Genomic DNA, 44,321 nt, shown 5'->3' with positions numbered 1-44,321 from the left:
CATGCCCTCCTCAGAGCTTCATATGGGTAATGTTATCGCTACATATAGATTTGACGGCAATCAGATTAATCCCGCTACTTTACAGTTAAATGGCAGCGTTAGGGAATCATATATAACGCCTAAAGACTTAAGGAGCCTTGATCCTAGGTTAGACAAATTTGCCAGTCCTGTTGTGCTAAGTTCTATTTTCTCGGGAACAAACAAAAGTCTGCATTGTCATAAACTTGACGTGGTTGTACCTCAGGAGGGAGTTGCACTTTCTTTAAATTCGCTCGCCAACATTAAACTTTCACTCTCAGGCTCTGTCCATTTCACAAAATACAAGCCCCAATGGAATGCCAATATTTCCTATTTGACCATGAATGAAGATGGACTGAAACTACTTGGAAGCAACATACCCGAAGCAATTGGGCGGATGAATAGCATCAACTATCGTGGACAGGCAAAAGGACTTGGCAAAAACTTTAGCACTCAGGGTGTTCTTCGCTCAGAGGCTGGCAATGCCAACATAACGGCAGAGGTGAGGGACGACGTGTTTACAGGACACGTAGACACCCAAGGTCTCAATTTGCGTCAGATACTCAATAACGATAAATTTGGGAAATTGGCCACTAACATTCATGTTGAGGGAAATATAAAGCGAATGCAATACAGGGCAAAAGGCAATGTCTCGCAAATAGTTTACAATCAATACGACTATCGCAACATCACAGTTGATGGCAGCTATAACAATGGCACGTTTGATGGACAGATCAGTATAGACGACCCCAATCTTATGGCCAATGCCAAGGGTAAGCTCTAACACAAACAACAAGAACATGTCGGCCAATCTCACTGCAAAGGTCAGGCGCTTTAATCCGACAGCACTACATTTGCATCATGACAAGTTGGGTAACGCTACCTATAGTGGTAATCTAATTGCATCGTTCACAGGAAATTGCCTGAACACAGCTACCGGAAATCTATATCTTACGGACTTCACCAAAACAACGGACAAAGACGAATACAGGCTCAACTCGTTCAGTTTGCAAGCTTGGAATAATAAGCAGGGACATTATCTCACATTGCGCAGTGACTTTGCCGATGCTGACTTGACCGGACGCTTTGACTATTCCACACTCATGCAAAGCGTAAAAAATGCTATTGTAAGTAGACTCCCAAGCATTCAACAGCTTACTCCTATACAGTTTAAGAAGACACAAGCCAACAATTTCAACCTGAAAGCAACCGTAAAACGTAGTGATTGGTTACATCAACTTTTGGAAACACCCATTGAAATCATCGAACCAATGCGCATTAACGGAAGTCTGAAAAGTGAGACTGACGATATAAGTGCGGATGTCTTTGTTCCGAATATCATATACAATAACATACCTTATAAAAATGTGTCGGTCGTCATTAAATCACCCGACAATAAACTGAATGCCGATATCAGTGCCATGAAAATGGATATTGACGGAGTTGGTATGGAATATAGAGTGGAGGCATCAGCAAGCAATGACCAGCTCGCCTCTGTTTTGACAGTAGACAATCATGCACGTAGGCACCGTCTGTCGGGAAGACTCAACTCCATCATCGGCTTTTCTAAAGGCGACGAGGGGCAGGCCGAAGCTCATATGGCGATACAAAGATCAAATATTAGTATTGGTGACAGCACCTTCACGATACATCCTTCTAACATTGTCTATAGCAAAAATCGATTGGTGGTTAACAACTTTGCTATCACAGGGAAAAATCAATATGTCAAGGTCAATGGTATTACAACCAAGAACACCAACGACTCGCTGATGGTGGATCTGAATGATGTAAATGTGAGCTATATCCTTAATTTGGTCAATTTTCACGCTGTTGAATTTAGTGGCAGTGCTTCTGGCAGGGGATACATTTCGAAAGTGTTTGATAATCCCGAAGTAAGAGGAATGCTTCATATCAACAATTTTCGTTTCGAAGGAGGACGAATGGGCAATCTTCAAGCGAATGTAAATTGGAATCGTGAATTGGAACAGGTTGATATCCACGCACAGGCCACAGACACTATGCAGACGATCACGGCTACACCACGACGGCGCATGACAAAAATTCAAGGCTATGTGTCGCCCAAACGAAACTATATGGATTTGGGTATAGAAGCCAATAACACCCGCGGAGAATTTGTAGGCACCTTTTGTGAGAGCTTCATGGATCATGTTGATCTCACGGTAAACGGTGCGGTACGCTTATGGGGTGACTTGGGAGACCTCAACCTGACCGGTGAGCTGTTAGCCAATGGCAAGTTAGGCATTACGCCATTGAACACCACGTACACGCTGCGTAACAGCATCATACGCTGTCTCATTAATGAAATTCAGTTTCCCAATGATACCATTTACGACCGCAATGGTAATGTGGGAGTCGTGTCAGGTAGCTTGTATCACGACCATTTGTCCAATATGAGTTATGACATCAACGTTCAAGCCAATCACCTGCTGGCATATGATCAGGGACCATCATACGGTAGCACGTTCTACGGCACGGTTTATGGTACGGGACAAGTGGATATCAAGGGTAAATCCGGAGACTTAATCATTGATGCCAATGTAACGCCTGAAGAACATTCACAAATTGTATACGACGTGTCGTCGCCCGATGCCATAGGCTCACAGGAATTCATACATTGGAGTTCGAGAGACTCTGCTAATATCATAACTCCAGGCACACGCTTGCCATCTGCCCACCCCGACAGTATCATTGAAGATGATGATATGGCAGACTCGCCGACGGATATACACATGAATTTCGTGATCAACGCCACGCCGGATGCCACGCTGAAAGTTCTCATGGACAAGACGACGGGTGATTATATCGCTCTCAATGGGTCGGGAGCACTACGTGTTGCTTACTACAACAAAGGTGATTTGGATATTTTTGGCAATTATTTGATTGACAAAGGTGTGTATAATCTGACGATACAAAATATACTCAAGAGGAAGTTCAACTTTGCACAAGGTAGTAGCATTATATTTGGAGGCGACCCGGCAGATGCTAATATAAACCTCAAGGCACTATACGCACTCAACTCCGTGAGTCTGTCCGACCTGCAAATCGGGCGCAGTTTCTCTGGCAATAATATCAAGGTAAACTGCATTATGAACATTTCCGGCACCCCAAACATGCCCAAGGTCGAGTTTGATTTGGATATGCCCACCATTGGCACCGATGTCAAACAGATGATATACAGCTTGATAAACAGCGAAGAAGAAATGAACCAGCAGGTGCTCTATTTGCTGGCCGTAGGACGTTTCTATGCTCAGGGGACTAACAATGCGGGCACTAACGATGCTGATAACCGCACGAGTTTAGCCATGCAAAGCATTCTAAGTGGACAGATTAGTCAACAACTCAATTCGGTATTGGGCTCTGTAGTAAAAGACACCAACTGGAACCTTGGAGCCAATATTTCTCCGGGCGACGAAGGATGGAACAATGCTGAATATGAGGGATTGCTGAGCGGCCGCATGCTCAATAATCGCCTGTTGTTTGATGGACAGTTTGGCTATCGCGACAACAAAAATACAACGGCTTCCTTTATAGGCGACTTTGACCTGCGCTACCATATTATCCCCAGTGGCAACCTTAGCATACATGTGTACAACAAAACCAACGACCGATATTTTACACGAAACTCTCTCAATACACAAGGCTTGGGATTCATCATTAAGAAGGACTTTGACAGTTGGCGGTCCCTTTTCAGATGGAAAAAGAAAAAATAAGGAGCGTTATGACTTCGCTGTTTCTCACAGGTCTGAGCCAAACTCTTGAATAGCAACATGCATCTTCATTTTACAGATTTTATAAATTTATTCATAGTTTTCTGCTTAGTATTTTGCAAATTGAAACTAAAACATTAACTTTGTATTTGATTTGTAATTCAAGGACCATCAATATAATTTAGATTCAAAAAGCATGGCACATAACATTTTCAAAGGATTAGGCATTGCTTTGGTTACACCTTTTAGCAGTGACGGGGAGGTAGACTACAAAGCTTTGAAAAGGCTTGTTGAGTATCAGCTTGATAATGGTGCCGACTTCTTATGTATTTTGGCTACCACATCCGAGACTCCCTGCCTGACCAAAGAAGAGAAGGATCATATTACAAATCTTGTAAAAGAAGAGGTTCGCGGACGCGTGCCCATTCTGAAATATTGCGGCGGAAACAATACGTCTGCCGTCACTAAGGAAATACGGGACACAGATTGGAGTGGTATTGATGGAATATTAAGTATCTGCCCGTATTATAACAAGCCGTCTCAGGAAGGACTTTATCAGCATTTCAAGGCAATTTCAGCTGCAAGTCCCCTGCCTGTAGTTATGTACAATGTGCCAGGCCGTACCGGCGTAAATATGAGTTCGGCCACAACCGTGAGGATAGCCAGAGACTGCCCAAACATTGTAGCCATCAAGGAGGCTTCGGGTAGTTTGGAGCAAGTTGACGAAATTATCAAGAATAAGCCAGATAACTTTGATGTTATTAGCGGTGACGACGCACTTACCTTTTCCATGGTAGCCAGTGGTGCCGCGGGTGTCATATCGGTTATTGGCAACGCTCTACCCAAGCAGTTCTCCCGCATGATCCGTCTTGAATTTAATGGTGAGTATGAGCCTGCCCGCAAAATCCATCATATGTTTACTGAGTTATACAGTCTTTTGTTTGTGGATGGCAATCCAGCCGGAGTCAAAGCATTGCTCAACGATATGGGTTTCATAGAAAACATTCTTCGCCTTCCATTGGTTCCGACAAAGATTGAAACCAAACAGAAAATGGCAGAAATCCTAAAGAAGATGACCATCTGAGTCATCTTCTTTCAGCTCGCATAGGTCCTCCTGCATGCAGCCTCACACGCCTTTTGCGAAGTTTTGTCTACAGGTTTGAGCCATACCGGGAGGCCATATGCAGGTGCTAATCTTTATTTCAACGTACCGTTCTGATAGAACTTCAGCAAATCGATGTTCAGTATCGCAAGATATTTTGCCTGAAGTTCTGCCTGCTGTGCCTTCATCAGCGCATCCTTGCCATTCATTAGCTCGATGGTGTTCTTCAGGTTAAGCCGAAACTGCTCGCTCAGTAATTCATAGCTCACTTGAGCAGAATGCGCACTAATTTTTGCACTCCTGAACTTCTCCTGATTGTTCAGGGCTTGCAACCAATAGTTTTCTATCGTGGAATAAAGGGTGGTTTGTTGTTCCTTCAAGTCGAGTTCAAACTCCTGCTTGGATAGCAAGGCCTTGTTTACAGCTGTTTTTGTCTGTCGGTTGTCAAAAATAGGCACGCTCACCGACAAACCACCATTCACACCAAAATTGTTTTTCAACTGCGCGCCCCATGCGTTGTTGTTCATCGATGTGGTGTTGGTTCCCACGCCAACATTGGCTGCAACTGTTGGCAATTTTAGAGCCTTGGCTATCTTGATATTCAGGTCGCTGCTCTTGATACCGAGCATCGCATTTCTGATCTCGGGTCTGCTGTTCAGCGCATTCTCATATACCACAGTAACGCCGGGGATAGCTTGCAAAGCCATGTCATCGGTTGCAAGCGGAACGATCACGTCAAATTCTTCCTGGTCGGTAATCTGCAGCAGTTTTTTCAGTTGTCGCTTATAATCCCTTAAATTGCTCTCAGCCTGTACCAGTGCATACTCGTCCTGCGCACGTTGAGCCGTAAGCTGCGCCAAGTCAGCCTTGCTCATGCTCCCGACATTGACAAACTCCCGACCGCGTTCCTCGTTTTTCATTGATGTCTCAAGAGTTTGCTTATTGACGTTGACAGCCTCTTTCGAATACAATATCTGAACATAGAGCTGAGCTATCTGCTCCTGTATGCTGTTGGCCGTGATGGCACTGTCGAGAGCAGCCTGGTCGGCCACCAGTTTGTTCGCCTTGACCTGGTTGCGGTTGCGTCCGCCGTTCCATACCGTCCAACTGCCGCTCACCACATACGATCCATTGTAGTAAGCTTTGTCCACGCTGGCCTGCACTTTGTCGCCGGCAATCTTATAGCTACCGGTTTCAGGCCAGGGGCTGTAGGTTACGTTTTGTGAAGTAGACGCAGAAAGTGAAGGCAGCAAGGCCGCTTGGCTCAACTTCACGTCCTCCAGTGCACTCAGACGTTTGATGCTGGTTTTTCGAAGCGAGATATTGTTGCTCAAGGCATACTCAATGCATTGCTGCAACGTCCACTGCTTGGCTTCTGACACTACTGGGAGTCCAACCAGCATACAGGTAACGGCAGACACCACGAATGATCTATTCATACTCTATCAATTGATTATCATGTTCAGTTGTTTGACAGACAGAACAAGAAAAAAGTATATTCCAATTCTAAAATATTAACATTGATTAGCGGAACTGTTGCCTCACATCACCATTTGGAAAATTCACTTCGCACCATCTCCCTGGTTTGCTCCCTGTGCACAGTGTTTTTAGGAGAAGTCGTGAAGACGGGCTATATATTTGCCCAGAATATCAAACTCAAGGTTTACCACGCTTCCCACCTGTATATCGCAAAAGTTGGTGTTCTCAAACGTATAGGGGATAATGGCTACCTTGAAACTGTTGTCAGTTGGCTCGCATACAGTAAGCGAAACACCATTAACGGTTACAGACCCCTTGTCTACCGTGAAATATCCGCGACGAGCCATAACCTTGTCAAGAGGATACTCGAATTTAAAATAGGTAGAACCATCGGCATCTTCCATCGCCACACACTTTGCAGTTTGGTCCACATGTCCTTGCACAATGTGACCGTCGAGTCGGCCGTTCATCAGCATAGATCGCTCCACATTCACCTTATCGCCAACCTTCAGCAGTCCGAGATTCGAACGGTCGAGTGTCTCTTTCATCGCCGTTGTGGTATAAGTGTCGCCTTCCACACTTACCACCGTGAGGCAAACTCCATTATGAGCCACGCTCTGGTCGATCCGGAGTTCGTCAGCAAACGAGCATTTCAGCGTGAAGTCTATATTTTCCTGATACTTGTTGATGGCCACTACCGTTGCCATTTCTTCTACGATACCACTAAACATGTCTATTGTCTTTATAGTTATTGCTCCCTACCCACAAAGTTTTCGCCTCCATCAGGCAAGATACTGAATTAAAAAGGAGAACTGAGGCCGGCCATGCGCCCTTGTCCTCAATTCTCCATCGTATAAAAAGGGGATCATACCGATGATGTGATGAAAACTCCTACTATAAAAGTGGTGAGTGCTCTCCGTCTTTGTAATCCACCGGCATATAGCTTAGGCGCATTGCGCTTTATGTGGCCCGCCATCAACAAGAGAAGCTTTCTCGGTTTTCAATGTAATTTGATGAGTATCCCAATCGAACCGATACAACCCCCAAGTTTTTATTCTCTTTTGTTGATGCAAATATACAGCTTTACTTTTGTTTTGCCAAATTAAATATGTATTTTTTCAACGCAATATACGCCACACCGTGACGTTAAAAAATCATCATGAGAAAAATCATATATATTCTAATGCTGCTCCTTGTGACCATCAAGGGCTTTGCCCAATACCGCATCACCGAAAACAAGCAGCATGCTTTTCCCAAAAGCATTCCGCCCGGTAACTACAGTGGTATTGCCTGGCTTGGCAACAACCGCTATGCCGTGGCCAATGACAAGGGGGGAACAGATGGTTTTCATATTTTCGAGATTGATATCGATTCGGTGTCGGGAGAGATATGTTCAGCCCGAGCTGTTGACTTTCGTTCAAACGGCTTGCCCAATCGCGACAATGAGGGCATCGCCTATAACGCAAAGCGTAACACCTTGTTGATGAGTGGTGAAGCTGACAACCGCATTTTGGAATACAACATGGAGGGACTGCACACGTTTCGCGAGGCTGAGCTGCCCGATTTCTACAAACACCTGCCCGAAAATTTGGGATTAGAGGCGTTGTCATACAACAACCACACCCATACACTTTGGACCTGCAACGAGAGCGACACTATGATGATACAGTCTTTCGACAGTCTTTATCGTCCCCTCACATCATACGCCTATCATCTCGACAGTCCCGTCGCCCATAAGACGAAAGCTCGCTATTATGCTCACGGCGTCGGAACCCTCTGTGCGCTCGATGACGGCAGCCTGTTGTTGCTTGAGCGCGAACTCTACACACCCAAATCGAAATTGGGGGCATTTGTCAATTGCAAGCTGTATCGATTAGTGCCCGGAGCGGAAGACAAGCAATTGCTGACGGAATGGCGCACCAAACTAACCTTGTTTAGTAGAAGTTTGGCCAACTACGAGGGAATGTGTCTTGGACCGGTGCTTGCCGACGGTTCGCGCGTCATTATTCTGGTTGCCGATTCTCAGAATCAGTATGGAGGCGTCCTGAAAGATTGGCTGAAGTCCCTGAAATTGGAGTTGGTTGAGCCTTAGGGGCGGCAGGCGTGATGGGAAGAAGTCTCTCGTATTTGTCGAAATGATATTTGCGGCCCATCAGCAATGTGATGAAAAGCGACGCAACGATCACGGCTAAAACCATCACAAACAACAATATCTGCATGGCCATGGCCGTGAATATGTTCACACCGCTCATCACCAGAGCCAACATCAGTACGGGAGCATTGACAAATACCACGCCCGACATGAGCTTCATGACAGGATTGAACGCTGCCTGAAGAGATCGGCGCACAAAAAATTGAGTTGCCTCACGATGGGTACTTCCATTGCCTAAGAGGTAATCATAAAGTTGGTTGTGATGATATAGCCCCATATAATAGATGTGTAGTGCATGGGCATTGGCTCCGATGGTACAACCGGTGAGCAAACCGAAAACCGGCACAAAGAATCGAACTTCAAAGGGGTTCTTCAGCCCCAGGACCAGAAAGAGCGTGTACAGTCCAATAATAAACACGGAAACCAACATGCCCGATGCCACCGGAATGATGAGCGCAGGCATGCGGAGCCTGCTTTTGCGAATCACCAGCACGGCACTCAACACAGCCATAACCATTCCCGATAGAATTGTCAGGGCTGTGTTGTTCCATTTGACAACCACGTACAGGGCCGCTCCTGACGCTATCACGGATGCTGCCATTGTGCCAAAAGATGCAACAAGCCGTCGCATGGTGCGCGGGTCGAATACATAGAGTATGTAGAGGGGGAGGGCAAGGAGTAGCAACCCCAGTACAAAACCAAGCAAGGAGATTTCCATCATTCAGAATTTTATGAGTTTATCACAAGGTGTCCTGTTGTCTTTACATGTGTAGAGCACTTCTGCTCCGTCAGCGACAAGGCGTTGCAGGAGCCGATAGGTTTGCTCTGTTTGCAAAAGATTGTCAACCAGAACTATAGAACGTTTAAGCAAGGGTAGGAGAGATAGCAGCACAAGTTGTTGGATTTGTTGTTCCACCTCGCTCACCGGTAGGCCGTAGACCGATTCATCTATCCCGAGCAGGCGCCATTCCTCCATCAGTTTCTCTTTCGTTAGTCCGGCATCGTGATTGATACGCAGGTCGTAGACCGAGCGGCAGAGGTCGGAAACTTTCATCTGGACATCGGGCATCTGGCTGGGTACAAATGAAATTTTCTGCCTGAGATAGCCGGCAGAATCCGGCCCTACAAGCTCGCCATCCACGGTAATATATCCGGATGCCACAGGAGTCAATCCCATGACAGCTCTCAGCAGACGGCTTTTACCCGAACCGGCAGGTCCACACAGACAAGCAGTCTCGCCCCCTGACAACATCATCGAGAACGATGTAGATGCTTCACCACCAGGCAAGGACACGGTTACGTTCTTAAATTCCAGCATACGCTTGTTTTATCCACAAAATTAGACAAAAAAAATGAGAATCATCGGATAAGCCACAAAAAGAAAAGAACTTTTGTTTCCCGAATTCCAGGCTGTGGGTGAAAAAACATGACAAGACCTTTTCTATGCGTCGCTGATTTGAAAAATCAAAATCGCTTGTTCCAAATGAGCGAAAAATGACAAGTTTATTTAAACCACTGTTTATCAAACTGTTATCATGTTGTCTTATTTCACTTCGTTCCATTGGCTTTTCGGATTCACGCCACTAAGGCCTAATGGCAGTGCCGTTAGGCCTTAGTGGCCATGCGACTAAACCTTGAACTCGTTGTCACGGAGCCTCAATCGTGAGGCGAGAAGGCCGTAACGGCAAGTTGGAGGAGCAATTTTCGATTGGTATTCCTGTTTTTATGATGAAAAACATGGCGTGATTTCGTCTGGTTGATCAGAAAGTCATGATGCGATGACGGTGATGTTTTATTGACATCATCACCTCTGTGCCTTGAATGTGATCCTCCTGTTTGAAATTTATTGAAAAATTATATGCTAAAATATTTGTTCGTTCAAAAATTAGTTGTATCTTTGCAACCGCATTTGGAGAAATGCCTCTGTAAAGAGTTTTAGGCGGCAATAGCTCAGTTGGTAGAGCACGACCTTGCCAAGGTCGGGGTCGCGAGTTCGAGTCTCGTTTGCCGCTCTTTGTTTTGAATAAATCCATGTAGAAGCCGGTAGCTTCTGTTTTGCCCAGGTGGCGGAATTGGTAGACGCGCACGTTTCAGGTGCGTGTGTTTTTAACGTGCAGGTTCGAGTCCTGTTCTGGGCACAATTTATTCAAAACGATAACATGTTGGAGAGGTGGCGGAATCGGTAGACGCGCTACTTTGAGGGGGTAGTGTCAATTGCGACGTGGGAGTTCGAGTCTCCTCCTCTTCACTTGTTTTTCCGTGCGGCAATAGCTCAGTTGGTAGAGCACGACCTTGCCAAGGTCGGGGTCGCGAGTTCGAGTCTCGTTTGCCGCTCTTTATTATAAGAGAAACATCACCACTTAATGAATTTATATTTAAGATATTTCGATAATGAGACGCTTGTCTCTCATGTGGACGAGGCTTTAGACTTTCTGCGTTCTATTCAGGACATTAACGTTACTCCGGAGATGGAAGCTGATGTACGGGAATATGCAGCAAGTGATGTTTTTTACCCCAAGCGTTATAAGGTACGTTCTCACGTTTATTTTATTATTATCAAGACGGTGGCAGCAACAATGCTTGATTTTAAGCAAAAAAAAGGACTGCGTTCGCCGGTGAACAACGGCGCACAGGATCGCCGTGGTCAGTCAGATAATGCGATGATGCATTTGGCTGAGATTCGCGAAGGTTGGTATGAAGGAGAATTGGACTTTAAGCGCGTGGTGATGATACCAGCTACGGGCAAGTATGAATACCGCGACACCAAGTTTGTGGTGCGCTGCAAGGCAAACTCCGGACAGGATTGCTACAACCGCATAGTTGAGCACTTGAGAGATAGAGTGGACAGACGCAGTCAGTTCCCGTCGGCCAAGGGAAAGAATTATCACTTCAAGTATCTCGGAATGTGGAAATAGCCAATTTGGCGTTTTACTTTAAAGGTATGACAGTATGAACAAAGTGATGCTTATAGGCAATGTCGGCAAGGAGCCGGATGTGAGATATTATGATGCTGACCAGGCAGTGGCCAAGGTGGCATTGGCTACATCGGAGCGTGGCTATACATTGAAAAACGGCACGCAGGTTCCTGACCGGACAGACTGGCATAACTTGGTTTTTTACCGGAAGTTGGCCAAAATTGTTGAACAATTTGTTCATAAAGGTGACAAGTTGTACATTGAGGGCCGATTACGCTATAATACATACGATGACCAGCAAGGCAGACGACGTTATGTAACTGACATCTTAGTGGACAACATGGAGATGCTTACACCAAGACGTAAGACTGACAGTGAATCCGTTTCGGAGAGCGATCAGCAGACTGGGGGGCAGGATTTGCCACAACAGGAGGACGGTCCTCTTCCTTTTTAAAACGATATAGTTTTGGATACCAATAATATACAGCAACTCAGCGAGTTTGTGGTCTTTTATCCAGTGACCGCTGGAATAGTCATAGCAGCCATACTGGCTGCTTTTCTGCTTTTCTTATCGGGTTTTGCCAGTGGTTCGGAGGTGGCTTTTTTCAGTCTTTCACCACAGGATATTGACAAACTTAATCCGCAAAAGTCTTCTGCAGATGCCAGCATAGAGAAACTTCGTCTGGATTCGGAGCGTACTTTGGCAACCATATTGATAATGAATAACTTTATCAATGTCACCATTATCATGCTGTGCAATTATATTTTCAAGTCGTTGGTCAGATTCCAAGCTGTGTGGTTGGAGTTCCTGTGTATCACGGTCTTGCTCACGTTTTTGCTGCTTCTTTTCGGTGAAATCATGCCCAAGGTTTACACGCGCCAAGCACCTTTGAGCTTTTGTCGTAAGGTTGTGAAGGGCATTATGTTTGCCCGGAAATTGTTATGGCCGTTGGGCACAGTGCTGATTAAAAGTGGTACGATAGCAGAACGTGCTGTACCTAAGGAGAATAGAACGCTCAGTGTGGACGACTTGGAGCAGGCGCTCGATTTGACAGATAAGGAGGAAATCAAAGAGGAGCAGAGTATGTTGCGTGGTATCATCCGTTTTGGCGATGAGACCGCCAAGGAGATTATGACCAGTAGGCAGGATATCGTGAGGATCGATATACGCAGCAGCTATCAGGAGGTATTGGACTGTATTGTTGAAAGCAATTACAGTCGCATACCTGTATATCAGGACAACGACGACAATATCCGTGGCGTTTTATATATTAAGGACTTACTGCCACACTTATCTAAAAAGGCAGACTTCCGCTGGCAGAGTCTGATGCGGCCGCCTTATTTCGTGCCCGAAACAAAAAAGATTGATGATCTTTTGCATGAATTCCAGGACAACAAGGTGCATATTGCCATCGTTGTAGATGAATTTGGAGGAACGAGTGGTCTTGTGACGATGGAGGATATCTTGGAGGAGATCGTTGGAGAAATCAACGACGAATATGATGATGATGACAATGGCTATTCCAAGTTGAGCTACAACACCTATCTTTTTGAAGGCAAGACCTTGTTGAGTGACTTCTGCAAGGTGCTGCAAGTGGACTCGAATGAATTTGCAGAAGAGTATCCTGATGCGGATACGTTGGCTGGATTGTTGTTGGAAATAAAAGGCGACTTTCTTAGTGTGCGCGAGAAGCTGGAATATAAGAATTATAGATTCGAGGTGATGAACGTGGAGGGCCGACGCATCAGTCGTGTCAAGGTTACGATATTATAGTTTATGCGAACATGCCTTTGGTAAGAGACGAGTTTATAAAACCCGATGTTCGCTTGGCCGTTTGGCGTTTGACAGAAGCTGTCGAGGACTTTGTTGTTCCACGGCAGCTTGATTTGTCAATGATGCGTTCTGATTCCCGCAAATGCGAAGTTCTGGCAATTTATGCGTTGTTGGCTCACATGACGGGCAGGGATGGTTTGTTAATTGATCATGATGAGACAGGACGTCCCAGTGTTCCGGGGTGGAAACTTGGTATCAGTCATACGAAAGGGTGGGCTGCACTCATCATGTCGAAAATGCGGACGGTTGCCATAGATATTGAATACCAGTCGGAGAGGGTTGCACGTGTGTCTGATCGATTTTTGCGCCCTGATGAGAAAAGAGGAACCGTCTCTTGTCAGCTCATCAGTTGGAGTGCAAAAGAGACGGTATATAAGTTGTTGAGCGAAGAGAACCTTCAGTTTTCCGAAATGCGCCTCAAAACCTTTGAAGAATCGGATCAGGGCGTAGTGGAGGTGGAAGATTTGAAGAAACCAAAGTCCGTTATGGTGAACTTTGAACTCAATAAAGACTATGTTTTAACTTATGCAGTGGAGTAGTGTGAGGGGGCAGACAGACTTACTCCTTTCGAACGACCACCGGGTTTTCTTTTCTCTTTTTCCATTCTTTCAAGTAGCCATTCCATTCTTTTGCCGAATGATATCCAAACTCTTCGTTGGCACTTGTATATGTCAAGTTGTAGTGAATGGTGTTGCCAACAGGCTTGAGCACGGTGCAATAATTATCCTTGTCGGCTGGCATTTCTCTTACGCGGTAAACCTTAGGGATATATATGCCCAAACCTACGGTTTCACGTTTCCAGTTGATAGTGTCGGCAGAGGGCCAGTCAGTGCCCCAACAGCCTCTTATTCCATCACGATCGCTTAAATCGATCGAGTTCTTGACATTGATAATGCCTGTTGAGAACTGTTGATTAGACATGTCTCTGTTGAAAGCAACATCCACGTCAAAGTCACGATGGCCTGTATACAAAGTATATCTGAGGGTCATGTTTACTGGTTCTGTGCCGGGAGAAATGGTCCATGCCATGTCTTCAACCTCTACGATTGTGCGGACAGGCCCCTGGGCGAGTATTCTGTGTGTGCGGTGCTGGACGTCATCAAGCATGGTGGGCTCACTTCCGTTCCATCCACGCAGTGCACCCAGACCGAAAGAATTGCCCACCCACAGTACATCGTCGCCGTATCCTTGGGCTTTCTGCTCTTTGGAAGTGTAAAACTGTGTTTCCTTAAGCTCCAGTCCCTTATGGAATTTGCCATATAAATCGATCGTCTGACGATGGTCCATATATATGCGCATGGCTATCATCTCGTTCTCAAAAGCTACGCCGTGATGGTGTAACACGTTATAGGGCTTGACGGTTTGCTTGTCTATAGTAATGGCCGAAAGGTATATGTTTTGCTTGTTCTTTTCCTTGGCTCCACTTCTCAGTACAATTTCTGCATAAGTCATGGGCTTGTATTCACGTGGTTTGCCGTTGTTGGATAACGTTATGGTAGCCTTTGTGTTATTGTTTTTCGTCACATCAACTACAAAAGATAATTCATCCATCCGTCCATCTTTATTCAAATCGTCCAACTGGCACGGTATCTCCACGCCGTCTATGGTAACCAATGCAGATTTCACGACACCGTAATCGGCCAGCTTCATGACAATCGGGGCATTAGGATGCGTAACTTTAGAAGAAAGAGTGAGGTTGATAACTTGTTGAGCTGACATGGTGGCAAACCCCATACTGGCAGCGATGAGAAGGAGATTTCGTTTCATAAGTATTTGTTTTGTTTTACTGACAAGCAAATTTAATCATTCTTTTCATGAAATATAGGAGTTCAATCATTTTCCAATTAATGTTTTAAAGAAAATAAAAACAAATAAATATATTTTGTGATAATGTTAACTTTTTTAGCTTTTTTCTTGCTCGGCATTATAAATTTTAGTAATTTTGCATACATAATATGCTCTTTAAGGTGGTTCATAGGATATATTACATATTGATAGCTGTTCTTGTTCTGCTTAGTGCTTGTGATTTCAAGCTTAAGCCGAATGGAGACGAGCATGATGTTGCTCATATCAAAGTCGAACGATATGACCGGCTGCAGAGTCGGTATCTCATTACCGGCGACTTTTCCGCATTGCAGCAGATGAACACAGAATATCCTATTGAAACACGTACTTTGGTAGAGAAAATGCTTCAGATAGGCGAAGTGGCCGACCACGATATTAATGAAAAATTCCTGCGTTTCTATCAGGATTCCACTCTGCAGACAATTATTAATGATGCTGGATCGGAGTATGCCAATATGGATGATATTAATAAACAGTTGGAAAAAACCTTCGCCCAGTTGAAAGAGTGGCTTCCCGACATGCCGATTCCGCGTGTATATGCGCAGATTGGAGCATTGGATCAAAGCATTGTAGTAGGGGAGAAGATGATAGGAATATCACTTGACAAATATATGGGAGCTAAATATCCCATATACCAACGTTACGATTATACAGCTGAACAGCTTCGTACGATGGGTCGAAATTTTATTGTACCGGACTGTGCGAGCTTTTATTTATTGAGTCTTTATCCCATGGCAAACTACGACTCTCGCTCGCAGTTGGAGAAAGACCTCCACATGGGCAAGGTGATGTGGGTTGTCAATAAGGCCATGGGCAAGGCAGCTTTTAACACTGAATATGTCAAAACGGTAGGGAGATACATGAAGAAACATCCGGAGTTAACAGTCGCTGAGCTTCTGGAAAGCGATGACTATAGTCAGATCATATAGTCCTGCCGTTTATTTATTTCTACTCAAGAGAAAGGTCAAATACCCCTGATGGAGTCTTGCGTTTAAGCACATCCAGCTTGAAGTCGGCTCCTGAAATATCACCGGCAATAATTCCATGAGAGCGAAGGATTTGTTTTACGCTTTTCTCTGCAAGCTCGGGGTGGTTGTTCTCATCACTCAAATGACACAGCCAGACATGTTGAAGTTTCGACGTGGCATTTTCTGCAATGGCTGTAGCACATTCCACATTACTCATGTGACCGTATGGCCCGCGTATTCTTTTTTTCAGGTGGGTGGGATATGAACCGCGGTCAAGCATCTCGGATTCATAATCAGCTTCGATGACCAAGTAGTTGGCTTTGCCAATATATTCCTTGATTTCATCTGTTAGATGTCCCACGTCGGTCATCAGAACAAAGGTAATGTTTTGGTATTGAATACAATAACCCACATTGTCAGTACTGTCGTGAGGGATGTCGAATGGAGTAATGGTAAAGTCTGAAAGCTGAAATTGTGTGTTCTTATCGATGAATTTAATGCGCTCGGGCATAATTTTACAGCGCACACACCAATTATTGTCTATTCCTGCATGAACCTTTTGTGTCGAATATACGGGCAGGTTGAACTCTTTGCTCAAACTTCCCACTGACTTGACATGGTCTGCATGGTCGTGTGTGATGATCAAACTGTTTGCTTTGGACAGTTGGATGTTATAATCTTTAAAATGTTTTTTCAATGTCCTGATGCCCACTCCGGCATCTATCAGAAGTCCATAGTTCTCTGTAAACAAGTAGCTACAGTTACCACAACTGCCACTTCCGAATGATATATAATGTAGCATTTTGGCTCAAATTTTATACAAAGGTATAGAAAACAAAGCACAATGTGGTTTGATTAAGTGTAAATTTTCACAATAATCAATGCACCTTATATTCTCATCATAACATAAAAAGATAGGTTTGAAGTAAATCTATCATTCTTTATGATGCAAAATCATGCACGTCGGCTTGATATATTGGGGAAATATACTTACATTTGTACGGTAAAAGCAATGAATTCTAATGAGTAGAAAAATAAAGCGTGGATTGGTATATATGTTTTCTTTCTTGTTGCTGTTATCGTGCGGCAAAACAAAGGAAGAACAAGTAGAGGAAACAGTTGAAGCCTTTTCAAACACATATTTCAACTGGCAATTCCACCGATCGATTGCGCATTGTACTCCTGATTCCAAACGATGGCTGAACTATATGGCTTCGCAGGTGAGGCAGGACGATATCGATCTTCTCAGAGCACAAGAAGAAAGTGCTGAGGTAGAAATCACCCACGTAAATATATTAGATGGAGACAGCGTGGCAAAGGTAGAGGTGACGGTGCGTAATTATTTGCGGATGGATACTATAGGGACAAAGGGAAGAATAGAAGAGGAGAATCGGTTCATTATCTTTGCAAAGTCTGTAGGCAATCAATGGAAGGTTAGACTCACTTCGCCTTTACGTGCTGAGAGAGACTAAGGAAATAACCGAATTTGTACAGTTTAAATACGGTAAGTGATGGGGCCGGTCCAGTAAGATTCTTTCTCCATTTGTTTTTCAGAATATGAAAGAGCCATAAAAATACTCGTTTCAGGACAGGGTTGGTGTGTGCGACAGCATGCAACAGTTTGGAATAACCATTTAGTTCGTCTTTGAATTGAAAGAGGGTTTGCAGTCCTTCTTCGGTTTTAGATACGAAGTGCGCATTGTCTTCATAGTCAAAAAAGCCGATGGGAGCATGGATGTGCTTAACCTTGATGTTGGCGCGTTGCAGTTGTTTCCCTAACATCACATCCTCATAGCCGTAGTTTACAAACCTTTCGTCTAATGGATTGTTCAACATCAGATCCCGTTTGATGAGCAAATTTGAGATATTGAAGCTCTTGAATGGGTTTGCTTCCCTTTTTTCCACAGTGTGTCCCTTGGCTGATGCCTGCTCGTAGAGCCATCTCAGGTTACCTTCCGGACCCGGCATCATGCGATATCCTCCATAGCATACCTCAGCCGTTTTGGAGGCTTTTACAAAGTGTGCAAGATAGTCTGGAACTATCACTTGGCCATCTCCATCAATGTAAAGCAGCCATTCTCCCTGAGCTTCCCTTGCCAGAAAATTGCGTATACGAGCCCTTCCCATATTTTTGTTGCGGCGTATAAACCTGCAGTGGGGAATCTTGTCAATATTTCGGTTGGTGCTCACGATTTCCTCATTGCTTGAAGCATCATCAGCCACAACAATTTCCCACGCCAATCCATCGATGAGAGAGGCCTGTCTTGCAAGCTTGGTTACCAACTCCACGCAGGCAACATTATAGGTCGGAATGACAATGGAAATCATGGAAGTTTAGCTTTCAGGTATTTACCGGTTGCGCTTTCCTTACAAGCCGCAATGTCTTCGGGTGTTCCTGTACATACGACATCACCTCCGGCGTTGCCCCCACCGGGACCAAGGTCTATTACCCAGTCGGCTGCTTTAATCACATCCAAGTTGTGTTCGATGACCAAGATGCTGTGTCCACGGTCTATCAAGGCAGCGAAAGCATTGAGCAGACGGGTGATGTCATGGAAGTGTAAGCCTGTGGTAGGCTCATCAAAGATAAACATGCTTGGCTCCTGCTTTTCCTGTCCAATATAATAGGCCAGCTTCACGCGTTGGTTTTCACCTCCCGAAAGTGTGGCTGAACTTTGACCGAGTTTGATGTATCCAAGCCCAACGTCTTCAAGCGGTTTCAGACGATTGACAATAGTTTTTATTTTATGCTTGCCAAAGAAATCAAGTGCTTCCGACACGGTCATGTTCAACACATCATATATATTTTTTCCCTCAAATCTTACATCAAGCACGTCTTGTTTGAATCTCCGGCCATGGCATGCCTCACATTCCAACTCAAGGTCTGCCATAAATTGCATTTCCACCGTGATGACCCCTGCGCCCTTGCATTCCTCGCATCGTCCTCCTTCGGTATTGAACGAGAAGTACTGTGCACTGAAACCGAGTTGCTTGGCCAATGGCTGGTCGGCAAAAAGTTGGCGTATCGCATCGTAAGCCTTCAGGTATGTGGCCGGATTGGAACGCGTACTTTTGCCAATGGGGTTTTGGTCAACGTATTCGATGTGGTGAATTTGCCTCCAGTCTCCGTCGAGTGACAGAAACTCGCCCGGTGCATCGCAAACCTCGTTCAGGCGTCGCTTCACGGCAGGATAAAGTATGCCTTTTATCAAACTCGACTTTCCCGACCCCGACACTCCGGTGACAACGGTCATCACATTGAGCGGGATTTCAACATGAATGCCCCGTAGGTTATTCATTCGGCAGCCGTTCAGCTTGATCGATAGGTTCCAAGGGCGTCGCGATGTCGGCACGGGAATTGTTTCAGTCTTCGTCAGATATTTGATGGTATAGCTTTTCGGATATTTCTCCAACAAATCCTTGCTTCCTGCCGAGTCTCCCACTTTCAGGGCTTCGGGCATCTCTCCACCGTACACAATCTCTCCTCCATGACGGCCTGCATCGGGTCCGATATCGATCAACCAGTCGGCTTCGCGCATAATATCCTCGTCGTGTTCTACCACCACCACGGTATTGCCAAGCCCCTGGAGCTCGCGCAAGACATGAATCAGCCGCTCGGTATCACAGCTGTGTAGGCCAATGCTTGGTTCGTCGAGAATATAAAGACTGCCCACCAGCGACGATCCAAGAGAGGTGGTCAAGTTGATGCGTTGACTCTCTCCCCCCGACAACGAGTTACTCAGACGATCCAAGGTCAGATAGCCCAACCCCACATCACAGAGGAAACGCAGGCGTGAGGTAATCTCAGTGAGTAGTCTTTTGCTCACTTTTTGCTCGTGTTCCGTGAGTTCAAGTTGTCCGAACCACTGTGCCAGGTTGCGAACAGGCATCTGCGTCAGGTCAGTAATGCTTTTCCCACCAATCTTTACCCATTGCGTTTCTTTCTTGAGTCGGGTACCCTTACAGTCCGGGCAGACCGTCCTTCCACGATATCGGCTCATCATCACGCGATATTGGATTTTGTATTGATTTTCTTTTACCATTTGGAAAAACGAATCAATACAAACGCTGTCGGCTCGACGTTTCCCGTTTTTCTTCATCTCCGAAGGTAGCCCATGCCATAGCATATCTTTCTCCCGGGCCGTCAAATCCATGTATGGTTTGAAGATGGGGAAGTTGTCGGTCTGTGCCCGGCGACAAAATTCCTCCTGCCATTTCTTCATCTTGTCGCCATGCCAGCATTGCACGCATCCGTCATAGACAGAAAGTGTCGAGTTTGGAATAACTAACTTTTCGTCTATGCCTATCACACTGCCAAAACCCTCGCAGGTGGGACAGGCCCCCAGCGGAGAGTTAAACGAAAACATGTTGTCGTTGGGCTCTTCAAACCTAATGCCATCCGCCTCAAACCGAGATGAGAAATCATAGCAGATGTTGGAGGGAAGAAACAACAGCCTGCAGCTGCCGTCGCCTTCATACATGGCTGTCTCCACTGAGTCGACAAGCCGGGCTATGATGTCCTTCTCCTGAGACACACTCAGTCGGTCGATAATCAGAAACAGTGAATCTGGCGACTGTCCTTGGCCTGACAATTGCTTGGCATCGAGTACATCTTCTATACGCAACACTTCATCTTCCAGCATGATACGTGTGTATCCTTCCTGAAGATACATTTCGAGCTGTTTTTCTATTGGTCGGCCTTCTACCACATGAAAAGGCGACAGTACCATATATTTTGTGCCCTCGGAATATTGCATAACTTGAGTAAGGACGTCCTCTGTGGAGTGTTTTTTCACTTCCTGTCCGGAGATAGGAGAGAAGGTGCGACCTATGCGCGCATAGAGCAGACGTAGATATTCATATATTTCGGTCGAGGTTCCCACGGTGGAACGTGGGTTGCGAGCTGTAACTTTCTGCTCTATCGCAATAGCGGGAGGCAGCCCTTTGATAAAGTCACATTCCGGCTTGCTCATGCGTCCCAAAAACTGACGTGCGTAGCTCGACAGACTTTCCACATAACGCCGCTGTCCTTCGGCATATAGCGTGTCGAAAGCAAGCGAGGACTTGCCAGAACCCGACACGCCCGTTATGGTTACAAATTTGTTGCGTGGAATGCGCAGACTGATATTCTTCAGGTTGTTTACCCTTGCACCTTTTATCTCAATATATTTTTCTTCCATGTCTTGAAGCTCTATCAACGTACATCATACAAAAATACAAAGAATATTTCTAAATCTGCTTGAATCTCTAAACTTCTTATTTACTTGTTTTGTGAGAAGACATAAAAAAGAAATAGGAAGAAAACAGTCTGTTTTCTTCCTACTCAGTTTGTTTGGAATAAGTAGTTAATTTGTTAATCTCCTACTACTTTGGTTTTACCAGCGTAAGCTTCTGGTGAGAGCACTGAAACCGTGCTCTTGTTGCGTGCTCCCTTGTGGAAGTGAACAATACCATCGGCCAAAGCATACAGCGTGTCGTCTTTGCCCTGACCTACATTCTCACCGGGGAAGTGCTTGTTACCGCGCTGGCGAACAATGATGTTGCCGGCAATAATCTTCTGACCACCCCAAATCTTTACGCCTAATCTTTTTGATTCTGAATCACGTCCGTTCTTGGAACTACCTACACCTTTTTTATGTGCCATAATGAATACCTCCTGATTTAAGCGATTACTTGTTTAACTTCTACTTCAGTGAACTGGGCGCGATGACCTTTCTTTCTGCGATAGTCTTTGCGACGCTTCATCTTGAAAACGATGATCTTGTCACCTTTTACAAGCGGGTTCACGACTTCTACTACAACTTTTGCACCTTCTACCTGTGGTGCGCCGACTGTTACTGCGCCGTCATTGTCTACGAGCAGCACCTTGTCGAACTCAACAGTTTTGCCAGCTTCGGCATCTTTCATGTGGTGTACGAAAAGCTTTTTGCCCTCCTCAACCTTAAACTGCTGACCGTTAATTTCTACGATTGCGTACATTATTATTTATAAATATAAACGGTTTTTCCGCAAGGCGAGCAACATTTGCTGCTACTTCTATAGCCTCAACGGACTAAATCAGGTGCAAAGGTACTAAAAAAGAGTGATATAAAATACAGCGAAGTGCATATTTGTTCCTTTTATGAAGGATATTAATAGTTATTAACACAACAGTTCCAGCCGAACCAGCTGTTTGTTGAGGCAGGTGCGGGTGATGGACATGTCAAATTTTATAATCATTTATCAGACAATATTTTCAGACCATCCAGATCAAAAAGCGCCATGTTTGGGCAGTGAAAATCAGTTCAAATGGGAGGAAAAATTCAGTGCAGTTGCGACTGCTATTTGCTGACAGTACGATTTGGGCTTTGTCGTCGCGCGTATCGAGCTTAGTGGCTGTGCGGATAGGGCTTAACCGCAATGCCGAATACTATCTAATCGCAGACGATAAAATGAGGGCGAGAGGAGGGCGAATCGCAAAGGTTTGATTACCAGGCAGCTATAAAACAAAGCATATTTCGCGTATTTAGGACAAAGAGAGATTTGTTCTTGAATACGCGAAATATGGAAAGGGGTTTGTCAAGTTAAATACAAAATATTATAAGGTTTTGGGAGGGCACTCCTCCTCTTCTATCGTCTCTTCCTCCAGGGTTACATACCGTTTCCAATAGGCAATGATCAGGGTGGTGAGGGGCAGAGCAATGATAAGTCCGATAAAGCCGAAGATGGTTCCCCATACCGACAGGGAGAGCAGAAGAATGGCAGGATTCAGACCCATGACCTTGCCCATGATCTTCGGGGTTACCACCATGTCGCAAATAATCTGTACGACAATAAACAGTCCTACGGCGAGTCCGAACACCACCCAGAAGTTCTGGCCCGTGTCGGCTGATTTGAGCATGGCCAAAAAGGCTGTTGGTACGAGTGCCAATGTATGGAGATAGGGCACTAAGTCGAGAATGCCAATGAGTATGCCCAGACCGATCGCCATGGGGAAATCCATGATGGTGAAGCCAATGCAAAACATGATGCCCATGCACAGCGCAACAAGTCCTTGACCGCGTATATAGTTGTTAAGTTCCCGAGCCACATCGCCCATGAGCTCTTGCCAGAATGGACGGTTTTTCTTTGGAAATATCCTTATCCAGTTGGCGGCGAGATATTCATAATCCAAGAGGATAAAGAACATGTAGAGCAGTACGATGAGTGAAGCAACGACGCTGATGACAACGCTTGCAGTCTGTCCGACAATATTAAATACTTTTGGTACGGCTGACTTGACTGCATCTGTGAAATCGGGACTTTTGAGGACCCCTTCTATTTGTTTTTGATTTTCGGAAACCCATTCGGAAATCCATTCGGAGATGCCGTTTGAATGTGTGGTTTGATTTACCCAATTGTTGAGAATGTCATAAAGCTTTTGGAACTGCTCAATCATTGGAGGTATGATCAGGTAGGTGATAAGTCCGATGACAACAATAACCAGAAGGAGAGTGATAATAATGGAAAGCACTCTGAAACGAATTTTTGCCTTGGTTTCGATGAATCTGACAATTGGGTACAGCAGATAGGCAAAAAGCCAAGCTATGGCGAATGGCAGGAGTGCCCCGCTGAGGTAGTTGAACAAGTAGAATACTGCAATGACGAGCAGACCAGCGCCTACCCACCGTACAAGCTTGTCGAATGTTATTTCTTTTTTCATATTCGTTGTTGTATTAGTCCTACATGTTAGCTATTTGTGATGACGATATTCGTTATGACTGTTCTTCTATGTTGTCGAATAGGTTGCCGGACAAGGAATTGCGGTGATCTTCCTCTAAAGCTTTCTGAAAGCAGTCTCGGCAGAGGGGTTCATACTCTGTTTTTTCCCCGAGCATAACTTGTGATTCAACGTTCACCAATCTGTGACTTGCATATGCCAATGCACCGCATCTGACGCAAATGGCATGTACCTTTGTCACTTCATCGGCCACGGCACAAAGGGCAGGAATGGAGCCGAAAGGGTTGCCACGAAAGTCCATGTCGAGTCCTGCAACGATAACGCGCACGCCTTTATTGGACATGGTGTTGCACACGTCAACGAGTTTGCTGTCGAAAAACTGGGCTTCGTCAATACCAATGACGTCGTGACCGGCATATCGTGTCAAGATTTCCTCGGCATTTTCAACAGGAGTGGAATGGATCACATTGCGGTCGTGGCTGACAACGTTCACATCGGAATAGCGCGTATCCAGGGCAGGCTTGAATATTTCAACCTTTTGCCGGGCAAACTTAGCACGCTTCATGCGTCGGATGAGTTCTTCGGTCTTGCCGGAGAACATCGAACCACATACCACCTCTATTCTTCCGGGACGGCGGTTTTCCCCAGTACTGTTTTCCATCATAGTGATTGCAAAGATAATAAAAGATGAGTACTGACCAACGAATCGATATGAAATTTTTTTATCTTGTTTAAAAAATGCAAAGAATCGTCATATTATTTTGATGCAGAATTATATTTACCTATATTTGTTTCCTATTATGGGCATTCTGTATATTGTACCCACCCCAGTGGGCAACATGGAAGATATGACGTTGCGTGCCATCCGAGTTCTGAAAGAAGCTGATTTGGTGCTGGCAGAAGATACCCGTACATCGGGCATCCTGCTGAAGCATTTTGACATAAAAAAGCGATTGATGTCGCATCATAAGTTCAACGAACACGGAACATCGGCAGACGTAGTGGATCGCCTGAAGTCAGGGCAGACAATAGCCTTGGTCAGCGATGCCGGAACGCCGGGTATCAGCGACCCTGGATTCTACTTGGTTCGGGAGGCTTTGCGCGCTGGTGTCGAAGTGATTACACTGCCAGGCTCTACGGCATGTATTCCGGCAGTTGTGTCATCAGGATTGCCTTGTGATAGGTTCTGTTTCGAGGGGTTTCTGCCTCAGAAGAAAGGGAGGAAGACTCATCTTGAAAGTCTGAAAGAAGAGCCAAGGACCATGGTTTTTTACGAATCTCCATATCGGTTGCTCAAAACCCTGTCACAGTTTGCTGAAGTGTTTGGTGGTGACCGGCAGGTAAGTGTCTCGCGCGAGATTTCCAAAATACATGAGGAGCATGTCAGGGGGACACTGGACGAGGTCATAGCCCATTTTACCGAGATAGCCCCACGGGGTGAAATCGTGATAGTTTTGGCTGGAAAGCCTGTTGTAAAAAAGAAGAAAGATTAATTATATTAAATGTATAGAATATGAAAAAGTTTTTATTATTTTCCATGGCTATAGTACTCCTACTTACTGTAGGATGTAAGGAAAAGAGAGAAGGCTCGATAGACCTTCAGAGTATGGAACAAAACGACTCCCTGCAGAAAATCATTGCTCAGCGTGATAATGAGATCAATGACATGATGGGATTGATGAACGAAATCCAGGAAGGATTCCGCGAAATCAACGAGGCCGAGAACAGAGTTAACATTGCTAAAAGCGGTGAGGGTGTGAACAAGACTCAGCAAATCAGAGAGAACATCACTTTCATATCCACTCGCATGAAGCAAAACCGTGAGCTTATCAATAAGTTGCAGAAGCAGTTACGCCAAAGTAATTTCAAAGGAAAGGAAATGGCCAAGACCGTGGAATCCATGTTGCAGCAACTTGAAGAGAAAGATAAGCAGATGCAGCAGTTGCGCGCGGATCTGGATGCCAAGAGCATACACATTACTGAGCTTGACGAGACCATAAACAATCTGAACACGAATGTTAACAATCTCAAGGAGGAAAGTGCTCGGAAATCGCAGACCATCAGCGGTCAGGATGCTCAGCTCAATACAGCATGGTATGTGTTTGGTAATAAGAAGGAGCTTAGGGAACAACGTATCCTTGTAGATGGCAAGGTGTTGCAGTCAAGCTTCAACAAGAGTTACTTTACCAAGATTGACATTCGCTCATTCAAGAGTGTGAAGCTGTACTCTAAATCGGCCAAGTTGCTGACCATGCATCCGTCAAGTAGCTACAGCTTGACCCGCGATGCTAACAACCAGTATGTGCTGAACATTATTAATCCGCAGATATTCTGGAGCACCAGTAAATATTTGGTGATATTAGTAAAGTAATACGATAGGGTAACAGCGGTTTATCGCTTGTTTTTAAAGAACGAAATCATGAGTGCCTTGCACTCTTCCTGTAATACGCCTGATGTGACTGTAGTCTTCGGATGCAGCGCATCGGGCGCATAGCGTTTATACCCTCGCTTTTCTTCTCCGACACCATAGACTATCCGACCTATTTGAGACCAGCCTATGGCTCCAGCACACATCACGCACGGTTCAACAGTGACATAGAGTGTGCAGTCGGGCAAATACTTCCCTCCCATGGTATTGGCAGCAGCTGTGATGGCAAGCATTTCGGCGTGGGCGGTTACGTCATTGAGGGTTTCGGTCTGATTGTGCGCACGCGATATGATTCGGTCGCGACACACGACAATGGCACCAATGGGAATTTCTCCCTCCTCAAAGGCTGCTTCTGCCTCCTGGATTGCCATACGCATATAGCGTTCGTCTTTCTGCTCCTGGGTTTCTTTTTCGAACATTTTATCAAAATCTATGGAGTAGGGAGCATTGTCTTGCGCCCTCCCCCGCGTTTCTCATCTGCATACAAAAATACGACATTCCTTTTGAAGTATCGAATAAAATTGACTACTTTTGCAGTGAACACAATATACTCGTTATGGCAGAGCACAATGACCTTGGCAAATGGGGGGAGGAAAGGGCAGTTGACTTCCTGACGAAACAAGGGTATGTCCTTTTGGAACATGACTGGAGATATGGTCGGAGTAAGGTTGATATAGACATTATCTGCAAATCTCCCGACCGCCATACGGTTGTGTTTGTAGAGGTGAAGACGCGCGCTTATGAACAGTTGGTCGATCCGGAAGATGCAGTAGACATCCGGAAGATCAGACATATCGGGCGGGCTGCCGACAATTATGTTAAGATGAATGGTGTGGTGGAGGAACTCCGCTTTGACATTATTGCTATCGTGGGAACTCCGAATAGCACTGACATTAATATTAATCATATAGAAGATGCGTTTAATCCGCTACTTGTTTAGAAAGAAAAAAGAGGATGACGGCATCCGTTTTATACGATTGGATGAAACGGAGAGTACCAATCGTTACGGTCTGGATCATCTTGACGAGGCCATGTCGGATGAGAATTCTCATCCGCGTATGGTGGTAGTTAGTACCGACTACCAGACTGCCGGAAGAGGACAGGGGGACAACAGTTGGGAAAGTGAACGTGGACAAAATCTTCTGTTTTCCATCTTTTGTCACCCGGTGTGGATACCCGTGCGCATGCAGTTTGTTCTTTCTAAATGCATTGCTTTGGCAATTAGGGATACATTGAGTTCGCTTACGGAACATATCACAATCAAGTGGCCTAACGACATATATTACAAGGATTTGAAAATATGTGGCATTCTCATTGAAAACCGGATTAGTGCCGGTCGTCTTAAGGATTGTGTGATTGGTGTGGGACTTAATGTTAATCAGCGGGAGTTTCACAGCGATGCACCTAATCCGGTGTCGTTGTGTCAGATACTTGGCCATGAAGTTGATCGCGATCAGTTGCTTAACGAGATTGTGAAGCGTTTTGACGAACTACTGAAGGCCAGTCAAAGCGGAAACTACAGTGGAATCGCAGCTGCGTATGCGTCATGCCTTTATCGATCGCACGGTTTTCATCCATACAAGGATAAGGAAGGGAAATTTGAGGCAGCCATTGTTGAAGTGGAGGATGACGGGTGCCTCATTCTGCGCGATCGCTCAGGAATGATTCGGGAATACAGGTTTAAAGAAGTGGAACATGTGATCTGATGTACTTGTTTTCAAGATTGAAAATAACATAAAACAATAATAAAATGGCAAGATTTAAAAGAATATTATTGAAACTTTCGGGTGAGAGTCTTATGGGTAATCAAGGCTATGGCATAGATGCGGACAGATTAAATGATTATGCCTGCCAGATTAAGGAGGTTCATGACATGGGCGTTCAAATCAGTGTTGTGATTGGCGGCGGGAACATCTTTCGCGGATTGAGTGGAAGCCAAAAGGGTTTTGACCGTGTGAAGGGTGATCAAATGGGGATGTGTGCCACAGTAATCAATTCGTTGGCTCTTAGCTCTGCACTTGATGTTATTGGTGTGAAAAACAAGGTCATGACCGCTATACGTATGGAGCCTATTGGCGAGTACTACAACAAATGGAAAGCCATCGAGGCTATGGAGGAGGGCAGGGTTTGTATTTTCTCAGCCGGAACGGGCAGTCCATACTTCACCACTGATACGGGCAGTTCACTTCGCGGCATTGAGATTGAGGCTGATGTGATGCTCAAGGGAACTCGTGTGGATGGGGTGTATAGTGCTGACCCAGAAAAAGATCCTTCTGCAACTAAATTTTCCGAAATCACTTATAAGGAAGTGTTGGAACGTGGACTCAAAGTTATGGACCTAACAGCGATTTGCATGTGTCAGGATAATAACCTGCCCATCTATGTGTTCAACATGGATGTTGTTGGCAACCTTGGAAAGGTGATAGCCGGTGAGGAAATAGGAACGCTGGTACACAATTGAGGTAGGTAAAGTATAACTCATGATGGATAGCCTGATATTAACATTGATGATCCCCTTCTTGGGTACGATGCTGGGATCTGCTTTCGTCTTTTTTATGAAAGATGAAATGTCTCCCTTATTGCAGAAAGCCTTGCTGGGGTTTGCATCGGGTGTAATGGTGGCGGCCTCAGTTTGGTCACTCATCATTCCGTCGATGGAAATGTCTGCGGATATGGGCAAGATGATGGTAGTGCCTGCAGCAGTGGGATTACTTGCCGGAATGGGCTTCCTATTGATACTCGACACAGTAACGCCTCACCTTCACATGGGTAATACTACTCCTGAGGGGCCCAGAGCTCACTTGTCCAAGGTTACGATGTTATCGTTGGCTGTCACGATACACAACTTCCCTGAGGGTATGGCGGTGGGTGTTGTCATTGCCGGAGCATTGCAAGAGGGGCAGTGGATATCAGCTGCTGGTGCCATGTCGCTGGCGATAGGTATTGCGATACAGAACATTCCCGAGGGAGCTATTATCTCCATGCCAATGAAAGCTGCGGGTGGTAGCAAGATGAAGTCGTTTGTGATGGGTACGTTGAGTGGAGTCGTTGAACCTATTGGGGCTATCTTGGTGATTCTTCTGGCTTCTGTGATGACTCCTGTCTTACCTTATTTGCTGTCTTTTGCTGCAGGAGCTATGATTTATGTCGTGATAGAGGAGCTGATTCCCGAAGCATCAGAGGGTAAACATACCAACTGGTCGACCATTGGCTTTGCTATTGGTTTTGTATTGATGATGGTGCTTGATGTGGTGTTGGGCTAAGCATTAGCCAACACCACATCACCTGTGAAAAACTCCATGGACAAACAACAGTTTGTCCATGTTCATAGCATTACTTTTTATCGCTCTTCAATATTTGTCAGTTCGATTGCCATTTCTTGTTGAAGCTCCTTGGCTTTTTGGGCAGCAGCTTTTGCAAAGTCTTTGTCGTGCCCTGCATAGATGATGCCGCGACTTGAATTAACCAGCAATCCACAGTTTTTCGTCATTCCATATTTGCAGACTTCTTGCAGACTTCCCCCTTGTGCACCAACGCCAGGGACAAGCAGGAAGTGATTGGGCGCAATTTTCCTGATGTCTTTCAACATCTTTCCTTGAGTAGCACCTACTACATACATCATATTTTCCGTGGTTGCCCATTCTTGGCTTTTGCGCATCACTTTTTCGAACAGGCGTTCACCTTTGCAGTCTTCCGTCAGCTGGAAGTCGTGAGATCCTTTGTTGGATGTGAGGGCAAGTAACACTACCCACTTATCTGGGTACTCCAAAAAAGGGCTGACGCTGTCTTCCCCCATGTAAGGAGCGATGGTGAGGGCATCGACGTTGTATTCTTTGAAGAATGTGCGCGCATACATTGACGACGTGTTGCCGATATCCCCACGTTTGGCATCAGCGATGATAAAATGTTCGGGATAGTTTTTCTTGAGATAGGTGATGGTTCGCTCAAAAGCTATCATGCCTTTTACGCCAAGGCTTTCATAAAAGGCCAGGTTCGGTTTGTATGCCACACAATAGGGTGCAGTCGCATCAATAATTTGTTGGTTGAAGGCGAAGACAGGGTCTTCTTCTGTAAGCAGATGCTCCGGAATCTTTTCGATGTCGGTATCGAGTCCCACACAAAGAAAAGATTTCTTAACCCGTATTTGTTCTATTAATTGTTGCTTGTTCATCTTTACAATTCGTTTTCTTTAAGTTTCTCTGCATTTTCAGCTACGGTGAGGTGATCTATCATATCTTGAATATCACCACCCAGAAATCCCTGCAGATCATGCGTGGTGTATCCGATGCGGTGGTCAGTGATGCGCCCTTGGGGAAAGTTGTAGGTGCGTATCTTTGCACTGCGATCGCCAGTAGATACAAGGCTCTTGCGCCGGCTCGATATATCGTTAAGATATTTGGAACGTTCGTGGTCATAAATATAGGTGTAGAGACGGCTCAATGCACGTTCCTTGTTTTTGGGCTGATCCCGAGTTTCTGTACATTCGATCAGGATCTCTTCCACCTCACCCGTGTTCGGATTTTTCCATGGATAGCGCAAGCGCACTCCGGATTCCACCTTGTTGACATTCTGCCCCCCGGCACCGCTTGATCGGAACGTGTCCCATTTGATGTCTCCCTCGTTGATGTTAACCTCAAACTTGTCAGCTTCAGGCAGTACCGCTACGGTTGCAGCAGAGGTATGCATCCGACCTTGTGTTTCGGTAGCAGGCACACGTTGCACGCGATGCACACCGCTCTCGTATTTGAGAACGCCATACACATTGTCACCGCTCACGGCAAAGTCAATTTCCTTGTATCCACCTACGGAACCCTCTGACACGCTTGTCACGCTAACAGACCACCCCTTTGTGTCGCAGAATTTCTTGTACATGTTAAATAGATCTCCGGCAAAGAGTGCAGCCTCATCACCTCCGGCACCGGCACGGATTTCCATTTGTACATTCTTTGCATCCTCCGGATCCTTGGGCACGAGAGCCATTTTAATTTCCTCTTCGAGTTGAGGTTGCAGACTTTCGTTGATTGATAGCTCTTCGCGAGCCATCTCCTTCATGTCCGCATCGCTCTCGTTAGTCATTATATCCTTGGACTCCTTGATGGCATTCAGACAATCGATGTATCTCTTACGAGCATCCATGATGTCGCTCAAGTCTTTGTATTCTTTTGTGAGCTTGACGTATCGTTTCTGGTCGGCTATGACTGAAGGGTCGGTAATAAGAGTCTTTACTTCCTCAAAGCGAGACTCTAATCCGTCAAGTTTTTCTAATATATTATTCTCTGCCATAAATACTATTTAAAAATCTATGTTATCTTCATTCGAATATGGTGTGCTGTTCTCCGTGTCCTATCTTTTTAACTCCTCTTTTGTTTTTCTATTTCGGAATTATCACATAATCCTTACTTGGAACAGCAGAAGAGCTTTTACTTAGTATTTAAATTCCCCATATTCTGATTGGATGGTCAGGGAGCGCTCTCCTTCCTCAATCCGTCCCACCACTTGGGCATCAATATTAAACCTCTTGCTGATGGATATTACTTGTTCTGCAACCTCGGGACGCACGTATATCTCCATGCGATGTCCCATGTTGAACACTTGGTACATTTCCTTCCAATCTGTGCCCGAACAGTCGTGGATGGTCTTAAACAATGGAGGCACAGGGAACATGTTATCTTTGATCACTTTGCAATTCTCATTCACGAAATGCAGTACTTTGGTCTGAGCTCCTCCCGTACAGTGCACCATGCCATGAATTTCAGGACGAAGCTCATCAAGCATACATTTAATAACAGGAGCATACGTGCGGGTGGGAGAGAGCACGAGTTGTCCGGCATCAAGCGTAACGCCATCAATCATGTCGCCAAGCTTGTACTGACCGCTGTAAACTAACTCCTCTGGCACGGCATGGTCATAGCTTTCAGGATATTTCTCTGCCAGATACTTGGCAAAAACATCATGACGGGCGCTGGTCAAGCCATTGCTACCCATACCCCCGTTATACTGTTTCTCGTAAGAGGCTTGTCCGGTGGAGCTTAGTCCTACAATCACATCGCCCGGGCGAATGTTGGCATTGTCGATCACATCCGATCGCTTCATCCGGCACGTAACAGTGGAGTCTACGATGATTGTTCGAACAAGGTCACCCATGTCGGCCGTCTCACCGCCGGTAGGCCATATCCCAATTCCCATTTCGCGCATTTGTGCAAGTAATTCATCAGTACCGTTGATAATCGCACTAATCACCTCGCCGGGAACCAGCATTTTGTTCCGGCCTATGGTGCTCGAAACGAGAATATTATCCACCGCACCCACGCACAGCAAGTCATCGGTGTTCATCACAATGGCATCTTGTGCGATACCTTTCCACACGCTTATATCGCCGGTTTCTTTCCAATACATATAGGCCAGCGAGGATTTGGTTCCGGCACCATCAGCATGCATGATGTTACAATAGTCTGGGTCGCCGCCCAGCACGTCGGGGATTATTTTACAAAATGCCTGGGGAAAAAGTCCCTTGTCAATGTTCTTGATGGCCTTGTGTACGTCCTCTTTGGCAGCACTCACGCCACGCATCATATATCTGTTGTTCATAATTGATGATATCTAAAATCAGTCTTCACTATTCCAAAACTCCCAGCTGACAAAGGCCTGCAGGAGCAGCATTTCCAGTCCGTTCTTCACCACAGCCCCATGTTCCATGCCTTTTTTCATAAACAGGGTTTCGTCTGGGTTGTATATCAGGTCGTATAATAGATTATTTGAATCCATGGCCTCATACGGCAGTTTAGGGTATTCGTCAGCGTTCGGATACATGCCACAGGGAGTGCAGTTCACGATCACATTGTATTCTTTCACAATGTCGGCTGTGATATTTTCGTATTGTATGGTGTCCGCATGCTCATAGCGGCTCACCTTCACGGTCTCCAAACCAAGCGATTTAAGTCCATAGTCAATAGCTTTGGACGCACCGCCGGTGCCGAGAATCAATGCCTTTTTATGGTAGGGTTTTATCAAGGGGTCAATACTTTTGGTAAATCCGATGACATCGCTGTTGTACCCCTTTAATTGAGTATCCTTGCCTTTATGACTCACTTTGATAACATTCACAGCTCCAATGGCACGTGCTTCCGGACTTAGGACGTCAAGATAGGCTATAACCCTTTCCTTATAGGGGAGAGTGACGTTCAGGCCTTTCAGATTCGGATTTGTGTCCACGACTTCCGGGAAATCTTCTATGGAGGGTATTTCAAAATTCTCGTAGATGGCATCTATTCCCTCACTCTTGAATTTCTCATTGAAAAATCCAATCGAGAAGGAATGCGTCAGCGGATAACCTATCAGTCCATATTTGTCCATTTTACTTTGTATTTAGTTTGTCATTCAACTACATAAAACGTAGTTAACAATTATTTTTGAGCTAAATATAGCGTACAAATTCCAAAAGTGAGTCGTTTGAAGGATACTTCCTGAAATCCAGCTTTCCTCAAAATATCCATCATTTGTTCGCCTTGTGGGAATGCCTCAATGGTGGCCGTCAGATATTCATAGGCACTCTTGTCTTTGGCAAAAAGACTTGCAAACAGTGGGAGGATGGTATGCGAGTATAATGCATATAGCTGTTTCATGGGAAATTTAACAGGCGTTGTAAGTTCCACCACGCTTAAGTGTCCTCCCGGCCTAAGCACCCGGTGCATTTCGCTGAGCCCTTTGTCAAGGTCTTGAAAATTGCGAATGCCGAAAGCCGCTGTTACGGCATCGAACGTGTTGTCAGCAAACGACATGTTGAGTGAGTCTTCCTTCTGAAAACTAATCATATCCCCCATGCCCATAGCTTCCACTTTCTTGCGTCCTATGGCCATCATTCCCTCAGATATGTCAGCCCCAATTACTTTCTGAGGTTTGAGCAATGATGCCGATTGTATGGCAAAGTCACCGGTTCCGGTAGCAATGTCGAGAATAACTTGAGGATGGAAACCCTCCAGCTGCCTGATAGCCTTGCGTCTCCATCCTTTGTCTATATTCCACGACAGGCGGTGGTTTAGGGTGTCGTAATTGTCGGCAATGTTGTCAAACATTTTTTCTACGAGCTTTCCCTTGTCACCACTGCTGCCGTATGGTTTAATCTTTTCTTGCTGGTACATATAGAATTTTACTTGCGTTTGGCAAGATAATCCTTAACGTTGCGCTCTATTCTCGCAGCGATATCTTCCTCTTCATCAGCCTTGTTAAACTTTTCTCCGGTGATGTGCTCGTAGAGTTCGATATATCTTTCAGAAACACTCTCTGCATACTCGTCGGTAATCTCGGGCATTGTTTGTCCGGGCTCGTTCATAAAGTTATGGTCAATGAGCCATTGGCGTACAAACTCCTTGGAGAGTTGCTTTTGTGGTTCGCCTTTTTCGAAACGATCTTCATAGCCGTCTGCATAAAAATACCGGCTTGAGTCGGGAGTGTGTATCTCGTCGATCAGATATATCTGGTCGCCACTCTTTCCGAATTCATATTTGGTATCTACGAGGATCAGACCATGTTTGGCAGCGATTTCCTGTCCGCGTTCAAACAGTTTACGGGTCCAGTCTTCTATGATGGCATAGTCTTCGGCAGATACAATTCCCTGCGAGATAATTTCCTCACGCGAGATGTTCAGGTCGTGCCCTTCGTCAGCCTTTGTTGTCGGAGTGATGATGGGCTCAGGAAAACGTTGGTTTTCGCGCATGCCCTCAGGCAGCTTTACGCCACAAAGCTCTCGGCATCCGTCCTTGTATGCTCTCCAAGCAGATCCCGTGAGAATGGACCGGATAATCATCTCAACACGAAATCCCTCGCATTTCACTCCCACGGTTACCATGGGGTCGGGAGTGGCAAGTTTCCAATTCGGACAAATATCCTTGGTGTCATCCAAAAATTTTGCTGCAATTTGGTTGAGCACTTGCCCTTTGAAAGGTATACCTTTAGGCAACACAACATCAAATGCTGAGATGCGGTCGGTGGCTACCATGACGATAAGGTCGTCGTCAATGTTGTAAACGTCGCGCACTTTACCGTGGTAAACACTCTTTTGTCCTTCGAAATGGAAATCCGTTTTTGTTAATGCTTTCATAAACACTTTTCCCCGTTCCTTATCCAAGGAATGCTCTACGCTTGGGGGGCTCCTATTATTAAATGGTTAAACTTTAAATTTCTGTACTGTCATTGGCTTCAAGGTGAGAATGCCGCCTTTCATGAGAAGATTTTCGATACTCTTTCTCTTCTTTCTGCCTCTGTCGGTCGTAGGCTTCGTAGGCATTGACAATGCTGGTGACGAGCTTGTGACGAACAATATCTTTTTGTGTGAGTTTGATAAAAGATATATCCTCGATTCCCGACAGAATATCTAAGGCTTCCTTCAGTCCGCTCTTCTGCTCGCGGGGAAGGTCAATCTGTGTCATGTCTCCGGTGATGACCATCTTCGAGTTCCACCCCATGCGGGTGAGAAACATTCTGATCTGTGCTGTAGTCGTGTTCTGTGCTTCATCAAGAATGATAATCGCATCGCTCAGGGTTCGCCCTCTCATAAATGCCAAGGGAGCTATTTGGATAATCCGTTTATCCATCATGTCCTGCAGTCGGGATGATGGAATCATGTCCTCCAAGGCGTCGTATAGTGGCTGCAGATAGGGGTCTATCTTCTCTTTCATGTCTCCAGGCAGGAATCCTAATTTCTCGCCGGCCTCTACAGCTGGTCGGCTCAGTATTATTTTTTTTGCACTTTTCTCTTTCAGGGCTTTTACTGCCAAGGCGATGCTGAGATAAGTCTTTCCGGTTCCGGCCGGCCCAACAGCAAATATCATGTCTTGTTTCGCAAAAGCGTCTACGAGGAGTTGTTGATTGGCCGAGCGTGCCTTGATAGGCTTGCCGGAGGTGCTGAAGACCACGACGTCTTTTACGGCATCAGCCTTGGTTTTGTGACCTTTGATAATATCCAGAATGTCTTCGTCCGAAATAGAATTGTATTTCAGAACATGCTTGCGCATGTTTTCAATGCAAGCCTCTATTTTCCTAATGTCCTCCTCGTCGCCTAAGATCCTAATGACATTATCGCGTGCCATGACGCGCAGCTGGGGGAACAAGGATTTGAGCATCTGGAGATGCACGTTGTTTATTCCATAGAAAACAACTGGGTCAATATCCTCTAAAATAATATGTTTCTCTATCAAAATACCTACTTATAATTAGATCAACACGAACAATGCAAAATTACAATAAATATATGAATTTGAGAAAATAATTTCAGGAAATGTATCGAGGTGTCTTGAATAAAATAAAATTACCGGATTCTCATGTTTTTTCGGTAGATATCCAGAGCAAAAAGCGCCATGTTTCGGTCGTTGAATTAAGGTTGGTCAAGTGCAAAAATAATGGTGGTTGCGTGGTTGGTACCTTTTGGCGATGCGGTTGGAGCTTTGTGAGCATACGTCGACAGCTTTGTCATCGTGCGGTTAGACTTTAACCGTCCGGCCGTTTGATATCTAAACAAGGAAGATAAAATTCGTTTCTTATAAGAAAATTTGATAAGTAGTTGAATTCCAACGATATAATAAGCATCCTTAAATTTTTAAAATCTCAGGCCGAAGACTATTTGTTATGAAATAAAAGAATTTTAGAAAGGGGATTGTCAGGAAAATTACATGAACTTATTAATCCGTGAGTCATTGATGTATAACAATTCTTTTGTTTCTATTAACCTGAGTTCGGGATAAGAATGTCCTGTTCTCGATAGCTTCCCCAAGGACATAAATATATCTCCTCTATCTTGAGACAGAGATTATCCATAAGTTTCCATCAAGCTCTGATATGACTGACTTTAGATCAGTGTGAGCTGCTGTCCTTGTCGGTCTATAGAGAAATCTACATTGATAGCCGGCTTCTTCTCAAAGAAACAGTAGGCTGCAAGTGCCGACAGTGCATTTATGACAAAATTAAAAACGCTCCTATGTCTGGAGTGTACCAGCTGTGCCACGTTTCTCAGTTCATCATTGATGATTTCTATGACCGACCTCTTTCTGAACAATATCTTGTCATACAAGGGTATTAGCTTGTTCTTCATGTTACTCCTCAGCCCCGTGACAAGGTCAATGCCATCATTGTATAATCTTTCGAAAAGCCCTTGGGATATATACCCCTTATCAGCAAACAACTTGCCGAAGAGGTTGTCACTGAGCCTGCTGAACACTCTTTCATCCCTATCATCCACATTCGCCTTGGTGAACATGAAGTTAATCAACTCCCTACGCTCGTTGCAAATCAAGTGCAGTTTGAAGCCGAAATATCATCCCATCGTGCTTTTCCCGATTAAGGCGTATCCCTTGAATACCTTATTGCGACGGATGCGCTTGTTGTGGCACACTGGTATGGGCGTGCTGTCTATGAAACTTATTCCGGTACAACGTCCCAGACAGCACACTTGAAGAAACTGCATCATCTCAACAGCAACTCTTGATTCCAGTTCTATGAAACGGTTATAGGAGAGTTGCTCGGAGAAACAAGTCCCTCAAGTGCTCCCTGACATAAAATAGATAGTAATGCTTGAAATTGCGGAAGTCATTGAAGTGGAAACAGATGAGAATAGTCATAATCTCCGCACGGCTCATTCGCCATTTACGCTTTCTATGCTTGATGCCGTCAGGCTCCTGCAGAGCCAGTTTTGCTATTTCAACATCAAATTCCTTGCAGAAGTCATCTGCAATACAAAAAATCTCTGTAATTTTGTCTTTGGTAATCATCGCTATAATATTTGTAACTTGTTGATAATCATATATAGAGGTACAAAATATAACGAGATTACCAACTTTTTCATCACTTTCTTATCCCGAACTCAGATTATAAATATGTTAAGATCGAAGAAAAAACCATAATTATGGTTATTATTCGCATTGTTGTCGTTAGAAGATTCTTGTTTCTATTGTTTTATGATTAACTTTGTAATAATTACAAATAACAAGTTATTCATTCATTGCATTACATTAAATAAAAAGATGGAAACAATTATCAATGCACAAATTCCTGAGTTTAAGGTTCAGGCATTCCAAAAGGGAGAGTTTAAGACAGTTTCAAACGAAGATATCAAGGGCAAATGGGCAATCTTCTTCTTCTACCCAGCCGACTTTACCTTTGTATGTCCTACAGAGTTAGTAGACTTAGCAGGCAAGTACGAAGAATTAAAGAAAATGGGTGTGGAGGTGTTCTCTGTTAGTTGCGATACCCACTTTGTACACAAAGCATGGTACGACACATCTGACAGTATCAAGAAGATTAACTACACCATGCTTGCCGACCCATTGGCAGTGTTGGCAAAGGGCTTTGGCGTTTACAAAGCAGACGAAGGTGTAGCTTATCGCGGTACTTTCTTGGTAGATCCAGAGGGCAAGATTAAGATTGCAGAGATTCAAGACAATAGCATTGGTCGCAACGCAGACGAGTTGGTACGTAAGGTATCAGCAGCACAGTTCGTAGAATCTCACCCCGGTGAAGTTTGTCCAGCAAAGTGGAAGCAGGGTGAAGAGACATTGAAACCAAGCATCGACTTAGTAGGAAAACTGTAAGAAGGATTAAAAACCCAACTTGAAAGGTAGCTGAGAGAAAACACCTACGAACTTAGTATCGTTGTTGCTTTCTCAAGCTGCCTTTTTTTATTCCTTTTTACATTCCTGTTAGAAACATAATGAAAAATTACTCAAATATAAACAATTTATAGCACAATGTTAGATACAACTATCTTACAACAGGTTAAAGATGTTTTTAAAGGCTTAACCCATCATTATACTTTCAAAGTAACGGCGCATCCGCAGCATGAAAAAGCCGCAGAACTAAAAGAATTTATCAACGACTTTGTTTCCACATCCCAGCTTTTTAAGGCACAATTTGTGGAGACCGATGACATGACTATTCAGTTCTCTCTACTGAAAGACAATGAAGAAACAGGCGTTATGTTTCGTGGCATACCCAACGGTCATGAGTTTACGTCACTTCTTTTGGCTGTTCTAAATGCCGATGGCAAGGGTAAGAACCTGCCTGATGATGCGATTTGCAAGCGCATCCAACGGCTCAAAGGAAACATCAAACTGCAAACATACGTATCGTTAACCTGCACCAACTGTCCCGACATCGTACAGGCGTTGAACGTCATGGCGCTGACCAGTTCAAAAATTACGCACGAAATGATAGATGGAGCCTTGTTTCAAGACGAGGTAGACAACTTGAATATTCAAGCTGTGCCAACGGTATATGCCAACGGAGAGTTATTGCACATAGGGCGGGGTAGCTTGGGAGAACTGCTGACTAAATTAGAAGACATGATTGGCAGCGAAGAGGATGAGAACCAAGAACCTGTGGAACGTCGTTACGATGTTGTAGTTGTGGGAGGTGGTCCTGCTGGAGCGTCGGCTGCTATTTATTCTGCACGCAAGGGTTTGCATGTAGCTATCATTGCAAATAATATCGGTGGCCAGATGAAAGATACGGTTGGCATAGAAAACTTTATATCTGTTCCCAAGACAACAGGAGCGAAGATGGCTGACAATCTCCTTACACACCTCAAGGAATACCCTATTGATGTGTTTGACAACAGAAAGGTTGACAAGGTGTTTTTCGACGAAAAACTAAAAAAAGTACATGTAAAAGGCGGTGAAATATTTATCTCACCTGCGGTCATCATTGCCACAGGTGCAAGTTGGAGAAAGCTCAACGTACAAGACGAGGCTAAGTATATGGGACATGGCGTACACTTCTGTCCCCACTGCGACGGTCCGTTCTATAGGAACAAGCATGTGGCAGTGGTCGGAGGAGGCAACTCTGGCGTAGAAGCGGCTATCGATTTGGCGGGTATCTGCAAACAGGTAACCGTACTTGAATTTGGCGAGACCTTGCGAGCTGACACCGTTTTACAAGAAAAAGCGAAAAGTTTAGATAATGTGGAAATATTCACCATGGCACAAACCACGGCTATTGTGGGCGACGGACAGAAAGTAACAGCCATTCGTGTGAAGAACCGCAACAACGATGAAGAACGTGACATAGCAGTAGACGGCATCTTTGTACAGATAGGATTGGCTGCCAATGCCGACCCTTTCCGTGAGACGCTTCCGTTAAATCAACGCCACGAGATAGAGGTAGACAACTATTGTAGGACTACCGTACCTGGCGTTTATGCTGCAGGAGACGTTACCAACGTACCCTATAAACAAATCATGATAGCCATGGGCGAAGGAGCCAAAGCAGCCCTTTCTGCCTTTGACGACAGGATTAGGGGCGTAATTTAGTTTGTCATTTGTTTCCTGAAGTTGCAACATCTTTAGACGAAATGTGATTACATTAAAAAGAACGTACGAATAAAGCAGCTTGTTTTGCTTTTCTTGTGCAGATAGGATAGCATTCCATGCGAGTGCCATCTTGTCTATAGGGTCGTTTCATGGATAACCTCTGTCTCAAGATAGAGGATATATATTTATGCCCTAAGGTGAGCTATTGAGAACAGGACATTCTTATCTCGAATTCTGGTTAATAGCTTTTTTGAAGTTTAAAGTCAGGCTTGAACAGCTGTTCCGCAATCCAATTTGGCAAAGCCTGTACGGAAATGCAAATATGATAATTTCTTAGGTGTAAAAGTGCCTTTTCCTGCATTTTGTTTTTGTGGATCTTTAGATTTGTGCTATTTTTGCATGAGAAATGAAAATAACGAAAACAAAATTTTTAAAGGGATTTTTGGCTGTCACGCTTGTCTTGGCTTTGATTCGTTGCATCTTTCCTTCTGTTGCAGAGGACAGAACGGTTAAAGTATCGCAGGAAGATACGGTGTCATCGACTGAATCTCAAGATAATATCGCGACAACCAGAAGTGTGACGCCGGGACGGGAAACGAAGGGAGAGTCTGAAACAAGGACGGGAGCTAAGTTTTTCAGGCCCGACGGCTCTGTAGCCAAAAACAGGATATTGAGCGTTCCCGGATACTCCAAGTCGTTCCCCGATGCTCAGGATGTGCAGTATACTGCAGCTCAAAAATGGGGCGTAAAGCCTGTGGCCAACAGGGATGAGGCTGAGACGAGAAAGTCTGAACTGGTGTATGTGGCCGGCAATCCTTATTTTCATGTAGACAAGCTCAATAACAGCATTCCGTATCTTGTGCCACGTGCTTCCCATTTGCTTCACGATATTGGAGTTGTGTTTTTTGACAGCCTCCAGCTGAAAGGCGTTCCTTTGCATAAACTGATAGTGACCAGCGTGATGCGGTCGAAGGATGATGTCGCCAAACTATATGGTCGAAACAGGAATGCCACGCTGAACAGTTGCCACATGTATGGCACTACTTTCGACATTTGCTACAACCGATACAAAACTGTGGAGGCACCCGGAGAAAATCGGCGACAGGTGCGCAACGACACCTTGAAATACATTTTGGCAGAGGTGTTGCGCGATATGAGGGAATCCGGCAGATGTTATGTGAAATATGAAGTGCATCAAGGATGTTTTCATATTACTACAAGGTAGGAATCAGGGGTGCTTGCCCACCTCGTACTCTTCTTTCGCCCAAATTACTTTTCCATACAAATCATAGTAATGATCTTGAGCCATCCAGCGCTGTTTGTCCGGAGAGGCGGCTGGATTGAGGCAACGGGTGCCCCGTTTGATAATAATACACCCTTTGCGTCGCTTGATGTTGAAACCCACACCAACCTTATAATAACGCTTGGTTCGGGAGTCGTATCGCCATAGTTCCTGACCTGCATCCATATATGAAGGCACAAGGTTGCCTTTGTCCACGGCTATGAAAATAAAGTTGCCGTCGGGGCTCAGCCATGTCAACAAAATCTTGTCATAGCTCGTGTTGGAAAACACGGCTTCTTCCCGTCGATTGGTGAGCACATCATAGCGGTAGAGTCTGTTGGTGTTTGTATAATAGAGGCTATGACGATGGTTGTCTGTGTATTTTGCAACGACAACAGACGTTTCCGGCAAGCTCTTAGCCATGGCTTTGACTCTATTGGCTACAGGAGTTTGCGAGTTTGCCATTGTTATCGAAAACAACGATATAAGTAGAATGCGAATTCGTTTTCTCAAAATTTGGATTTATAAAACAGGGACGTCTCCGGAAAAGAATTCCAATTCAACGTCCCTGTTGTTCCTTGATGATATGGGTATTGAATATCCCCGCGCTGTCTAATAAGCGAATAGGGGATATTCTTTCATTGTAGCATTCACTTTTTCACGAACGCTCTTGATTACCTGATCGTTCTCAGGATCGGCCAGCACGTTGTCGATCAGGTCGGCCACGAGATGCATGAGGTCTTCCTTTGCTCCACGTGTTGTCATGGCAGCTGTACCCAGGCGGATACCGGAGGTTTGGAATGCGCTGCGCTCGTCATAGGGCACCTTGTTCTTGTTGACAGTGATATCGGCTGCAACAAGTGCATTTTCGGCAATCTTACCGGTCAGATCGGGATACTTTTGCCGCAGATCCAGAAGCATGGAGTGATTGTCGGTGCCACCGCTGACAATGCTGAAGCCATGGTCTGTAAGGGCTTGTGCCAGTACTGTTGCATTTTTCTTGACCTGCTGTGCATATTCCTTCCAGGATGGGAGGAGGTTTTCGCCAAACCCTACGGCTTTGGCAGCTATAACATGTTCCAAGGGACCACCTTGATTTCCTGGGAACACGGCGGAATTCAGAATCATGGACATAGGCTTGACTATGCCCTTCTTGGTGGTATATCCCCATGGGTTATCAAAATCTTTGCCGAGAAGGATAACTCCACCACGAGGTCCGCGAAGAGTTTTGTGAGTTGTTGTGGTAACAATATGGGCATATTTGAGAGGATTGTCGAGCAGGCCTGCGGCAATAAGTCCTGCAGGATGTGCCATGTCGATCATGAGCAAGGCTCCTACCGCGTCGGCAATTTTACGCATGCGTGCATAATCCCATTCGCGGCTATAGGCAGATCCACCGCCGATAATCAGCTTGGGTTTGTGTTCCATGGCCAGGCGTTCCATCTCGTCATAGTCAACACGTCCACTTTCCCGATCCAAGGTATATCCAACGGGGTTGTAAAGAATACCGGATGTATTAACGGCACTACCATGGGAGAGGTGTCCGCCTTGGTCGAGGTCGAGACCCATAAACGTGTCTCCGGGCTTTAAAACAGCTAACAATACTGCTTGGTTAGCTTGCGCGCCGGAATGAGGCTGGACATTGGCATATTCCGCGCCAAAAAGTTTCTTGACACGCTCGATGGCCAGTGTCTCCACTTGGTCTACAACTTGGCAACCGCCATAATAGCGTTTCCCTGGATAGCCTTCAGCATATTTGTTGGTCAGGTAACTGCCCATGGCCTGCATGACCTCATCGCTGACAAAGTTTTCGGAAGCAATAAGCTCCATGCCCCTAAGCTGGCGCTGGTGCTCTTGTTCTATGAGATTAAAAATTTCCTGGTCTCTTTGCATCTTCTTGACGTTTGTTTATATATAAGTGATTTGTATTATAATTTGATTGCAAATATATAGAATTAATCTATCATTGGCAACCAAAACATGATTATTTGTATACAAGACGGTAGAAAAACAGTGACATGGTGTTAAACCAGCTCAACTTGGTCTATGTCTTGTTCCATGTCGCAATAATGGCATTTTAATATGCCTGCATTTTTATCGATTACAGTGAAGAATGTCTGCATGGGTTCATTGTTTGTAATGCACTTGGGATTGTTGCACTTGACAATTCCATGAAGCTCATCGGGCGTTATCACCTCCTTCTTCTCCACAACTTCGTAATCCTTAATCATATTAAGAATGATTTTGGGTGCAACGACAGACAGTTTGCTTATTTCCTCGTCTGTAAAAAATTTGTTGGAAATCTTGATGATTCCCTTTTTCCCAATTTTACTTGACGGAAGGTTGTAGCCAATGGTGACCTGCACGTCTAAAGCATGAAGGTTCAATAGTTTGACAACTTGGTATGTTCTATTGGCCGGGATATGGTCTATTACGGTACCATTTTCGATGGCAGCAACTTGTAATTCTTTTTTTCCCATAATATTGAATGATAATGTGAAGGATGGTCAAATGATCGTGACATCGCTTTTGATGTCTTCCAGCGATATGCCTAAGCAATGACAGAAAATGGCTTGG

General features: G+C 45.0%; 41 protein-coding genes, 4 tRNA genes and 2 pseudogenes. 23 read left to right on the top strand and 24 right to left on the bottom strand.

What is annotated here, in order from left to right; genetic code table 11:
• From HMPREF0645_RS13965 to dapA, 3 genes and pseudogenes are all read left to right on the top strand, one after another.
• Window positions 1-802 (top strand): annotated as a pseudogene (locus tag HMPREF0645_RS13965) (translocation/assembly module TamB domain-containing protein); the annotation flags it as partial.
• Window positions 783-3,749, top strand: coding sequence for a translocation/assembly module TamB domain-containing protein (locus HMPREF0645_RS06915; protein ID WP_007174212.1), 2,967 nt, complete (start codon window positions 783-785; stop codon window positions 3,747-3,749). The pseudogene HMPREF0645_RS13965 and the gene HMPREF0645_RS06915, both read left to right, overlap by 20 nt.
• Before the next feature lie 193 nt (window positions 3,750-3,942).
• A complete protein-coding gene (dapA, locus tag HMPREF0645_RS06910) occupies window positions 3,943-4,830 on the top strand; it encodes a 4-hydroxy-tetrahydrodipicolinate synthase (protein ID WP_007174211.1) in 888 nt (295 codons plus the stop codon).
• A gap of 113 nt (window positions 4,831-4,943) precedes the next feature.
• Here the strand turns inward: dapA and HMPREF0645_RS06905 are convergent, their stop codons facing one another.
• Window positions 4,944-6,287, bottom strand: coding sequence for a TolC family protein (locus tag HMPREF0645_RS06905; RefSeq protein WP_044123355.1), 1,344 nt, complete (start codon window positions 6,285-6,287; stop codon window positions 4,944-4,946).
• A 168-nt stretch (window positions 6,288-6,455) separates the two neighbouring features.
• Window positions 6,456-7,058, bottom strand: a complete 603-nt coding sequence (locus HMPREF0645_RS06900) for a riboflavin synthase (RefSeq protein WP_007174208.1) — start codon at window positions 7,056-7,058, stop codon at window positions 6,456-6,458.
• A gap of 428 nt (window positions 7,059-7,486) precedes the next feature.
• Between HMPREF0645_RS06900 and HMPREF0645_RS06895 the strand changes: the two genes are divergently transcribed.
• A complete protein-coding gene (locus HMPREF0645_RS06895; protein ID WP_007174207.1) occupies window positions 7,487-8,419 on the top strand; it encodes an esterase-like activity of phytase family protein in 933 nt (310 codons plus the stop codon).
• Here HMPREF0645_RS06895 and HMPREF0645_RS06890 read toward each other — a convergent pair.
• Both HMPREF0645_RS06890 and HMPREF0645_RS06885 read right to left on the bottom strand, forming a co-directional pair.
• Window positions 8,331-9,200: an ABC transporter permease gene (locus HMPREF0645_RS06890; protein ID WP_007174206.1), complete on the bottom strand. Its 870-nt coding sequence runs from the start codon at window positions 9,198-9,200 to the stop codon at window positions 8,331-8,333. The two genes, HMPREF0645_RS06895 and HMPREF0645_RS06890, sit on opposite strands and share 89 nt — an antisense overlap.
• Window positions 9,201-9,797: an ATP-binding cassette domain-containing protein gene (locus tag HMPREF0645_RS06885; RefSeq protein WP_007174205.1), complete on the bottom strand. Its 597-nt coding sequence runs from the start codon at window positions 9,795-9,797 to the stop codon at window positions 9,201-9,203. It abuts the gene before it with no gap.
• Window positions 9,798-10,418: 621 nt separating this feature from the next.
• Here HMPREF0645_RS06885 and HMPREF0645_RS06880 point away from each other — a divergent pair.
• The 8 genes from HMPREF0645_RS06880 (at window position 10,419) to HMPREF0645_RS06845 (ending at window position 13,767) form a co-directional block, all read left to right on the top strand.
• Window positions 10,419-10,491, top strand: a tRNA-Gly gene (locus HMPREF0645_RS06880).
• 45 nt (window positions 10,492-10,536) lie between these two features.
• Window positions 10,537-10,617, top strand: a tRNA-Leu gene (locus tag HMPREF0645_RS06875).
• A 26-nt stretch (window positions 10,618-10,643) separates the two neighbouring features.
• Window positions 10,644-10,727: transfer RNA gene (locus HMPREF0645_RS06870), tRNA-Leu, on the top strand.
• 13 nt (window positions 10,728-10,740) lie between these two features.
• A tRNA-Gly gene (locus HMPREF0645_RS06865) sits at window positions 10,741-10,813 on the top strand.
• Window positions 10,814-10,842: 29 nt separating this feature from the next.
• The gene (locus tag HMPREF0645_RS06860) at window positions 10,843-11,394 is read left to right on the top strand and encodes a hypothetical protein (RefSeq protein WP_007174203.1); all 552 of its coding nucleotides are present in this window, start codon (window positions 10,843-10,845) and stop codon (window positions 11,392-11,394) included.
• 34 nt (window positions 11,395-11,428) lie between these two features.
• Window positions 11,429-11,848: a single-stranded DNA-binding protein gene (locus HMPREF0645_RS06855; protein ID WP_007174202.1), complete on the top strand. Its 420-nt coding sequence runs from the start codon at window positions 11,429-11,431 to the stop codon at window positions 11,846-11,848.
• 12 nt (window positions 11,849-11,860) lie between these two features.
• Complete coding sequence (gldE, locus tag HMPREF0645_RS06850) at window positions 11,861-13,168, top strand: gliding motility-associated protein GldE (RefSeq protein ID WP_007174201.1); 1,308 nt, start codon at window positions 11,861-11,863, stop codon at window positions 13,166-13,168.
• A gap of 11 nt (window positions 13,169-13,179) precedes the next feature.
• Entirely contained in the window at window positions 13,180-13,767 is a 588-nt protein-coding gene (locus HMPREF0645_RS06845; protein WP_007174200.1) for a 4'-phosphopantetheinyl transferase family protein, read from the top strand.
• Window positions 13,768-13,786: 19 nt separating this feature from the next.
• Here HMPREF0645_RS06845 and HMPREF0645_RS06840 read toward each other — a convergent pair whose 3' ends face one another.
• Window positions 13,787-14,995, bottom strand: a complete 1,209-nt coding sequence (locus tag HMPREF0645_RS06840) for a DUF4861 domain-containing protein (RefSeq protein ID WP_007174199.1) — start codon at window positions 14,993-14,995, stop codon at window positions 13,787-13,789.
• 188 nt (window positions 14,996-15,183) lie between these two features.
• Here HMPREF0645_RS06840 and HMPREF0645_RS06835 point away from each other — a divergent pair, with 188 nt between their 5' ends.
• A complete protein-coding gene (locus HMPREF0645_RS06835) occupies window positions 15,184-16,002 on the top strand; it encodes a gliding motility protein GldB-related protein (protein ID WP_007174198.1) in 819 nt (272 codons plus the stop codon).
• Between the two features lie 19 nt (window positions 16,003-16,021).
• Here the strand turns inward: HMPREF0645_RS06835 and HMPREF0645_RS06830 are convergent, their stop codons facing one another.
• Window positions 16,022-16,843: an MBL fold metallo-hydrolase gene (locus HMPREF0645_RS06830; protein ID WP_044123354.1), complete on the bottom strand. Its 822-nt coding sequence runs from the start codon at window positions 16,841-16,843 to the stop codon at window positions 16,022-16,024.
• A 220-nt stretch (window positions 16,844-17,063) separates the two neighbouring features.
• Between HMPREF0645_RS06830 and HMPREF0645_RS06825 the strand changes: the two genes are divergently transcribed.
• Entirely contained in the window at window positions 17,064-17,513 is a 450-nt protein-coding gene (locus HMPREF0645_RS06825) for a hypothetical protein (protein WP_007174196.1), read from the top strand.
• On the opposite strand, the gene HMPREF0645_RS06820 is transcribed toward HMPREF0645_RS06825, so the two are convergent.
• From HMPREF0645_RS06820 to HMPREF0645_RS06795, 6 genes are all read right to left on the bottom strand, one after another.
• Entirely contained in the window at window positions 17,482-18,369 is an 888-nt protein-coding gene (locus tag HMPREF0645_RS06820) for a glycosyltransferase family 2 protein (protein WP_007174195.1), read from the bottom strand. The two genes, HMPREF0645_RS06825 and HMPREF0645_RS06820, sit on opposite strands and share 32 nt — an antisense overlap.
• A complete protein-coding gene (uvrA, locus tag HMPREF0645_RS06815; RefSeq protein WP_007174194.1) occupies window positions 18,366-21,221 on the bottom strand; it encodes an excinuclease ABC subunit UvrA in 2,856 nt (951 codons plus the stop codon). Before uvrA ends, HMPREF0645_RS06820 begins: the two co-directional genes overlap by 4 nt.
• Before the next feature lie 173 nt (window positions 21,222-21,394).
• Window positions 21,395-21,685 carry a 50S ribosomal protein L27 gene (gene rpmA, locus HMPREF0645_RS06810; RefSeq protein ID WP_007174193.1) on the bottom strand — a complete coding sequence of 97 codons (291 nt, stop codon included), beginning with the start codon at window positions 21,683-21,685 and terminating at the stop codon, window positions 21,395-21,397.
• A 17-nt stretch (window positions 21,686-21,702) separates the two neighbouring features.
• A complete protein-coding gene (rplU, locus tag HMPREF0645_RS06805; RefSeq protein ID WP_007174192.1) occupies window positions 21,703-22,020 on the bottom strand; it encodes a 50S ribosomal protein L21 in 318 nt (105 codons plus the stop codon).
• 598 nt (window positions 22,021-22,618) lie between these two features.
• Window positions 22,619-23,722 carry an AI-2E family transporter gene (locus HMPREF0645_RS06800; protein ID WP_007174191.1) on the bottom strand — a complete coding sequence of 368 codons (1,104 nt, stop codon included), beginning with the start codon at window positions 23,720-23,722 and terminating at the stop codon, window positions 22,619-22,621.
• Window positions 23,723-23,774: 52 nt separating this feature from the next.
• Window positions 23,775-24,404: a thymidine kinase gene (locus tag HMPREF0645_RS06795; RefSeq protein WP_007174190.1), complete on the bottom strand. Its 630-nt coding sequence runs from the start codon at window positions 24,402-24,404 to the stop codon at window positions 23,775-23,777.
• A gap of 136 nt (window positions 24,405-24,540) precedes the next feature.
• Here HMPREF0645_RS06795 and rsmI point away from each other — a divergent pair, with 136 nt between their 5' ends.
• Both rsmI and HMPREF0645_RS06785 read left to right on the top strand, forming a co-directional pair.
• The gene (gene rsmI / locus HMPREF0645_RS06790) at window positions 24,541-25,233 is read left to right on the top strand and encodes a 16S rRNA (cytidine(1402)-2'-O)-methyltransferase (RefSeq protein WP_044123450.1); all 693 of its coding nucleotides are present in this window, start codon (window positions 24,541-24,543) and stop codon (window positions 25,231-25,233) included.
• 20 nt (window positions 25,234-25,253) lie between these two features.
• The gene (locus HMPREF0645_RS06785; protein WP_007174188.1) at window positions 25,254-26,111 is read left to right on the top strand and encodes a Cbp1 family collagen-binding glycoprotein adhesin; all 858 of its coding nucleotides are present in this window, start codon (window positions 25,254-25,256) and stop codon (window positions 26,109-26,111) included.
• A 20-nt stretch (window positions 26,112-26,131) separates the two neighbouring features.
• Here the strand turns inward: HMPREF0645_RS06785 and HMPREF0645_RS06780 are convergent, their stop codons facing one another.
• Entirely contained in the window at window positions 26,132-26,587 is a 456-nt protein-coding gene (locus HMPREF0645_RS06780; protein WP_007174187.1) for a nucleoside deaminase, read from the bottom strand.
• A gap of 137 nt (window positions 26,588-26,724) precedes the next feature.
• Between HMPREF0645_RS06780 and HMPREF0645_RS06775 the strand changes: the two genes are divergently transcribed.
• The 4 genes from HMPREF0645_RS06775 to HMPREF0645_RS06760 are packed head-to-tail and all read left to right on the top strand — an operon-like array spanning window position 26,725 to window position 29,431.
• Window positions 26,725-27,108 carry a YraN family protein gene (locus tag HMPREF0645_RS06775; protein ID WP_007174186.1) on the top strand — a complete coding sequence of 128 codons (384 nt, stop codon included), beginning with the start codon at window positions 26,725-26,727 and terminating at the stop codon, window positions 27,106-27,108.
• Entirely contained in the window at window positions 27,083-27,874 is a 792-nt protein-coding gene (locus HMPREF0645_RS06770) for a biotin--[acetyl-CoA-carboxylase] ligase (RefSeq protein WP_044123353.1), read from the top strand. Before HMPREF0645_RS06775 ends, HMPREF0645_RS06770 begins: the two co-directional genes overlap by 26 nt.
• A gap of 44 nt (window positions 27,875-27,918) precedes the next feature.
• Window positions 27,919-28,629: a UMP kinase gene (gene pyrH / locus HMPREF0645_RS06765; RefSeq protein ID WP_007174184.1), complete on the top strand. Its 711-nt coding sequence runs from the start codon at window positions 27,919-27,921 to the stop codon at window positions 28,627-28,629.
• Between the two features lie 22 nt (window positions 28,630-28,651).
• Entirely contained in the window at window positions 28,652-29,431 is a 780-nt protein-coding gene (locus HMPREF0645_RS06760) for a ZIP family metal transporter (protein ID WP_044123449.1), read from the top strand.
• A 77-nt stretch (window positions 29,432-29,508) separates the two neighbouring features.
• Here HMPREF0645_RS06760 and pyrF read toward each other — a convergent pair whose 3' ends face one another.
• The 8 genes and pseudogenes from pyrF to HMPREF0645_RS06720 form a co-directional block, all read right to left on the bottom strand.
• On the bottom strand, window positions 29,509-30,339 hold the full coding sequence (pyrF, locus tag HMPREF0645_RS06755; RefSeq protein ID WP_007174182.1) for an orotidine-5'-phosphate decarboxylase: 831 nt from the start codon (window positions 30,337-30,339) through the stop codon (window positions 29,509-29,511).
• Window positions 30,340-30,341: 2 nt separating this feature from the next.
• Window positions 30,342-31,451 carry a peptide chain release factor 1 gene (gene prfA / locus HMPREF0645_RS06750; protein WP_007174181.1) on the bottom strand — a complete coding sequence of 370 codons (1,110 nt, stop codon included), beginning with the start codon at window positions 31,449-31,451 and terminating at the stop codon, window positions 30,342-30,344.
• 141 nt (window positions 31,452-31,592) lie between these two features.
• Window positions 31,593-32,756, bottom strand: a complete 1,164-nt coding sequence (locus HMPREF0645_RS06745; protein WP_007174180.1) for an AIR synthase-related protein — start codon at window positions 32,754-32,756, stop codon at window positions 31,593-31,595.
• An 18-nt stretch (window positions 32,757-32,774) separates the two neighbouring features.
• The gene (locus HMPREF0645_RS06740; RefSeq protein WP_007174179.1) at window positions 32,775-33,521 is read right to left on the bottom strand and encodes a shikimate dehydrogenase family protein; all 747 of its coding nucleotides are present in this window, start codon (window positions 33,519-33,521) and stop codon (window positions 32,775-32,777) included.
• A gap of 50 nt (window positions 33,522-33,571) precedes the next feature.
• Window positions 33,572-34,306: a bifunctional demethylmenaquinone methyltransferase/2-methoxy-6-polyprenyl-1,4-benzoquinol methylase UbiE gene (ubiE, locus tag HMPREF0645_RS06735; protein WP_007174178.1), complete on the bottom strand. Its 735-nt coding sequence runs from the start codon at window positions 34,304-34,306 to the stop codon at window positions 33,572-33,574.
• 8 nt (window positions 34,307-34,314) lie between these two features.
• Window positions 34,315-35,265, bottom strand: a complete 951-nt coding sequence (locus HMPREF0645_RS06730) for a phosphoribosylaminoimidazolesuccinocarboxamide synthase (protein WP_007174177.1) — start codon at window positions 35,263-35,265, stop codon at window positions 34,315-34,317.
• Window positions 35,266-35,338: 73 nt separating this feature from the next.
• Complete coding sequence (locus tag HMPREF0645_RS06725; protein ID WP_007174176.1) at window positions 35,339-36,361, bottom strand: PhoH family protein; 1,023 nt, start codon at window positions 36,359-36,361, stop codon at window positions 35,339-35,341.
• A 647-nt stretch (window positions 36,362-37,008) separates the two neighbouring features.
• Window positions 37,009-37,927, bottom strand: a pseudogene (locus HMPREF0645_RS06720) (IS982 family transposase).
• 252 nt (window positions 37,928-38,179) lie between these two features.
• Here HMPREF0645_RS06720 and ahpC point away from each other — a divergent pair.
• From ahpC to HMPREF0645_RS06705, 3 genes are all read left to right on the top strand, one after another.
• Window positions 38,180-38,746, top strand: coding sequence for an alkyl hydroperoxide reductase subunit C (ahpC, locus tag HMPREF0645_RS06715; protein WP_044123352.1), 567 nt, complete (start codon window positions 38,180-38,182; stop codon window positions 38,744-38,746).
• 156 nt (window positions 38,747-38,902) lie between these two features.
• Window positions 38,903-40,462, top strand: a complete 1,560-nt coding sequence (ahpF, locus tag HMPREF0645_RS06710) for an alkyl hydroperoxide reductase subunit F (protein WP_007174171.1) — start codon at window positions 38,903-38,905, stop codon at window positions 40,460-40,462.
• 406 nt (window positions 40,463-40,868) lie between these two features.
• Window positions 40,869-41,687: a DUF5715 family protein gene (locus HMPREF0645_RS06705; protein ID WP_007174169.1), complete on the top strand. Its 819-nt coding sequence runs from the start codon at window positions 40,869-40,871 to the stop codon at window positions 41,685-41,687.
• 3 nt (window positions 41,688-41,690) lie between these two features.
• On the opposite strand, the gene HMPREF0645_RS06700 is transcribed toward HMPREF0645_RS06705, so the two are convergent.
• From HMPREF0645_RS06700 to pyrI, 3 genes are all read right to left on the bottom strand, one after another.
• Window positions 41,691-42,209 (bottom strand): hypothetical protein, encoded by a 519-nt coding sequence (locus tag HMPREF0645_RS06700; RefSeq protein ID WP_044123351.1) that lies wholly within the window; start codon window positions 42,207-42,209, stop codon window positions 41,691-41,693.
• Between the two features lie 147 nt (window positions 42,210-42,356).
• Window positions 42,357-43,637 carry a serine hydroxymethyltransferase gene (gene glyA, locus HMPREF0645_RS06695; protein ID WP_007174166.1) on the bottom strand — a complete coding sequence of 427 codons (1,281 nt, stop codon included), beginning with the start codon at window positions 43,635-43,637 and terminating at the stop codon, window positions 42,357-42,359.
• A 131-nt stretch (window positions 43,638-43,768) separates the two neighbouring features.
• The gene (gene pyrI / locus HMPREF0645_RS06690) at window positions 43,769-44,224 is read right to left on the bottom strand and encodes an aspartate carbamoyltransferase regulatory subunit (RefSeq protein WP_007174165.1); all 456 of its coding nucleotides are present in this window, start codon (window positions 44,222-44,224) and stop codon (window positions 43,769-43,771) included.
• Between the last annotated feature and the right edge of the window lie 97 nt (window positions 44,225-44,321).

It is taken from the genome of Hallella bergensis DSM 17361 (genome assembly GCF_000160535.1).
GTDB classification, from domain to species: domain Bacteria; phylum Bacteroidota; class Bacteroidia; order Bacteroidales; family Bacteroidaceae; genus Prevotella; species Prevotella bergensis.
This window is presented reverse-complemented; position numbering and strand designations above follow the sequence as displayed.

Excerpts from the sequence above, each read along its gene's own strand:
- HMPREF0645_RS06915 (WP_007174212.1), top strand. The coding sequence starts at position 783 with ATGCCAAGGGTAAGCTCTAACACAAACAACAAGAACATGTCGGCCAAT.
- dapA (WP_007174211.1), top strand. The coding sequence starts at position 3,943 with ATGGCACATAACATTTTCAAAGGATTAGGCATTGCTTTGGTTACACCT.
- HMPREF0645_RS06905 (WP_044123355.1), bottom strand. The coding sequence starts at position 6,287 with ATGAATAGATCATTCGTGGTGTCTGCCGTTACCTGTATGCTGGTTGGA.
- HMPREF0645_RS06900 (WP_007174208.1), bottom strand. The coding sequence starts at position 7,058 with ATGTTTAGTGGTATCGTAGAAGAAATGGCAACGGTAGTGGCCATCAAC.
- HMPREF0645_RS06895 (WP_007174207.1), top strand. The coding sequence starts at position 7,487 with ATGAGAAAAATCATATATATTCTAATGCTGCTCCTTGTGACCATCAAG.
- HMPREF0645_RS06890 (WP_007174206.1), bottom strand. The coding sequence starts at position 9,200 with ATGATGGAAATCTCCTTGCTTGGTTTTGTACTGGGGTTGCTACTCCTT.
- HMPREF0645_RS06885 (WP_007174205.1), bottom strand. The coding sequence starts at position 9,797 with ATGCTGGAATTTAAGAACGTAACCGTGTCCTTGCCTGGTGGTGAAGCA.
- HMPREF0645_RS06860 (WP_007174203.1), top strand. The coding sequence starts at position 10,843 with ATGAATTTATATTTAAGATATTTCGATAATGAGACGCTTGTCTCTCAT.
- HMPREF0645_RS06855 (WP_007174202.1), top strand. The coding sequence starts at position 11,429 with ATGAACAAAGTGATGCTTATAGGCAATGTCGGCAAGGAGCCGGATGTG.
- HMPREF0645_RS06845 (WP_007174200.1), top strand. The coding sequence starts at position 13,180 with ATGCCTTTGGTAAGAGACGAGTTTATAAAACCCGATGTTCGCTTGGCC.
- HMPREF0645_RS06840 (WP_007174199.1), bottom strand. The coding sequence starts at position 14,995 with ATGAAACGAAATCTCCTTCTCATCGCTGCCAGTATGGGGTTTGCCACC.
- HMPREF0645_RS06835 (WP_007174198.1), top strand. The coding sequence starts at position 15,184 with ATGCTCTTTAAGGTGGTTCATAGGATATATTACATATTGATAGCTGTT.
- HMPREF0645_RS06830 (WP_044123354.1), bottom strand. The coding sequence starts at position 16,843 with ATGCTACATTATATATCATTCGGAAGTGGCAGTTGTGGTAACTGTAGC.
- HMPREF0645_RS06825 (WP_007174196.1), top strand. The coding sequence starts at position 17,064 with ATGAGTAGAAAAATAAAGCGTGGATTGGTATATATGTTTTCTTTCTTG.
- HMPREF0645_RS06820 (WP_007174195.1), bottom strand. The coding sequence starts at position 18,369 with ATGATTTCCATTGTCATTCCGACCTATAATGTTGCCTGCGTGGAGTTG.
- uvrA (WP_007174194.1), bottom strand. The coding sequence starts at position 21,221 with ATGGAAGAAAAATATATTGAGATAAAAGGTGCAAGGGTAAACAACCTG.
- rpmA (WP_007174193.1), bottom strand. The coding sequence starts at position 21,685 with ATGGCACATAAAAAAGGTGTAGGTAGTTCCAAGAACGGACGTGATTCA.
- rplU (WP_007174192.1), bottom strand. The coding sequence starts at position 22,020 with ATGTACGCAATCGTAGAAATTAACGGTCAGCAGTTTAAGGTTGAGGAG.
- HMPREF0645_RS06800 (WP_007174191.1), bottom strand. The coding sequence starts at position 23,722 with ATGAAAAAAGAAATAACATTCGACAAGCTTGTACGGTGGGTAGGCGCT.
- HMPREF0645_RS06795 (WP_007174190.1), bottom strand. The coding sequence starts at position 24,404 with ATGATGGAAAACAGTACTGGGGAAAACCGCCGTCCCGGAAGAATAGAG.
- rsmI (WP_044123450.1), top strand. The coding sequence starts at position 24,541 with ATGGGCATTCTGTATATTGTACCCACCCCAGTGGGCAACATGGAAGAT.
- HMPREF0645_RS06785 (WP_007174188.1), top strand. The coding sequence starts at position 25,254 with ATGAAAAAGTTTTTATTATTTTCCATGGCTATAGTACTCCTACTTACT.
- HMPREF0645_RS06780 (WP_007174187.1), bottom strand. The coding sequence starts at position 26,587 with ATGTTCGAAAAAGAAACCCAGGAGCAGAAAGACGAACGCTATATGCGT.
- HMPREF0645_RS06775 (WP_007174186.1), top strand. The coding sequence starts at position 26,725 with ATGGCAGAGCACAATGACCTTGGCAAATGGGGGGAGGAAAGGGCAGTT.
- HMPREF0645_RS06770 (WP_044123353.1), top strand. The coding sequence starts at position 27,083 with ATGCGTTTAATCCGCTACTTGTTTAGAAAGAAAAAAGAGGATGACGGC.
- pyrH (WP_007174184.1), top strand. The coding sequence starts at position 27,919 with ATGGCAAGATTTAAAAGAATATTATTGAAACTTTCGGGTGAGAGTCTT.
- HMPREF0645_RS06760 (WP_044123449.1), top strand. The coding sequence starts at position 28,652 with ATGGATAGCCTGATATTAACATTGATGATCCCCTTCTTGGGTACGATG.
- pyrF (WP_007174182.1), bottom strand. The coding sequence starts at position 30,339 with ATGAACAAGCAACAATTAATAGAACAAATACGGGTTAAGAAATCTTTT.
- prfA (WP_007174181.1), bottom strand. The coding sequence starts at position 31,451 with ATGGCAGAGAATAATATATTAGAAAAACTTGACGGATTAGAGTCTCGC.
- HMPREF0645_RS06745 (WP_007174180.1), bottom strand. The coding sequence starts at position 32,756 with ATGAACAACAGATATATGATGCGTGGCGTGAGTGCTGCCAAAGAGGAC.
- HMPREF0645_RS06740 (WP_007174179.1), bottom strand. The coding sequence starts at position 33,521 with ATGGACAAATATGGACTGATAGGTTATCCGCTGACGCATTCCTTCTCG.
- ubiE (WP_007174178.1), bottom strand. The coding sequence starts at position 34,306 with ATGTACCAGCAAGAAAAGATTAAACCATACGGCAGCAGTGGTGACAAG.
- HMPREF0645_RS06730 (WP_007174177.1), bottom strand. The coding sequence starts at position 35,265 with ATGAAAGCATTAACAAAAACGGATTTCCATTTCGAAGGACAAAAGAGT.
- ahpC (WP_044123352.1), top strand. The coding sequence starts at position 38,180 with ATGGAAACAATTATCAATGCACAAATTCCTGAGTTTAAGGTTCAGGCA.
- ahpF (WP_007174171.1), top strand. The coding sequence starts at position 38,903 with ATGTTAGATACAACTATCTTACAACAGGTTAAAGATGTTTTTAAAGGC.
- HMPREF0645_RS06705 (WP_007174169.1), top strand. The coding sequence starts at position 40,869 with ATGAAAATAACGAAAACAAAATTTTTAAAGGGATTTTTGGCTGTCACG.
- HMPREF0645_RS06700 (WP_044123351.1), bottom strand. The coding sequence starts at position 42,209 with ATGGCAAACTCGCAAACTCCTGTAGCCAATAGAGTCAAAGCCATGGCT.
- glyA (WP_007174166.1), bottom strand. The coding sequence starts at position 43,637 with ATGCAAAGAGACCAGGAAATTTTTAATCTCATAGAACAAGAGCACCAG.
- pyrI (WP_007174165.1), bottom strand. The coding sequence starts at position 44,224 with ATGGGAAAAAAAGAATTACAAGTTGCTGCCATCGAAAATGGTACCGTA.